General features: G+C 67.8%; 51 protein-coding genes, 3 tRNA genes and 1 pseudogene (1 of these 55 cut by a window edge). 35 read left to right on the top strand and 20 right to left on the bottom strand.

Annotated features, from left to right (window positions below):
- The 3 genes in view from ABZ420_RS27265 to ABZ420_RS27255 are tightly spaced (at most 42 nt apart) and all read left to right on the top strand, a layout consistent with a single transcriptional unit that may run on beyond the window.
- Positions 1–681 carry the 3' portion of an FAD-binding oxidoreductase gene (locus ABZ420_RS27265; RefSeq protein ID WP_357128292.1) on the top strand. Its footprint begins 438 nt before the window's first position, so only the last 681 of its 1,119 coding nucleotides appear in the window; its start codon lies off the left edge, out of view; the stop codon is at positions 679–681.
- A 20-nt stretch (positions 682–701) separates the two neighbouring features.
- Positions 702–1,850 (top strand): acyl-CoA desaturase, encoded by a 1,149-nt coding sequence (locus tag ABZ420_RS27260; protein ID WP_357128289.1) that lies wholly within the window; start codon positions 702–704, stop codon positions 1,848–1,850.
- A gap of 42 nt (positions 1,851–1,892) precedes the next feature.
- A complete protein-coding gene (locus tag ABZ420_RS27255) occupies positions 1,893–2,168 on the top strand; it encodes a hypothetical protein (RefSeq protein ID WP_357128286.1) in 276 nt (91 codons plus the stop codon).
- Here the strand turns inward: ABZ420_RS27255 and ABZ420_RS27250 are convergent, their stop codons facing one another.
- Positions 2,169–2,699, bottom strand: a complete 531-nt coding sequence (locus ABZ420_RS27250; protein ID WP_357128283.1) for a DUF4254 domain-containing protein — start codon at positions 2,697–2,699, stop codon at positions 2,169–2,171.
- Positions 2,700–3,130: 431 nt separating this feature from the next.
- Here ABZ420_RS27250 and ABZ420_RS27245 point away from each other — a divergent pair, with 431 nt between their 5' ends.
- On the top strand, positions 3,131–3,409 hold the full coding sequence (locus ABZ420_RS27245; protein ID WP_210750904.1) for a hypothetical protein: 279 nt from the start codon (positions 3,131–3,133) through the stop codon (positions 3,407–3,409).
- A gap of 43 nt (positions 3,410–3,452) precedes the next feature.
- On the opposite strand, the gene ABZ420_RS27240 is transcribed toward ABZ420_RS27245, so the two are convergent.
- The 3 genes from ABZ420_RS27240 to ABZ420_RS27230 form a co-directional block, all read right to left on the bottom strand.
- Positions 3,453–4,691 carry an MFS transporter gene (locus ABZ420_RS27240; protein WP_357128280.1) on the bottom strand — a complete coding sequence of 413 codons (1,239 nt, stop codon included), beginning with the start codon at positions 4,689–4,691 and terminating at the stop codon, positions 3,453–3,455.
- Positions 4,688–5,872: a PLP-dependent cysteine synthase family protein gene (locus ABZ420_RS27235; RefSeq protein WP_357128277.1), complete on the bottom strand. Its 1,185-nt coding sequence runs from the start codon at positions 5,870–5,872 to the stop codon at positions 4,688–4,690. The genes ABZ420_RS27240 and ABZ420_RS27235 overlap by 4 nt, the downstream gene beginning before the upstream one ends.
- 107 nt (positions 5,873–5,979) lie before the next feature.
- Positions 5,980–6,387 (bottom strand): hypothetical protein, encoded by a 408-nt coding sequence (locus ABZ420_RS27230; protein ID WP_357128274.1) that lies wholly within the window; start codon positions 6,385–6,387, stop codon positions 5,980–5,982.
- A 247-nt stretch (positions 6,388–6,634) separates the two neighbouring features.
- On the opposite strand from ABZ420_RS27230, the gene ABZ420_RS27225 reads away from it, so the two are divergent.
- The gene (locus ABZ420_RS27225; RefSeq protein WP_357128271.1) at positions 6,635–7,306 is read left to right on the top strand and encodes a DUF4389 domain-containing protein; all 672 of its coding nucleotides are present in this window, start codon (positions 6,635–6,637) and stop codon (positions 7,304–7,306) included.
- A gap of 37 nt (positions 7,307–7,343) precedes the next feature.
- On the opposite strand, the gene ABZ420_RS27220 is transcribed toward ABZ420_RS27225, so the two are convergent.
- The 3 genes from ABZ420_RS27220 to ABZ420_RS27210 are packed head-to-tail and all read right to left on the bottom strand — an operon-like array spanning position 7,344 to position 9,929.
- Positions 7,344–8,339, bottom strand: a complete 996-nt coding sequence (locus tag ABZ420_RS27220) for an ATP-binding cassette domain-containing protein (RefSeq protein ID WP_357128268.1) — start codon at positions 8,337–8,339, stop codon at positions 7,344–7,346.
- Positions 8,336–9,163: an ABC-2 family transporter protein gene (locus tag ABZ420_RS27215; RefSeq protein ID WP_062975709.1), complete on the bottom strand. Its 828-nt coding sequence runs from the start codon at positions 9,161–9,163 to the stop codon at positions 8,336–8,338. Before ABZ420_RS27215 ends, ABZ420_RS27220 begins: the two co-directional genes overlap by 4 nt.
- Positions 9,156–9,929: an ABC-2 family transporter protein gene (locus tag ABZ420_RS27210; RefSeq protein WP_357128265.1), complete on the bottom strand. Its 774-nt coding sequence runs from the start codon at positions 9,927–9,929 to the stop codon at positions 9,156–9,158. The genes ABZ420_RS27215 and ABZ420_RS27210 overlap by 8 nt, the downstream gene beginning before the upstream one ends.
- A 228-nt stretch (positions 9,930–10,157) precedes the next feature.
- Here ABZ420_RS27210 and ectB point away from each other — a divergent pair, with 228 nt between their 5' ends.
- Positions 10,158–11,414 carry a diaminobutyrate--2-oxoglutarate transaminase gene (ectB, locus tag ABZ420_RS27205; RefSeq protein WP_357128262.1) on the top strand — a complete coding sequence of 419 codons (1,257 nt, stop codon included), beginning with the start codon at positions 10,158–10,160 and terminating at the stop codon, positions 11,412–11,414.
- Between the two features lie 129 nt (positions 11,415–11,543).
- Positions 11,544–11,945, top strand: coding sequence for a group 1 truncated hemoglobin (locus tag ABZ420_RS27200; protein WP_062975714.1), 402 nt, complete (start codon positions 11,544–11,546; stop codon positions 11,943–11,945).
- A 219-nt stretch (positions 11,946–12,164) separates the two neighbouring features.
- Here the strand turns inward: ABZ420_RS27200 and ABZ420_RS27195 are convergent.
- Positions 12,165–12,238: transfer RNA gene (locus ABZ420_RS27195), tRNA-Arg, on the bottom strand.
- A gap of 201 nt (positions 12,239–12,439) precedes the next feature.
- Here ABZ420_RS27195 and ABZ420_RS27190 point away from each other — a divergent pair.
- The 8 genes from ABZ420_RS27190 (at position 12,440) to ABZ420_RS27155 (ending at position 24,691) form a co-directional block, all read left to right on the top strand.
- Positions 12,440–14,473 (top strand): cytochrome c oxidase assembly protein, encoded by a 2,034-nt coding sequence (locus ABZ420_RS27190; protein WP_357128259.1) that lies wholly within the window; start codon positions 12,440–12,442, stop codon positions 14,471–14,473.
- Positions 14,470–15,438 carry a serine/threonine dehydratase gene (locus ABZ420_RS27185; RefSeq protein ID WP_357128256.1) on the top strand — a complete coding sequence of 323 codons (969 nt, stop codon included), beginning with the start codon at positions 14,470–14,472 and terminating at the stop codon, positions 15,436–15,438. The genes ABZ420_RS27190 and ABZ420_RS27185 overlap by 4 nt, the downstream gene beginning before the upstream one ends.
- Positions 15,439–15,600: 162 nt before the next feature.
- Positions 15,601–16,098: a single-stranded DNA-binding protein gene (locus tag ABZ420_RS27180; RefSeq protein WP_357128253.1), complete on the top strand. Its 498-nt coding sequence runs from the start codon at positions 15,601–15,603 to the stop codon at positions 16,096–16,098.
- Between the two features lie 79 nt (positions 16,099–16,177).
- Positions 16,178–17,854: an energy-dependent translational throttle protein EttA gene (ettA, locus tag ABZ420_RS27175; RefSeq protein ID WP_062977196.1), complete on the top strand. Its 1,677-nt coding sequence runs from the start codon at positions 16,178–16,180 to the stop codon at positions 17,852–17,854.
- A gap of 410 nt (positions 17,855–18,264) precedes the next feature.
- Positions 18,265–18,387, top strand: coding sequence for a hypothetical protein (locus ABZ420_RS27170; RefSeq protein ID WP_281218377.1), 123 nt, complete (start codon positions 18,265–18,267; stop codon positions 18,385–18,387).
- Between the two features lie 191 nt (positions 18,388–18,578).
- A complete protein-coding gene (locus ABZ420_RS27165; RefSeq protein ID WP_357128249.1) occupies positions 18,579–23,516 on the top strand; it encodes an NAD-glutamate dehydrogenase in 4,938 nt (1,645 codons plus the stop codon).
- 8 nt (positions 23,517–23,524) lie between these two features.
- Positions 23,525–23,977, top strand: a complete 453-nt coding sequence (locus ABZ420_RS27160; RefSeq protein WP_063053764.1) for a thioesterase family protein — start codon at positions 23,525–23,527, stop codon at positions 23,975–23,977.
- A gap of 63 nt (positions 23,978–24,040) precedes the next feature.
- Entirely contained in the window at positions 24,041–24,691 is a 651-nt protein-coding gene (locus tag ABZ420_RS27155; RefSeq protein ID WP_357128246.1) for a hypothetical protein, read from the top strand.
- A gap of 680 nt (positions 24,692–25,371) precedes the next feature.
- Here ABZ420_RS27155 and ABZ420_RS27150 read toward each other — a convergent pair.
- Together ABZ420_RS27150 and ABZ420_RS27145 are read right to left on the bottom strand one after the other, a co-directional pair.
- Positions 25,372–25,680, bottom strand: a complete 309-nt coding sequence (locus ABZ420_RS27150; protein ID WP_357128243.1) for an AzlD domain-containing protein — start codon at positions 25,678–25,680, stop codon at positions 25,372–25,374.
- Positions 25,680–26,375 carry an AzlC family ABC transporter permease gene (locus tag ABZ420_RS27145; RefSeq protein ID WP_357128240.1) on the bottom strand — a complete coding sequence of 232 codons (696 nt, stop codon included), beginning with the start codon at positions 26,373–26,375 and terminating at the stop codon, positions 25,680–25,682. The genes ABZ420_RS27150 and ABZ420_RS27145 overlap by 1 nt, the downstream gene beginning before the upstream one ends.
- A 132-nt stretch (positions 26,376–26,507) precedes the next feature.
- On the opposite strand from ABZ420_RS27145, the gene ABZ420_RS27140 reads away from it, so the two are divergent.
- Complete coding sequence (locus tag ABZ420_RS27140) at positions 26,508–27,074, top strand: XRE family transcriptional regulator (RefSeq protein ID WP_062977186.1); 567 nt, start codon at positions 26,508–26,510, stop codon at positions 27,072–27,074.
- Between the two features lie 3 nt (positions 27,075–27,077).
- Here the strand turns inward: ABZ420_RS27140 and ABZ420_RS27135 are convergent, their stop codons facing one another.
- Positions 27,078–27,782, bottom strand: coding sequence for an HNH endonuclease (locus ABZ420_RS27135; RefSeq protein WP_174315501.1), 705 nt, complete (start codon positions 27,780–27,782; stop codon positions 27,078–27,080).
- 243 nt (positions 27,783–28,025) lie between these two features.
- Between ABZ420_RS27135 and ABZ420_RS27130 the strand changes: the two genes are divergently transcribed.
- The 4 genes from ABZ420_RS27130 to ABZ420_RS27115 all read left to right on the top strand — a co-directional run bounded on the left by ABZ420_RS27130 (position 28,026) and on the right by ABZ420_RS27115 (position 31,084).
- Positions 28,026–28,430 carry a globin gene (locus tag ABZ420_RS27130; RefSeq protein WP_357128236.1) on the top strand — a complete coding sequence of 135 codons (405 nt, stop codon included), beginning with the start codon at positions 28,026–28,028 and terminating at the stop codon, positions 28,428–28,430.
- A 246-nt stretch (positions 28,431–28,676) separates the two neighbouring features.
- The gene (locus ABZ420_RS27125; protein WP_357128366.1) at positions 28,677–30,251 is read left to right on the top strand and encodes an alpha-amylase family glycosyl hydrolase; all 1,575 of its coding nucleotides are present in this window, start codon (positions 28,677–28,679) and stop codon (positions 30,249–30,251) included.
- A gap of 103 nt (positions 30,252–30,354) precedes the next feature.
- A complete protein-coding gene (locus ABZ420_RS27120) occupies positions 30,355–30,633 on the top strand; it encodes a hypothetical protein (RefSeq protein ID WP_357128233.1) in 279 nt (92 codons plus the stop codon).
- Positions 30,620–31,084: a DUF5130 domain-containing protein gene (locus ABZ420_RS27115; RefSeq protein WP_040865404.1), complete on the top strand. Its 465-nt coding sequence runs from the start codon at positions 30,620–30,622 to the stop codon at positions 31,082–31,084. The genes ABZ420_RS27120 and ABZ420_RS27115 overlap by 14 nt, the downstream gene beginning before the upstream one ends.
- A gap of 53 nt (positions 31,085–31,137) precedes the next feature.
- Here the strand turns inward: ABZ420_RS27115 and pepN are convergent, their stop codons facing one another.
- Entirely contained in the window at positions 31,138–33,720 is a 2,583-nt protein-coding gene (gene pepN, locus ABZ420_RS27110) for an aminopeptidase N (protein ID WP_357128230.1), read from the bottom strand.
- A 219-nt stretch (positions 33,721–33,939) separates the two neighbouring features.
- Here pepN and ABZ420_RS27105 point away from each other — a divergent pair, with 219 nt between their 5' ends.
- Entirely contained in the window at positions 33,940–34,776 is an 837-nt protein-coding gene (locus tag ABZ420_RS27105; RefSeq protein ID WP_357128227.1) for a phosphoribosylaminoimidazolesuccinocarboxamide synthase, read from the top strand.
- Positions 34,777–34,779: 3 nt separating this feature from the next.
- Here ABZ420_RS27105 and ABZ420_RS27100 read toward each other — a convergent pair whose 3' ends face one another.
- The 4 genes from ABZ420_RS27100 to ABZ420_RS27085 all read right to left on the bottom strand — a co-directional run bounded on the left by ABZ420_RS27100 (position 34,780) and on the right by ABZ420_RS27085 (position 38,491).
- Entirely contained in the window at positions 34,780–35,256 is a 477-nt protein-coding gene (locus ABZ420_RS27100) for an NUDIX domain-containing protein (protein WP_357128224.1), read from the bottom strand.
- 229 nt (positions 35,257–35,485) lie between these two features.
- Complete coding sequence (locus tag ABZ420_RS27095; RefSeq protein WP_357128221.1) at positions 35,486–36,751, bottom strand: DUF6596 domain-containing protein; 1,266 nt, start codon at positions 36,749–36,751, stop codon at positions 35,486–35,488.
- Complete coding sequence (locus ABZ420_RS27090; RefSeq protein WP_174371789.1) at positions 36,748–37,149, bottom strand: YciI family protein; 402 nt, start codon at positions 37,147–37,149, stop codon at positions 36,748–36,750. The genes ABZ420_RS27095 and ABZ420_RS27090 overlap by 4 nt, the downstream gene beginning before the upstream one ends.
- A gap of 109 nt (positions 37,150–37,258) precedes the next feature.
- On the bottom strand, positions 37,259–38,491 hold the full coding sequence (locus ABZ420_RS27085; protein ID WP_357128217.1) for an FAD-dependent oxidoreductase: 1,233 nt from the start codon (positions 38,489–38,491) through the stop codon (positions 37,259–37,261).
- A 179-nt stretch (positions 38,492–38,670) separates the two neighbouring features.
- Here ABZ420_RS27085 and ABZ420_RS27080 point away from each other — a divergent pair, with 179 nt between their 5' ends.
- Positions 38,671–39,312: a disulfide bond formation protein DsbA gene (locus tag ABZ420_RS27080; RefSeq protein WP_357128214.1), complete on the top strand. Its 642-nt coding sequence runs from the start codon at positions 38,671–38,673 to the stop codon at positions 39,310–39,312.
- Positions 39,313–39,352: 40 nt separating this feature from the next.
- On the opposite strand, the gene ABZ420_RS27075 is transcribed toward ABZ420_RS27080, so the two are convergent.
- Positions 39,353–40,270 (bottom strand): M48 family metallopeptidase, encoded by a 918-nt coding sequence (locus ABZ420_RS27075; protein ID WP_357128362.1) that lies wholly within the window; start codon positions 40,268–40,270, stop codon positions 39,353–39,355.
- Positions 40,271–40,635: 365 nt separating this feature from the next.
- On the opposite strand from ABZ420_RS27075, the gene ABZ420_RS27070 reads away from it, so the two are divergent.
- Positions 40,636–41,109, top strand: a complete 474-nt coding sequence (locus tag ABZ420_RS27070; RefSeq protein ID WP_062977163.1) for a ribose-5-phosphate isomerase — start codon at positions 40,636–40,638, stop codon at positions 41,107–41,109.
- Positions 41,110–41,132: 23 nt separating this feature from the next.
- The gene (locus ABZ420_RS27065; RefSeq protein WP_357128211.1) at positions 41,133–41,945 is read left to right on the top strand and encodes a DNA-formamidopyrimidine glycosylase family protein; all 813 of its coding nucleotides are present in this window, start codon (positions 41,133–41,135) and stop codon (positions 41,943–41,945) included.
- Positions 41,946–41,964: 19 nt separating this feature from the next.
- Here the strand turns inward: ABZ420_RS27065 and ABZ420_RS27060 are convergent, their stop codons facing one another.
- Positions 41,965–42,915, bottom strand: a complete 951-nt coding sequence (locus tag ABZ420_RS27060; RefSeq protein WP_040865435.1) for a GGDEF domain-containing protein — start codon at positions 42,913–42,915, stop codon at positions 41,965–41,967.
- Between the two features lie 1,052 nt (positions 42,916–43,967).
- Here ABZ420_RS27060 and ABZ420_RS27055 point away from each other — a divergent pair.
- Together ABZ420_RS27055 and ABZ420_RS27050 are read left to right on the top strand one after the other, a co-directional pair.
- Positions 43,968–44,041 (top strand) — tRNA-Gly (locus ABZ420_RS27055).
- A 47-nt stretch (positions 44,042–44,088) separates the two neighbouring features.
- Positions 44,089–44,165: transfer RNA gene (locus ABZ420_RS27050), tRNA-Pro, on the top strand.
- 372 nt (positions 44,166–44,537) lie between these two features.
- Here ABZ420_RS27050 and ABZ420_RS27045 read toward each other — a convergent pair.
- On the bottom strand, positions 44,538–45,260 hold the full coding sequence (locus ABZ420_RS27045; protein ID WP_357128208.1) for a MerR family transcriptional regulator: 723 nt from the start codon (positions 45,258–45,260) through the stop codon (positions 44,538–44,540).
- Positions 45,261–45,527: 267 nt separating this feature from the next.
- On the opposite strand from ABZ420_RS27045, the gene ABZ420_RS27040 reads away from it, so the two are divergent.
- The 9 genes from ABZ420_RS27040 to ABZ420_RS27000 all read left to right on the top strand — a co-directional run bounded on the left by ABZ420_RS27040 (position 45,528) and on the right by ABZ420_RS27000 (position 56,294).
- Complete coding sequence (locus ABZ420_RS27040; protein ID WP_157107009.1) at positions 45,528–45,980, top strand: hypothetical protein; 453 nt, start codon at positions 45,528–45,530, stop codon at positions 45,978–45,980.
- 50 nt (positions 45,981–46,030) lie between these two features.
- Positions 46,031–46,924 (top strand): ROK family protein, encoded by an 894-nt coding sequence (locus ABZ420_RS27035; RefSeq protein WP_357128205.1) that lies wholly within the window; start codon positions 46,031–46,033, stop codon positions 46,922–46,924.
- 378 nt (positions 46,925–47,302) lie between these two features.
- Entirely contained in the window at positions 47,303–48,427 is a 1,125-nt protein-coding gene (locus ABZ420_RS27030; protein WP_357128202.1) for a GAF domain-containing protein, read from the top strand.
- Between the two features lie 67 nt (positions 48,428–48,494).
- A complete protein-coding gene (locus ABZ420_RS27025; RefSeq protein WP_357128199.1) occupies positions 48,495–49,499 on the top strand; it encodes a conjugal transfer protein in 1,005 nt (334 codons plus the stop codon).
- 16 nt (positions 49,500–49,515) lie between these two features.
- Entirely contained in the window at positions 49,516–49,776 is a 261-nt protein-coding gene (locus ABZ420_RS27020) for a hypothetical protein (protein ID WP_039796594.1), read from the top strand.
- Positions 49,773–50,312 carry a hypothetical protein gene (locus ABZ420_RS27015; RefSeq protein WP_357128197.1) on the top strand — a complete coding sequence of 180 codons (540 nt, stop codon included), beginning with the start codon at positions 49,773–49,775 and terminating at the stop codon, positions 50,310–50,312. Before ABZ420_RS27020 ends, ABZ420_RS27015 begins: the two co-directional genes overlap by 4 nt.
- On the top strand, positions 50,312–52,837 hold the full coding sequence (locus ABZ420_RS27010) for an ATP-binding protein (protein WP_357128194.1): 2,526 nt from the start codon (positions 50,312–50,314) through the stop codon (positions 52,835–52,837). Before ABZ420_RS27015 ends, ABZ420_RS27010 begins: the two co-directional genes overlap by 1 nt.
- A 50-nt stretch (positions 52,838–52,887) precedes the next feature.
- Positions 52,888–55,347, top strand: coding sequence for a hypothetical protein (locus tag ABZ420_RS27005; protein WP_357128191.1), 2,460 nt, complete (start codon positions 52,888–52,890; stop codon positions 55,345–55,347).
- A gap of 56 nt (positions 55,348–55,403) precedes the next feature.
- Positions 55,404–56,294 (top strand): hypothetical protein, encoded by an 891-nt coding sequence (locus ABZ420_RS27000; protein WP_357128188.1) that lies wholly within the window; start codon positions 55,404–55,406, stop codon positions 56,292–56,294.
- 339 nt (positions 56,295–56,633) lie between these two features.
- Here ABZ420_RS27000 and ABZ420_RS26995 read toward each other — a convergent pair.
- Positions 56,634–56,827 (bottom strand): annotated as a pseudogene (locus ABZ420_RS26995) (hypothetical protein); the annotation flags it as partial.

Raw genomic sequence — 56,827 nt, 5'->3', positions numbered from 1 at the left:
AGCGGCATCACGCCGGTGCTGTCCATGTTGCGCACGCTCGCCGCGGAGGACCACCCGGGCGAGGTGGTGTTCCTGCACTACGCGAAGTCACCCGCGGTGCTGCCGCACCGAGCCGAACTGGACGCGATCGCGCAGCGGCACCCGAACTTCCGCATCGAGCTGCGGTATCCGCATCGCGCACCGGACCTGGCGCGGGTCGACCCCGCCGCACCGTGGGTGGACCTGAACCAACCGAAGAACAGCGGATACTTCGACTACGACGAACTGGAGCGCGTGGCGCCGTGGTTCGCCGACGCGCAGACCTATGTCTGCGGCCCGAAGTCGCTGATGGACGCGGTGCGCACGATCTATCAGGCCGAGCAGTTGGAAGACCGGCTGCACACCGAGGAGTTCACCCTCTCGTTCGCCCCGGCCGACGCCGCGGACGCGCAGGGCACCGTGAGCTTCTCGGCCAGCGGCGTGACCGCGCAGAACAACGGCGCCCCGCTGCTCGAACAGGCCGAATCGGCCGGGCTCAGCCCCGAGTACGGCTGCCGCATGGGGATCTGTTTCTCCTGTACGGCGGTGCGCCGCTCCGGCTGCACGCGCAATCTGCGCACCGGCGAGACCGACAGCGACCCCGACCAGCCGATCCAGCTGTGCATCAGCGCGCCGGTCGGCGACGTCGAGGTCGACATCTAATCGAAGAAGGGGAACCGATCATGACCATCCTGACCGAAACCGACAACGGACCGTTGGTCCTGAGCCCGGACCAGATCGAGGAACTCGGCCGCGAACTCGACGAGTTGCGCGCCGCGATCGTCGCCGACCTCGGCGAGCGCGACCGGGAATACCTGTACTCGATCATCAAGGCGCAGCGCGGCTTCGAGATCGCCGGGCGCGGCCTGATGTATCTCGGCTTCCTTCCGCCGGTCTGGCTCGCCGCCGTGGCCGCGCTGAGTGTGTCGAAGATCCTGGACAACATGGAGATCGGCCACAACGTGATGCACGGCCAGTACGACTGGATGCGCGAGCCCGGCCTGAATTCCCGTGTGTTCGAGTGGGACACGGTCTGCCCGGCCGACCAGTGGAAGCACTCGCACAACTACCTGCACCACACCTACACCAACATCCACAACAAGGACCGCGACATCGGTTACTCCATCCTGCGCATGGACGAGGCCCAGGAGTGGAACGTGCTGCGGCTCGGGCAGCCGCTGTACGCCTTCGTGCTCATGATGCTGTTCGAGTGGGGTGTGATGGGCCACGACCTCGAGGTCGAGAACATCCTGGCGGGCAAGAAGAAGTGGCCGGAGGTCAAGAAGCTGCTCCTCGGCCAGTGGCGCAAGGCGGGCAAGCAGGTGCTCAAGGACTACCTGGTGTTCCCCGCCCTGACCGGGCCGCTGTTCTTCCACACCCTGGCCGGTAACGTCACCGCCAACCTGGTGCGCAACGTGTGGGCCTTCGCCATCATCTTCTGCGGTCACTTCCCGACCGGCGTACAGACGTTCACCGAGGAGGAGACCGCGGACGAGACCCGCGGCGAGTGGTACATCCGGCAGATGCTCGGCTCGGCCAACATCAGCGGCAGCAAACTGTTCCACCTCATGTCCGGCAATTTGTCGCACCAGATCGAACACCACCTGTTCCCGGACCTGCCCGCGAGCCGTTATCCGGAGATGGCGCCGATCGTGCGCGCATTGTGTGAGAAGTACGGTTTGCCGTACAACACCGGCCCGCTCGGTAAGCAGATCGGCTCGGTGTGGAAGAAGATTTTCAAGCTCGCACTGCCGCCGCGCTGGGTCGAGAGCGAGCCGTCTCCCGGTGTTATCGTGATGCGACAGCGGCAGGCGAGCGAAGCGGGCGTGTGAATGATCGGGAAATTCGAAAGCAACAAAGATCTCATTCAGGAAATGACCTCCTCCGGCGCCAAGCATGTCGGCAATATCGCGGGCATCATCACGGGCACCGTCGCCGAGGTCACCCGGGAGATCGGTGAGTGGATCACCGACACGATCGAGATGCGGGAGGCGGCGGCCGCGGCTCGCCGGGACGCCGTGGCGCAGCGGGACCTCGATACCGATCTCGGCGACGAGGCCGAGGTCCCGGTCGAGAAGCCGCCGGTCAGCCGGACGGAAGAGTTCCTCGACGCCGAAGTGGTCGAACCAGGAGTCGACGAGCCGCGCTGATCACCACACCGGCAGCCGTCGCCGGTGCTCGGTGACGTCGGTGATCAGATCCTGGTAGCCGTCGATCAGTTCGGCCAGCCTCGTCCACCGCAGGTGGGCTTCCCCGTCCACCTGCGCCGGATGCGGCCCACCTGTGATCTCGTCGCCCAAAGTGTGACGAACCGCAACCCATTTCGCCGCGATTCGATCGATCACCGCCCCGAGTGTCTCGGTATGCAGCGAGGCGCCCTCCCGGTGCTGCACGTTGGCGGCGACCCAGGCGTCGATTCGTCCGATCCATTCGGCGCGGCAGCCGTCGATGTCCTCCAGCTGCCGGCTGCATGCCGCGACGTGCGCGCTGGACGCCGCCGGCGCGTGTGCTCGCTCGAGCGCCAGCTGCCGTCGCTCGTGGCAGTCGACGAGCATGCGCGCGGCGCGCAGCACGCTGTGCCGGTGCTGGTTCTCGCCGGCTTCGCGGAGCGCGCGAAGCAGTGCGGCGGGCGGTGGCAGCTCCTCGGCTCCGAGGCCGCGCTGAGCGTATTCGGTGGGCATGGCATACCTCCGGCGACGCGGCGAATCCTGGATACGCCAGGGCCGAGGGGGATTTCGGGGAGGGGCGCCCCTCGGCTCCGGCGCAGTCCCGCATCCGGATGTCGTCCCACGGTCCACCAGCACGGCAGAGAAACCGGGAAATCCGCGACGATGCGAGAGAAGACGTCCGAGCAATCGGGACACTTTCAGGAAAGCGCGATAGCCGAATCCACGCAATACTCTGGTGTACGAATCCGAGAGCTGCCGGGAAATCGTTATGTTCCGTTACGGATCGGTCAACCGGCTCTGCACAGGGGTTGCGCGCTCTCGAATTGTTCGAGCGCATGCGCGGCAACCCGATTCGACCCGAGCGCTGCGCATCCGCGTCCGATCGGCTAACCTCGGTCTTCGTGCCCGCCTACGTGTCATCGCCCGAGTTGACATTCGGCTTCATGTTCGCACTGGAAGACCCTGAGCGAATCGCCGAGGTCGTGCGCAATCTGATCGTCCGCAAGACCGTCTCGGTCTTCCGTCTGGCCCGGCTGTCCGATGACGACGGCCCGCCGGAGCGCTACGTGGTCAACTGGGCGGTCATCCCGCAGATCTCGATCACCACCAGCGCGCCGGATCACGAGGAACTGCGCGCCAACCGCACCATGCTGGTCAACGCCTTTCTCAGTGAGGACGGCGAGGTCAGCCTGTATTCGGCGCAGTCGAACGGACCTGCCTGACCAGGCCGTCCCGGCCCGCACGCACCCGGGACGGCCCGCTCGATCAGCCGACCGGGACCGGTGCGTCGAGCCGTCCGGAACGGGCGAGCGCGAACAATGCCGCCGCCGCGACCGTGCCGACGGCGACCAGCGCCGCCCACGCCAGTGCGCTCAGACCGGCCTCGCGCGTGGTATCCAGCAGCGTTCCGATGCCCAGATTCCCGAGCAAGATGCCGACGCCGACGATCGTGTTGTAGAGGCCGTAATGCGTCGCCACCAGGTGGTTGCCCGACAGTGCGACCACGGTGTCCATCTCGAACGGAAAGACCGCTGCCGCACCGATTCCCAGTACGACGGCCGTCAGCAGCAGCGCGCCGATCGCAGGCCACACGCCCGAGCCGGTGCCCGGGATCACCACCAGTGGTATGAACGCGGACGCGAGAATCACCATACCCAGCGCCAGGCTGTGCGCGCGGCCCCAGCGCTGCCCGAACCAGCGGGTGATGCGCAGCTGCCCGGCGATGGCGATCAACCCGGACAGCACGAACACCGCGGTCATCAGCGCGGTCGCCGAGTCGCCCGCGATCCGTGCCGCGTGCACGGGCAGCGCCAGGTAGACCTGGAAGGCCAGCACCGAGGAACTGATCATCGCCGAGGCGAACAGCAGGAACGGGCGGTTGGCCAGTACGACGCGCCAATCGTCCAGCACGGACGTGGTTTTCGGCGCCGCCGTGTGCTGCGGGAGCGCGCGTAACTGGGCCAGCGTCAGCGCGCCGAACACCACCGCGGCGCCCGTGGCGGTCGCGCGGAAGTCGACGGCCATCAGCGCGAGTCCGACGATCGGGCCGAGCAATATGCCCGCCTGATAGAAGACGTTGAACACGGCGAACGCCTCCACCCTGCGGGACCCCGAGTCCACCGCCAGATACGCGCGGACCGCCGGATTGAACAGCGCGCCCGCGAAACCGGTCGCGGCCGACGCGACCAGCAGCGCCGGGAGCGTATCCGCGACCGCCAGCAGCGCGAAACCACCTGTGCGCAGCAGGCATCCGGTCACGATCAGCGGTTTGTAGCCGAGTCGATCGGCCAGCGTGCCGCCGAGCAGGAACATGCCCTGCTGGGCGAAGTTCCGGATGCCGAGGACCAGCCCGACCGCCCACGCGGCCAGCCCGAGCGGGCCTGCCAGGTAACCGGCCAGGTAGGGCATCAGCATGTAGAACCCGGTGTTGATGGCGAACTGATTGACCATCAGCATGCGGCTGGGGCGGTTGAAGCCGCGGAAGGTGGCGATCAGCTCGATCATCGCGTCCGCTCCGCAGCGGCGCCACCGCGTGGATCGACGACCGTCGTGCAGCGGGTCCACGAGTCGGCGACGGCGTCGGCCGGATGCGCGATGCGCAGGGGTGCGGCGGGCGGCGTGACGCCGAGCAAGCCGTGCGCACGGCAGTACTCGTCGTTGTAGACGGTGTCGAAGTAGCGCAGCGGGCCGTCGGGGAAGATCGCGGCGATCCGTGTGGCCGGATCGCTGGTGCGGGCCAGCCAACCGGCGACCAAGGTAACGGCGCCGACGCTCCAGCCGCCGCTGGCATGGTGTGTCGCGGCGAGCCTGCGGCAGGCCCACACCGCTTCCGCGGGCGCGACCCAGTGAACCTCGTCGAACGCCGGATAGTCGACGTTGTCCGGATGAATACTCGACCCGAGCCCGCGCATCAGCCGCCGTCCCGCGGGCTGCCCGAAGATCGTGGACGCCACGGCGTCGACGCCGACCAGACGCAGGTGCGGGAAGTATCGGCGCAGCGTGCGCGCGATTCCGGCGGAATGGCCGCCCGTGCCGACCGAGCAGACCAGGACATCGATCCGGCCCAGCTGGGCCACCAGCTCGAGCGCCAGGGTTTCGTAGGCGTCGCGGTTGTCGGGGTTGCGGTACTGGTCGGGGCACCACGCCCCGGGATCTCGGGCCAGCAGTTCGGCGACGCGGTCGCGGCGCGCCTGTTGCCAGCCGCCGGTCGGGTGCGGCTCGGCGACCAGTTCTATCCGCGCACCGTAGGCCGCGAGCATGCGGTGCATGAGTGGTTCCAGGCCGGGGTCGGTGACCAGTGTGACGGGGTGGTGATACACCATGCCCGCCAGCGCGAGGCCCAGACCGAGCGTGCCGCTGGTCGATTCGATGATCGGCGCGCCCGGTGCGAGGTCGCCGCGCGCGATGGCGCGCTCCACCATGTGTAGCGCGGGCCGGTCCTTCATCCCGCCGGGATTGGCGCCTTCGAGCTTGGCCCAGAAGCCGTGGCCCTCCGGTGGCGTGGTGTCGCCCAGCGGTTCGGTGATCCAGAGGACCGGCGTGTTGCCCACCATGGTGTCCGGACGCGGACAGCGCTGGGCGGTGGTCAGGAGACTCGCCGGGCTCGCGAGTGGTGTCGAGGGACGCGTCCGCGGCTCGCGCGGAGCGGGATCGGGCACAGCCGGGTTCTGCAGCGCAGAAGTCATGGGGAATCGTCGATTCTGTGCGGTCGCTACTGGTAGCGAAGGTGTGAGTGCGGACTTCGCACGAACACCGGCCGGGCCCCGGCAGGCTGCGGCCTGACGCTGACCGATCAGTTCCGATCGATGCCGAATCGAGTGAGTTTGTCTCTGCCCGGCCACACCGGGATGGCCGCGATCGGGGGCGCGCGCACGCCGCCACCGAACACGGACGCGGGCGCCGCAACCAACACCGACACGCAGGCGACCAGCAACAACAGCAGCAGCGAGACAGCGCGCGGCAGGGCGACGAGCACCCCGTCGGCGGGCATGTGCCGGTCCGGCCCCGCGGCGTGCTGGTGCAGGTCGGCCAGAATCGCGGGCGAGGCCACCAGCGGGCCGGATGCTTCGATGTGGGCGTGTGGCGCGACCGCGTGGGTGAAGACGTGGCACTGCGGCACCGCCATGGCAACCACCCAGACGGTGTACGCGAGAGCCACGATCATCCGGGTCACCGGTAGTCGCAGCGCGCCGAACGTCACGATTTCCGATGGTACAAGTCGCGGCCCGCGAGGATCAGTAGTGGGAAACGGTGATGCCGTACCGCGCGTGGTTGGAGTCGATTTCGACTGCGGCGCAGCCTCACCGCTCGCCGCGGGCCGTCGTGCACCCCTATTCGTTGGCGTGTCGGTATCGGATGGTGCCGTTCGCGGACAGCTGGATACGCGACAATCAGTACATCTGTACTGGTTGTGGCTTGGATCACAGCTACCGTGAGGAGTGTCGATCATGGACCTCGAGAAGGCCGTCGTGCCGCCCGATCCGATTCGTGTGCGCGGCGACTTGGACCCCGCGCTGTCGCGGTGGCTGTGGCTGGTCAAGTGGCTATTGGCGATACCGCACTACGTCGTGCTGTTCTTCCTGCATATCGCGTACGCGGTGCTCACGGTCGTCGCCTTCTTCGCGATCCTGATCACCGGCCGGTATCCACGGGGGCTGTTCGACTTCAACGTCGGCGTGATGCGCTGGGGGTGGCGGGTGATGTTCTACGCGCTTTCGGTACTCGGCACGGACAAGTACCCGCCGTTCGGCCTGAAGCCGGACGACAATTATCCGGCCGATCTGGAGATCGACTATCCGGACACATTGCACCGCGGCCTGGTGCTGGTGAAGTGGTGGCTGCTGGCCATTCCGCACTACCTGATCGTCGGCGCGATGGTGAGCGGCGGCGTCCTGATCGGGGGCGGTGACGACTGGGGCGGCGCTTCGATCTCGTTGCTGAGCATCCTGCTGATCGTCGCGTTGGTCGCGTTGCTGTTCACGGCGCGTTACCCGCAGGGTGTCTACGACTTCGTGATGGGTCTCAATCGCTGGATCATCCGCGTGCAGGCCTACGCCGGTTTGATGCGCGACGAGTACCCGCCGTTCCGGCTCGACCAGGGCGCCCGCGAGACCGACTGACGTCATACCGACGCCCCCGCCGGATCCGCCCGCGAAGTCAGCGGGCGGATTCGTACAGCCGCCGGACCACGTCCTCGATCTCGGGCTCCTCGATCGAGAGGTCCCGCACTTCGGCACGGTCCGATACCGCGGCCAGCAGCTGCGCGGCCGTGATCCGTTCCGGATCGAAGGCCAGCCGCTGCCGCATGCCGTCACCTTCGGTGCCCAGCAGCTGGGCCGAGGGAAGATCGTCGAGGTCGGGCGCCGGTCCGGCCAAGTCGACCACCAGGACCCGGCGCGCCCCGACGGTGACCGCCAAGCCGGTGAGCGACCCGTCGTAGACCAGGCGGCCATGGTCGGCGACGAGCACACGCTCGCAGAGCCTTTCGATGTCGCCCATGTCGTGGGTGGTGAGCAGCAGGGTGGTGCCGCGCTCGGCGCGCTCGGCCCTGAGGAACTCGCGCAGCCGTTGTTTCGACAGCACGTCGAGACCGATCGTGGGCTCGTCGAGGATCACCAGCTCGGGCGAATGCAATAAGGCCGCGGCGACTTCCGCGCGCATGCGCTGGCCGAGCGAGAGCTGGCGCACCGGTGTGTCGAGGGTGTCGGCCATTTCCAGTTGCTCGATCAGTTCGTCTGCGCGCTCGCGTGCGGCATCCGGCGCCAATCGGTGGATCGCGGCGAGGATCGAGAACGATTCGCGCAGCGGCAGATCCCACCACAGCTGGGATCGCTGGCCGAACACCACCCCGATACGGCCGGCCAGTTCGCGTCGCTGCCGCACCGGGTCCAGCCCGCAGGTACGCACGGTGCCGGAGGTGGGCACCAGGATGCCGGTGAGCATCTTGATCGTGGTGGACTTGCCCGCACCGTTGGCGCCGATGTAGCCGACGGCGGCGCCCCGCTCGATCCGGGCGGTCATCCCGTCGACCGCGGTGAGCGTTTCACGGCGCCTGCGCCAGCGGCGGCCGTTCTTGCGATACAGGGTGAACTGCCTGGTGAGGTCCTCCATATCGATGATCGCCTCCGGGCCGGGGCGCCGGCTCGTTCTCATCCTCCGCCTCCCTGATAGTGCCGAGTGCCCGAGCGCCACAGACCGAGCGCAAGCAGCCAGACCCACAGCGCCGCCACCGGAGTCAGCCAGGCCAGCCAGGCGGGCAGCAGCGGCGGGCCGGGCAGGCGCAGCAGCGCGAGGGTGGGCAGGTAGGCCGTGAACGCGACCGGAATCGCGAACCCGAACAGCAATCGCATGGGTGTGGGGAACACCGACGCGGGTTGTGTCGCCGCGAACGAGCCGCCATAGGTGAAGCTGTTGGTGAGCTCGGAGCCGTCGATCAGATAGAACTGCAACCCCGCGGCGCAGACGAACACGCCGCCGAACAGCGCGATGCCGCCGACGAGGGTGAGGGCGAGCAGCGCGGCCGTGGTCGCGTCGCAGGCGATGTCGTTGCGCACCAAGCCCGCCGCCAGCGCGACGATCGAGACGGACGCGCGCGCGAACCTGCGCAGCGAGACATCGCTGGTGATCAGTTGCAGCAGCAGCGGTTGCGGTCGTAGATGATAGGCGTCGAGCTGGCCCATCCTGATCAGGACCGGCAGCGTGTCGAGGTGGCCGAACAGCACTTGGGACAGTGCGAAACTCGTGTTGCTCAATCCGAACAGCAACAGTGCGCCGTCCAGATCCAGTCCGCCGAGGACGCGCGCGGCGCGGAAGATCAGCCAGACTTCGGCCAACTCGACCAGGCCGACCAGGAGGGCGCTCAACAGCTCACTGACGAAGGACAATCGGTAACTGCGCTGTGCGCGGATCCTGGAGCGCAACACCGCGACGTAGGGTGTCGACCACGAGCCGGCGCGCGCGGCAGCGACCTCAACCACCTTGCACCTCCAGCCTGCGCCGGCCGGTGATCAGCAGCACGCGCCCGGCGATCCCGGCCACCAGCACCCAGAACACTTGAACGCCGACGACGGAAAGGGCTTCCGCACCGGTGATCCGGCCGGAGAGCACGTCGATCGGAGACTGCAGGATCGAGGGGAAAGGTGTGGCGGCCGCGAGCGCGCCCAGCCACGCGGGGAACATGTGCACCGGGACGAAGAGCCCGGCCAGGAAGGTCCCGCCGGTGTAGTACAGCACCCGGAGGCCGCGGGTCTCCACGACCCAGAAGCCGATCAGCACCACGATGAACCGGCACAGGAACGAAATCACCACGGCCAATAGGACACTCACCGCACCGAGCAGGTAGGGGCCGGCCGAGACCGGCATCACCAGCCCGAAGGTGAGCGTGCCCACCAGCACGCTCGGTATGCCGCGCGGCAGGAAGGTGCACGCCGCTCGCCCGAGATCGTCCGCGAGATAACCGCATTGGATATCGACCGGACGCAGGAAATCGATGGCGATGTCACCGTTCTTCACCCGATCATCCAGTGGTCCGAGGGATCCCATGAATTGCAACGCACCGAGCAGCCCCTGTGACAGCCAAACGTAGGCGCCGATGCTGCCCCGGTCGTACCCGCCGAATTCACCACCGGCGTCTACTGCCGCGGCGAGGACGGCCGCGCGGACGAACCCGAATACACAGTTGGTGAACAGTCCCGCGAACATCGCCGCTTTGTATTGCCACTGTCTGCGGAATCCGGCGCCCATGAGCGATGTGTAGAGGGCGACGGCGCTGCGAAATCGTTCCCCCGACGGCACGCTGTCCGCCCCCCTCCGGTCTCCCGCGCACAAGGAGTCAACCCTACCGGCCCAGGTGGGCACGGGAAAGGCCTCTGCGCTGTTTGGGGGAAAAGGCCACATCCAGGCGTCGCGGATGTTAGAAACACTGTCACTTCAGATTGTGGAGCGCTCGCGCACGACGAGTAAGGATCGCCGATGACCGTCACCGAGATGACTGTTTTCGAGGCACTCGAATCCAACGTGCGCGGGTACTGTCGCTGCTGGCCCGCGGTCTTCGACACCGCCAGCGGAGCGTGGCTGCGCGATGAGACCGGCAAGGAATACCTGGATTTCTTCGCCGGGGCCGGATCGCTCAATTACGGCCACAACAACCCCGTGCTCAAGCGGGCGCTGCTGGACTACATCGCGGGCGACGGCATCACCCACGGCCTGGACATGTCAACCGTCGCCAAGCGGCGGCTGCTGGAAGCGCTGCGCGACAACGTCTTCGGCCCCCGCGGCCTGGACTGGAAAGTCCAGTTCCCCGGGCCGACCGGAGCGAACGCGGTCGAGGCCGCGTTGAAGCTCGCCCGCAAGGTCACCGGGCGGCAGACCGTGCTGAGCTTCACCAACGCCTTCCATGGCATGTCGCTCGGCGCGCTCGCGGTCACCGGAAACGCCGCCAAGCGGTCCGGCGCGGGTGTGCCGCTCGCGCATGCCATGCCCATGCCCTACGACGGATACCTCGGCATCGCCGACGACCTGCTCTGGATGCGCAGGGCGCTGGACGATCCGTCCTCCGGTCTGGACAAACCGGCCGCGGTGATCGTGGAGACGGTGCAGGGCGAAGGGGGCATCAATGTGGCCCGCGTGGAATGGCTGCGCGGGCTGGCCGAGTTGTGTTCGGCCCGCGGCATCCTGCTGATCGTCGACGACGTCCAGATGGGCTGCGGCCGTACCGGGCCGTTCTTCTCCTTCGAGGTCGCCGGGATCACGCCCGACATCGTGACGTTGTCGAAGTCGATCGGCGGCTACGGCCTGCCGATGGCGTTGGTGCTGTTCAAACCGGAACTCGACCAGTGGGCGCCCGGCGAGCACAACGGCACCTTCCGTGGCAACAACGCGGCATTCGTCACCGGTCGTGTGGCGCTCGAGCACTATTGGTCGGACTCGGCGCTGGAACTCGCGACCCTCGCCAAGGGGGAGCGGATCGCGCGGGCGCTCGATGGGCTGGCCGAGGCGTTCGAGGGGGTCTCGGCGCGCGGACGCGGCCTGGTGCACGGCGTCGTCTTCGGGGACGCGTCGCTGGCGGAGAAGGTCGGCCAGGCCGCGTTCGACCGCGGACTGCTCGTGGAGACCTCCGGCTCGGCGGACGAGGTGATCAAGCTCATGCCGCCCCTGACGGTCACCGACGACGAGATCGATCACGGCATTCGCCTGTTGACCGCAGCGATGGAGGCGGTCTGCGGTTGACGTGTTGCGGAGGTCTCACAGCGTTGCCGATGGGGCGGTGAGGGGCGAGTAATCGCGCTGCGATGAAGGCAAACGAGCCGCGACGTCGCACTAATCCGGACGCAACAGTCCGGTGGTGTCCTGGTAGTCATGCGAATGCCCTCCTGGCTCGGGAAGAGCAAGACAACCAGCATCTACGACAAGGTCGGCGGTCACGAGGCGCTCGAGGTCGTCGTGGAAGACTTCTACACCCGCGTACTCGCCGACGGTGAATTGGCCGGGTTCTTCACCGGCACGAACATGTCGCGGTTGAAGGGGAAGCAGGTCGAGTTCTTCGCGGCGGCCCTCGGCGGTCCCCTCCCGTACACCGGCGCTCCGATGAAACAGGTGCACCAGGGCCGGGGCATCACCATGCACCACTTCGGTCTGGTGGCGGGACACCTGGAGGCCTCGCTCACCGCGGCCGGGGTGCCCGCCGACCTGGTCGCCGAGATCCTGGGTGCCGTGGCCCCGCTGGCCGACGACATCGCTTCCTCGCCCGCGAAGATCTGAGGCTCGACGGGCGCTCGCGCTGGTCGGCGGCGGGCCGCGGGGGAGTGGTGCGGTGTCCGGCCCTGCAACCGGCTCGCAAGTCTCGCGGCAACTTCGGCTCGATCGCGGACACTGCCCGCCGCCGAGATGCGCGGGAGGAGAATCTCCGAGTGTTTGAGCTTCGCGCTCCCCGGGTAATAGCACTGGAGACCCGCATAGCTGCGGGTCTCCAGTGTGCTGTGCCCCCGGCAGGAATCGAACCTGCGACCTAGGGATTAGAAGGCCCTTGCTCTATCCAACTGAGCTACGGAGGCAGCGGGTTCCACGATGGCCGACATTGGCCGTGCTGTCCAGCGGGTCGATTATAGCGACCGTCCAGGTGGTCAAACTCTCAGCGTTAGCAACGTTTCAGCCATCCCGAGACAGTAGGTGACGCGCCGGTGGTGATCCGCGGTCAGGATATCGGTACAAACCCGACCGGGCCACGGATTACTCGCCGAACTACGCTCAGTCGTATGTCGTCCGCCCCCGCCTCGCCCGCCGCTCCCGAAGCCGAGGCTGTCCGGTCCGGGGCGACGTTCACGACGGTCACCGCGCTGGCCGGGGCCATCGCGACCGTGGTCGCGGCACTGGTGGTGGGGCTGTCGGCGGCGCAGGCGCTGACTCTGCTCGGTATCCCCGACCCGGGCGTGGCGACCACCTACGGCCTGCCCGCGGTGCGGGCGCTCGCCGATCTGGCGGCGGCCCTGACGGTCGGTTCGCTGCTCTTCGCGGCCTTCCTCGTGCCGCCGCAGCGCAACGGACTGCTGGACGTCGGCGGATATCGGGCGGTGCACCGGGCATCGAACTTCGCGGTGGTCTGGGCATGCTGCGCGGCGCTGCTCGTGCCGCTCACGGTCTCGGACACCACGGGCCGTCCGGTCGGGGAGGTGCTGCGGCCCGACGGTCTGTGGCGGGCGATCGGTCAGATCGAGCTGGCCGGGGCCTGGCGCACGACCGTCGTCTTCGCGCTGATCGTCGCGGTCGGCTGCCGGCTCGCGCTGCGCTGGGGCTGGACTCCGGTTCTGCTCGGCGGCGCGATCGCGACCATGATGCCGCTGGCGTTGACCGGGCATTCGTCCTCGGGCGGGTCGCACGACGTGGCGACCAACAGCCTGATCCTGCACCTGGTGGGGTCCGCCGTCTGGGTCGGCGGCCTGTTCGCGGTGCTGGCGCATGCCTTGCGCGGCGGCGCGTACACCGACCTGGCGGCGCGGCGCTTCTCGCTGACCGCCACGGTGGCGTTCGCCGTCATCGCGGTCAGCGGCGTGATCAACTCCTGGGTCCGGGTGCCGCTGGACGAGCTGTTCAGCAGCACCTACGGCAGGCTGGTGCTCGCCAAGGCCGCGGCGCTGGCGGTGCTCGGCGCGTTCGGTTATCTCCAGCGCCGCGCCGCCTTGCCCGCCCTCGCCGCCGATCCCCGCGACCGCTCGGCGCTGGTCCGCTACGCGGGCGTCGAGGTGCTGATCTTCGCCGCGACCATCGGCCTCGCGGTCGGGCTCGGTCGCACGCCGCCGCCACCCCCGGATTCCGTTCCGACCCCCGTCGAAGTGGAGCTGGGCTACGACCTGGCCGGGCCACCCAGCATCGCCCACATGATGTTCGACTGGCGGTTCGATCTGGTCTTCGGAACGCTGTCGCTCGTGCTCGCGGTGCTGTATCTGCTGGGCGTGCGGCGGTTGCGAGCGCGGGGTGACGCGTGGCCTGCCGGGCGGACGCTGGCCTGGCTGTCCGGGTGCGTGGTGCTGCTCGTCGCCACCTCCTCCGGCGTCGGCCGGTACTCGGCCGCGATGTTCAGCGTGCATATGGGAGCGCACATGGCGCTGTCGATGCTCGCTCCGATCCTGTTCGCGCTGGGTGGCGCGGTGACGCTGGCGTTGCGCGCGCTGCCTCCTGCGGGCCGCGGCGGCGTGCCCGGCCCCCGGGAATGGCTGCTGGCCGCGGTGCACAACCCGGTGTCGCGTTTCCTGACCCACCCGATCGTGGCCTCGGCGATCTTCGTCGCGGGGTTCTACGCGCTGTATCTGGGCGGCATCTTCGACGCCTACGCCGACTCGCACGCCGCGCATCTGCTGATGAACACGCACTTCCTGCTCAGCGGTTACCTGTTCTACTGGGTGGTGATCGGCATCGACCCCAAGCCGAGGCGGGTCGAACCGCTGACCAAGCTCGCCATGGTGTTCGGCTCGCTTCCGTTCCACGCGTTCTTCGGCGTCGCGCTGATGAGCACGACCACGGTGCTCGGCGGCTGGTTCTACCGCGGCCTCGGGCTCGGCTGGAACGGCGATCTGCTCGGCGACCAGCGCACCGGCGGCAGCCTCGCCTGGGCGAGTGGTGAGGTCCCTCTGGTGGTGGTGATGCTGGCTTTGCTGATCCAATGGTCGCGCAGCGACAAGCGGCTCGCGCAACGTACCGATCGAGCCGCCGAACGCGACAACGACGCCGCACTCGCCGCATACAACGCGATGTACGCCGAACTGGCCAAGCGAGATGGAGAAGTGCGTAAGTGAGTGAACGCGCCACCGTGGTCTCCCCACACAGACCGGTCGGGCGGGTGGAACGGTCGCATGTGCGATCCGCGCGCAAGCGGTTGGCGGGGCAGATCCGCAAGACGCCGGTCTTCCACACGTCCGTGGCGAGCCCGTCCGGTCCGGTGCCGGTGACGATGAAGCTCGAGCATCTCCAGCACGGCGGGACGTTCAAGGTCCGCGGCAGCCTCAACGCGCTGCTGGAGTCGGGCGAGGGGGCCGATCAGGTCGTGATCGCCTCCGGTGGCAACGCCGGTATCGCGGCCGCGCTCGCCGCCGCGCGACTGGGCAAGTCGTGCACGGTCGTCGTTCCGGAGACCGCCCCGCACACCAAGGTCGCCGCGATGTGGTCGCACGGCGCCGATGTGCTCTGGCACGGCACCACCTACGCGGAGGCCTCGGTGCACGCGGCCGAGCTGGCCGCCGAACGCGACGCGCTGCTTCTGCACGCCTACGACCTGCCCGCGGTGGTCGCGGGCATCGGTGTGGTCGGGCTGGAACTCGAGGAGCAGGTGCGCGGTCGGCCGCCGGTGCTGGCCGCGGTGGGCGGCGGCGGACTCGTCGCCGGGATCGCGGCGGCCGTCGGGCGCCGTCAGCAGGTCATCGGGGTGGAGCCCGAGGGCGCCGCGATCCTGCGCGCCGCGTTGACGGCGGACCACCCCGTGGACATCATCGGGTCCGGGATCACCGTCGACGCGCTGGGCCCGACGCGGATCGGCGATATCGCCCTCGACGTCTCGCGTCGGCACGGTGTGCGGTCGCTGCTGGTCAGCGACGACGCGATCAGCGCGGCGCGCGAGTATCTGTGGCGCGAATTCCGCATCCTGGTGGAACTGACCGGCGCGGCGGCGCTGGCCGCGGTGCACAGCGGAGCCTATGTTCCGGAGCCGGACGAGCGCCCGGTCATCGTGCTCTGCGGCGCCAATACCGACGTGGCGGTGTTCTGATCTCCCCTGCGTGAAACGCCCAATCTTCACAACTTCGGAAGTTGTGCACATTCCCGGATCGGCTCGCTCGGCGCCCGCGGATCGGCGCACCCTGGAAGAGCCCTCCTGGAGGGGGAGGAGATTCCCGGGCAGGCCCGGATCCGAATGTGAAGGGGCGTAATCATGTACGAGGCTCATGCGACCGTGATCGGAACGATCGCCACTCATCCGGTCAAGCGCGACCTCGCCAACGGCGAGCAGGTGGTCACCTTCCGGCTGGCGAGCAATTCGCGCCGGCTGGATCACGCGTCGGGGCAATGGGTGGACAACGGCACCTTGTACCTCACGGTCAGCTGCTGGCGCAGGCTGGTGGCGGGGGTCGACGCGTCCCTGCGGCGCGGCGATCCGGTCATCGCCTACGGCCACCTGCGCTCCCATGAGTACCGCAGCAAGGACGGTGTGGAACGACGGGACCTGGAGATGCGCGCTACCGTGGTCGGACCGGACCTGTCGCGCTGTGTGGCGCGGCTGACACGGTTGTCCGACCTGCCGTCGCGGAATACTTCCGAGGTGCCGAGCGCTGAAGCTCGGGTACCGGACGGCGATGCGCCGGGGGAGAATGTCGCAGCCGCCGGTTCGGCACCGCCACGCAGCAGCGCACCCGAGCCTGTCGACGCTTGATCGCACGACCGGTTTCGTCCCGGCGGCAGGGTAGCTCTGCTTCGTCCCCTCATCTCACGCACCGATAGGCTTCACACTTATGGCTGAGTTCATTTACCAGATGAAGAAGGTTCGCAAGGCGCACGGCGACAAAGTCGTGCTCGACGATGTCACCTTGAACTTCCTTCCCGGCGCCAAGATCGGCGTCGTCGGCCCGAACGGCGCAGGTAAATCCAGCGTGCTGAAGATCATGGCCGGACTGGACCAGCCGAACAACGGTGACGCCTTCCTCGCCCCGGGCGCTACCGTCGGCATCCTGCAGCAGGAACCTCCGCTCAACGAGGAGAAGACCGTCCGCGGCAATGTCGAGGAGGGCATGGGCGAGATCAAGGTGAAGCTGGATCGCTTCAACGAGATCGCCGAGCTGATGGCCACCGACTACTCCGACGAGCTCATGGAGGAGATGGGCAAGCTCCAGGAGGATCTGGATCACGCCGACGCGTGGGATCTGGACTCCCAGCTCGAGCAGGCGATGGACGCGCTGCGCTGCCCGCCGCCGGACGAGCCGGTCACCAACCTCTCCGGTGGTGAGCGCCGCCGGGTGGCGCTGTGCAAGCTGCTGCTGAGCAAGCCCGACCTGCTGCTGCTGGACGAGCCGACCAACCACTTGGACGCCGAGAGCGTGAACTGGCTCGAGCAGCACCTGGCGCAGTACCAAGGCGCCGTGCTCGCGGTCACCCACGACCGGTACTTCCTGGACAACGTCGCCCAGTGGATCCTCGAGCTGGACCGCGGCCGCGCCTACCCCTACGAGGGCAACTACTCCACCTACCTGGAGAAGAAGGCCGAGCGGCTCGAGGTGCAGGGCAAGAAGGACCAGAAGCTGCAGAAGCGGCTCAAGGAAGAACTCGCCTGGGTGCGTTCCGGCGCGAAGGCCAGGCAGGCCAAGAACAAGGCCCGTCTCGGCCGGTACGAGGAGATGGCGGCCGAGGCCGAGAAGATGCGGAAGCTGGATTTCGAGGAGATCCAGATCCCCGCGGGCCCCCGTCTGGGCAACGTCGTGGTGGAGGTCGAGCACCTGGACAAGGGCTTCGGCGATCGCCAGCTGATCAAGGACCTGTCGTTCACCCTCCCGCGCAACGGCATCGTCGGCGTGATCGGACCGAACGGCGTCGGCAAGACCACGCTGTTCAAGACCATCGTGGGGCTCGAGCAGCCCGATAGCGGCGAGGTGAAGGTCGGCGATACGGTCAAGCTGAGCTACGTCGACCAGAACCGCGCGGGCATCGATCCGAAGAAGACGGTCTGGCAGGTGGTCTCCGACGGGCTGGACTACATCGAGGTCGGCCAGCAGGAGATGCCGTCGCGCGCCTATGTGAGCGCGTTCGGCTTCAAAGGTCCCGACCAGCAGAAGCCGGCGGGCGTCCTGTCCGGTGGTGAGCGCAACCGGCTGAATCTGGCGATGACCCTCAAGCAGGGCGGCAATCTGATCCTGCTCGACGAGCCGACCAACGACCTCGACGTGGAGACCCTGGGTTCGCTGGAGCACGCGCTCGAGATGTTCCCCGGCTGTGCCGTGGTCATCTCGCACGACCGCTGGTTCCTCGACCGCACCTGCACCCACATCCTCGCGTGGGAGGGCGACTCCGACAACGAGGCCAAGTGGTTCTGGTTCGAGGGCAACTTCGAAGCCTACGAGGCCAATAAGGTCGAGCGGCTCGGTCCGGACGCGGCCCGCCCGCATCGGGTGACGCACCGCAAGCTGACCCGCGGCTGAGTTCGTCGCGGCGGGTGGGTGCACGACGTAGTACGCACCCACCCTGCCCGGAGCGGCGAAAGATTCGTGCGCAACCTCGGTCGGGTTCGCTTTCCCTCTTGCCGGTTGATCCGGTGGCCCGACCACGGCTGTCCGCCACGGTTCGATGCGGGCGGCGCTCGGACCGGATGTCGGCGAGTCGATTTCGCCGTGCGTGTTCCGCTGCCACCGCGGGAGGACGCACGGAGGCCGGGCGGTGATTTCTGCTGCTGCCCAGCGTTTGCTGGTGCGCCGTGGGAGGCGGCGAGGCCGGATAACAGAGCCGGGAGCGGGCGACGAACGCTCTCGGCGGGACGGCGCGAAAAGTCTTTGTCGCCGAACGCGGAAACAGGAGTGACACCTACCCGCGCGTAGCTCGCTAGGGTGGAGATGTGAATGCGCAGGCGCAGTTCGAGCAATCGGTGGCTTCGGTCGCCGGCGCGGTGGCCGAGCTGACCCGAGGTACCGGTGCGGCGCCGCTGCCGCCGCGGATACGACCTGTAGCGCTCACCTGACGTTCGCGGGTCCGATTCTGTGCTGTGCCCGAGGTCATCGCGTGCGATCTCGGCACACGAGCGGCGAACTGCGCGGTCGCGGTGAACTCCTGCATGTCGAAAGGAATTCACCCACGCGTCCTCGGCGCACAGTTACTCTCGGACCGGCGTCACTTTGTTACGGAACCGATATCCGAGGGAGTTGGCGAAAAATGACCGTCTCGTCCGAATTGTCCAGCGCGGCGTGGGCCGCGGGTTTGCCGCAGTCACTGCGCGGCGAACTCGCGACGCTCGAGGAAGCGTACTTCCGCCACGTCGACGCGGGCGATGTGGACTGTGCGATCACCGGCATCACCCAGATCTTCCGCAGGCATTTGGAGTTGGCCGTGACTCGCCGCCCGGGTCGCGCGCTGGTCCGGGTTTACCACCCGGATGACGCTTCCGGAATCGGTGCGGCGGTACAGATCGTCACCGACGACATGCCGCTGCTGGTCGAGTCGATCAGCTCGTCGCTGAGCCGGATCGGCGTGAGCGTCAGCGAGATCATCCACCCGATCTTCGAGGTCGAGCGGGACGAGCAGGGCAGGTTGACGCACGCCGCCGCGCACGAGGTAGACGGCACCGGCGCAGCCGGGCTGCGCGAATCCTGGATGCACGTGCAATTGCACCCGTCGACCAGCGCGGCGCTGCTGGCCAAGGTCGAATCCGCGATGCCGGACGTGGTGGACGACGTGCGTCAGGTGATCGGTGACACCGAGGCCATCAAGGACGCGCAGAGCAAGCTGGCCGACGACCTGGAGCGGGCCGCGCGATCCGGGACGGCGCCGTTCGAACCGGCCGAACTGACCGACACCGCCAACTTGCTGCGCTGGCTGGCCGGGGGGAATTTCACCCTCCTCGGATACGCGCGCTACCGGCTGAGCAGCGACCAGGGCAGGGAGATGACCACCGTCCTGCCCGCCACCTGCCTCGGCGTACTGCGGCCGGACGTGGGCACCGACTTCCACGTGCCGGTCAACGGCGGCGACCGTCCGCTGCTGACCCTCACGCAGGGACTCGTTCCGGCTACCGTGCATCGTGCGGTGTACCCGTACTTCGTCAGCGTCGCCGATTTCGACGCGAACGGAGCGGTGATCGGCGAGCACTTGTTCATCGGCGTCTTCACGGTCACCGCCGTACACGAGAACGTCCTGGACATCCCGGTGATCGAGCGCCGAGTGCGCACGGCGATCGAGGAGAGCGGATTCGACCTGGAATCGTTCTCCGGTCAGGCGATGCTCGAGGTCATCCAGTCGTTCCCCCGCACCGAGTTGTTCTCCGCCGACGGCGAGACGCTGCGCCGCACCGCCACCGCCGTACTGAGCGTGGGCTTGCGCCGCCAGGTGCGCCTTTTCCTGCGCGCGGACACCTACGGCCGCTATGTCGCCTGCCTGGTCTACCTGCCCCGTGACCGCTACACCACCAGGGCGCGGCTGGAGATGCAGGAGATCCTGGTCCGCGAACTGGGTGGGGTATCCATCGACTACTCCGCGCGAGTGGGCGAAAGCGATTTGGCGCGTGTGTATTTCACGGTGCGCATGCCGGAAGCCGAGCACGGCGCCCCGCGGCGGACGGCGCCCGTCGCCGACACTTCCGAGCCCAACCGGCTGCGTCTGCAGAACCTGCTCGCCGAGGCGACTCGTACCTGGGACGACCGCCTGAACGACGAGGTGAGCACGTCGACGGTGCTCGACCCCGCCGTGGTGCAGCAGTACGCGGAAGCTTTTCCCGAGGGCTACAAGCAGGATTTCGCCGCGCCCCGCGCGCTGCGGGACATCGTGCGCCTGGAGCGGCTGCGCGACGGCGGTATCGACCAATACCTGTACCGCAAGCCCGGTTCGGCGCCGGGTTCATGGCGCTTCACGTTCTACATCGGTGGCAGCGGGATCTCGTTGAGCCAGGTGCTTCCGCTGTTGCAGAGCCTCGGCGTCGAGGTGGTCGACGAGCGGCCCTACCAGATCGAGCTGGAGGCCGCCGACGGCGCCGAAGGCGGTGAGCGGTGGATCTACGACTTCGGCCTGCTCGCCCGCGCGGACCTGCTGCGCAGTTCGCTCGATCGAGATCTGGACGCGGAACTGCTGGAGTCCTCCAAGCGCGCCGACGTGCTGGAGGCGGAAGTGCGCGGGCTGCGGGAGCGGTTCGTGGAAGCCTTCGAGGCGATGTGGTACGGCCGCGCGGAGGCGGACGGCCTGAACGAACTCGTGCTGCGCGCCCGGTTGCCGTGGCGGGCCGTCTCGATCCTGCGCACCTACGCGAAGTATTTACAGCAGGCGGGTTTTCCGTACAGCCAGGCCAATATCTGCCGTGTGCTGCTCACCTATCCGGATATCGCGCGCCTGTTCGTCGACCTGTTCGCGGCGCGCTTCGATCCCGACACCGTCTCCGCCGAGCACGCCGCGGAACTCGAGACGCAGGTGCGCGGCCGGATCGACGAGGTGGTCAGCCTGGACGCGGACCGCATCCTGCGCGCGATCCTCGGCCTGATCAAGGCGACGCTGCGCACCAATTACTACGTGACCGACGCGGAGGGCAAGCCGCGCGACTACGTCTCGGTGAAGGTCGAACCGCGGGAGATCGCCGAATTGCCGAAACCGAAGCCGCAGTTCGAGATCTTCGTGTACTCGCCTCGGGTGGAGGGCGTGCACCTGCGATTCGGTCCGGTGGCGCGTGGCGGATTGCGGTGGTCGGACCGCTTGGAGGATTTCCGTACCGAGATCCTGGGTCTGGTCAAGGCGCAGGCGGTGAAGAACGCGGTGATCGTGCCGGTCGGCGCGAAGGGCGGCTTTGTGGTGAAGCAACCGCCGGCGGCCACGGGCGATCCGGTCGCGGACCGGCAGGCGCTGGGTTCCGAGGGCGTGTCCTGCTACCGCACCTTCATCTCCGGCCTGCTGGATGTCACCGACAATGTGGACCGCGCGAGCGGGGAGGTGCTGCCCCCCGCCCGAGTCGTGCGGCGCGATGGTGACGACACCTACCTGGTGGTGGCGGCCGACAAGGGCACCGCGACGTTCTCCGACATCGCCAACGATGTGGCCCAGAGTTATGGCTTCTGGTTGGGCGACGCGTTCGCTTCCGGTGGATCCGCGGGTTACGACCACAAGGCGATGGGCATCACGGCCAAGGGCGCGTGGGAGAGCGTGAAGCGGCACTTCCGCGAGATGGACATCGATACGCAGACTCAGGACTTCACCGTGGTAGGCATCGGTGACATGAGCGGCGATGTCTTCGGTAACGGCATGCTGCTGTCCGAGCACATTCGTCTGGTGGCCGCCTTCGACCACCGGCACATCTTCCTCGATCCCGATCCGGACGCGGCGCGTTCCTACCGGGAGCGGCAGCGGATGTTCGCGCTGCCGAGATCGTCGTGGGCGGATTACGACACGTCGCTGATCAGTTCCGGTGGAGGTGTGTGGGACCGCACCGTGAAGGCCGTGCCGATCAGCCCGCAGGCCAGGGCGGCGCTTGGCCTCGGCGATGACGTCGTCTCACTGTCGCCGCCGGATCTGGTCCGTGCCATTCTGCAGGCCCCGGTCGATCTGCTGTGGAACGGCGGGATCGGCACCTACATCAAGGCGAGCACCGAGACCAATGCCGAAGTGGGCGACAAGTCCAACGACCCGGTTCGCGTCAACGGGAGCAAGTTGCGGGTCAAGGTGATCGGCGAGGGCGGCAACCTCGGTGCGACGGCGCTGGGCCGCATCGAGTTCTGCCGCAACGGCGGCAAGATGAACACCGACGCCTTGGACAACTCGGCGGGCGTGGACTGCTCCGACCACGAGGTCAACATCAAGATCCTGCTCGATGCCGTCGTCTCCGGCGGTCAGCTGCCGCCGGACGACCGCAATCCGCTGCTGGCATCGATGACCGACGAGGTCGCGCAGATGGTCCTGCGGGACAACGTGGCGCAGAACTTCCTCATGGGTATCTCGCGCACCGAGGCGTCGCAGATGCTGAGCGTGCAGATGCGGCTCGTCGAGGATCTCGAAGAGCGGCGCGGCCTGGATCGCGAACTCGAGGCGCTGCCCTCGGATCAGGAGATGAAGCGCAGGCTGGAAGAAGGCTCCGGGCTGGCATCGCCGGAGCTGGCCAATCTGATGGCGCACGTGAAGCTCTCGCTCAAGGCCGATCTGCTCGATTCCGACCTGCCCGACAGCCAGTACTTCGCCATGCGGCTGCCGGATTACTTCCCGACACCGCTGCGCGACCGTTTCGGGGCGGCGATCAAGCGGCACCGGCTGCGCCGGGAGATCGTCACCACCATGATCGCCAACGAGATGGTGGACTACGGCGGCATCACCTACGCGCACCGATTGAACGAGGAGGTCGGCGCCACCACCACCGACGCGGTGCGCGCTTTCGCCGCCGCCAGCGGGATCTTCGACCTGCACAAGACGTGGACACGAATTCGCGCGTGCGACGCGCCCACGTCGGTGCGCGACCTGCTCGAACTGGAGACGAAGCGCACGCTGGACCGGGCGTCCCGCTGGCTGCTGAGCAACCGGCCGCAGCCGATCGCGGTGGGCTCGGAAATCAGCCGGTACCGCGCCGACGTGCGCGAACTGGCCCCGAAGGTGCCGGGATGGCTGCGCGGACATCACGTGTCGACCCTCACCGAGCGGTCCGCCGAGCTGATCGCCCGCGGCGCGCCGACCGATCTGGCCACCGAGGTCTTCGGCCTGCTCCACCTGTTCCCGCTGCTGGACATCGTGGACATCGCCGACATCACCGACCGGGACGGCGACGAGGTGGGGTCGCTGTACTACGCGCTCAACGATCACCTCAAGATCGACTGGCTGTTGCAGGCGGTCAGCCACCTCGAACGCGGCGACCGCTGGCACGCGCTGGCGCGGCTCGCGCTGCGCGACGACATGTACGGGTCGCTGCGCTCGCTCACCCTCGACGTGCTCTCCGGCGGCGACCCCGAGGAGACGGCGGATGAGAAGATTGCATACTGGGAGTCGAAGAATCAGTCCCGCCTCGGCCGAGCCAGGGCGGCGCTGTCGGAATTGTTCGAGTCCGGAACCCACGATCTCGCCACGTTGTCGGTTGCAGCGCGGCAAGTGCGGAGCATGGTGAGCGGGGTGGGCGCTCAATCGGAGGTACCACGTTGACGAGTTCGGTGAGCGGAAGTGGGAAAGCGGCGGGCAGCCTCGTGCTGCCCAGGCGTTTCCACGCCAAGGTGGACGTCAGGTGGTCGGACATGGACGTGTTCCAGCACGTCAACCATGCCCGGATGGTGACGTTGCTGGAGGAGGCGCGGATTCCGTGGCTGTTCGAGGACGGCCGGCCGACCGCCCCGCTGCGCGAGGGATGCGTACTCGCCGACCTGCGGGTCCGCTACCGCGGCCAGCTGCGGCACGAGGACACGCCGCTGGATATCGCCATGTGGATCGAGCAGTTGCGCGCGGTCGACTTCACCATCGGCTACGAGGTGCGGGCGGCGGGCGCGCAGCCCGATTCGCCCGCGGCCGTGGTCGCGTCCACGCAGATCGCGGCGTTCGACATGCGGGCGCAGCGATTGCGCAGGCTCACCGACGCCGAGCGTGATTACCTGTCCGAATGGATGGAGTGAGTGGCCGCGCGTCGATGATCGTCGAGTGCTGACGGCGGTGCTGCCGTGATAGCGGAACAACGAGTGCTACATGTGCCGGATCCGGCGGAGCGAGAAAACCTCGCGACGTTTCTGACCAGGGCCGTGCGGTTGGACCCGGCGGCGGTGGTGCGCTTGCGCCGCCGCGGGGAGAAGTACGTCGCGGCCTGGGTGGCGACGGGTTTCGAGGCGCTGGCCATGCGCACGGTGGTCGCCGAGCTCGGTGTCGACGACGTGACCGTCGGCGCCGATCTCGTGCTGGCCGGTTCGGCGAGCGGCGGTCCGATCGACCTGGGATTCTCGATGGATTCCGCGTGGCGTGGCGCGCTGCCGCCCACGGACGGTTTCGCGCACGTCGACGACGTGCCCGCGCGCACCTTGGTGGAACTCGCCGAGCAGGGTGCGCAGCTGGCGAAGGAACACGGCAGCAGTCACGGCCCGCCCGCCTCGTTGCTCGATCAGGCGGTGCTGACCGTGTCCGGCGCGGGCGCCCGGGTGCAGGTGCCGATGCGGGTCGTCTTCGCCCTCACGGCCATGGACTTCATCCCGCATTCGGGGGAGAAGGCCGACGCCCGCCGTATTCCGCCCACCGAGATCGTGCGTGTCCGGGCGACCAGGACATGGCTGCGGCTCGACGCCCGCTACGGCTCCGTGGCTCGGCGGCTCGGCGGAGGGATTCCCCTGCTGCCGCATTGAGCGTGCCGCGTGCTGAAACCGCTGTGGGCCGGACATCGTTGCGCCGCTCGAATGTCTACGTCCGTGTCGTCGAGTGCACCTTCAGCTTGCTGCTTCCGCGTAGACGCCGACGTCCCGTCGATGCGCGCGGCCCGGGGCAGCGGGAGAGCGGTGCGAGAGTGGCTATCGACGCGCGAGTGTCCTCGGGGACCGAAAACGCTTCCCGGACCACCGATTGTGCTGCCTCGCAATACTTTCGCTCCACGATGTGGCGGTTTCGCGGCGCGGTCGGCCCCGCCTCGAGGGGTGGATCGCCCGCTGGTGCCGGTGGGCGGTGTGCTGCCAGCGGCCGCCGCGCGTATCGACAGTTGTCTGCGCGGGGTGTTGCGGTGTCGGCGGCTTGCTTCGAGGGTGGATCGCCCGTTGATGCCGACGGGCGGTCATGCTGCCGTCGGTCGCGCGCACGATCCGCTGACGACGGATCCGCCGTTTGCCGGACCGGCCTTTCGCGAGAATCGAATTCGTTCCGGACGGTCATCATCGAGCTCGGTTGTGCTGTACGCGGCGGTATTCCGGTAGCGAGGCGGACCCGGTAGCACGTGGACGCCCGGGAACGATCGATGGTATGGGCGGCGCCGTCGGCAGGAGGGGACGGCGCCGCCCTTCGCGAAAAAAGGTGGCAGAAAGCCTATTCGGGCCTGTCAGGGGACGCCGATCGAGCGAAGGAGTGCCGCCGTCGCGGCGGCGGCGAGCATGACCAGCAAGATGGGGCGTTGGTACCAGGCCAACACTCCGCCGACGAGAACGCCTGCGGGCACGGCGAATCCGAGGCTCGCGGTGCCGATCGGCAGGGTGGTCACGGCCACCACCGCGGCCAGCAGCACGACGGCGCCGATTTCCAGCATGCGCACCGCGCGCGCCGGAATGCGCACCCGCTCGCGCAGCGCGGGCCCGGCCCAGCGAAACGCGTAGGTGCCCGCGGCGAGGGCGATGATTCCGGCGGCCAGCATCACACGGCTCCCCGTGCGGCCGACTGCTCAGGTTTTCCCCGCGCCGCGACCAGCACCCCGCAGAGGGCGAGCAGGACCGGCAGTCCGGTGGGCAGGAACGGAGCGCAGGCCAGCGCGATCGCCGTGCCCGCACCCACCGCGGCGAGGGTGGTGCGATCCCGCAGAGCCGGCAGCACCAGCGCGAGCAGGACTGCGGGAAACACCGCGTCGAGTCCGAACGCCGATGTGTCCGGGATTACCGATCCGATCAACGCCCCGATGGCCGCGCCGCCGGGCCAGGCGAGCAGCACCCCCGCGCCCGTGAGCCAGTAGGCCGCCCGCCTGCGCCGCGCGTCGGGCTGCGCGATGGTCATGGCGACCGACTCGTCGTTCATCAGATGGACGCCCAGTGACCTGCGCCAACCCGTGCCTACCGCGTCGGGGACCGACAGCCCGTACGGCACATGCCTGGCGTTCACCAGCAAACCCGCCAGCACCGCCGCGATCGGACTGCCCCCCGCGGCCACGATGCCGATGAAGAGGAATTCCGAACTTCCGGCGAGTACCACGCACCCGAGCAGGATCGGGAGCCAGATCGGCAAGCCCGCCGCGACCGCGGTCGCCCCGTAGGAGACCCCCATCACGCCGACGGCGAGACACACCGCCCCGATGCCCGCCATCACGTCTCGATCGAGTGTTCGCCATATCGAACGCATGTTGTTTATAGTGAACATGGCGCCCGGTTCCGTCAATATGGTTTTCTGTCGCTATTCGCCCGGCCACAGGTTTCGAGCGAAGCGAGACCGTAGACGTAGCGCCACAGGCGACGCAGAACAAACGGAGCGGGTATGACCGAGCAGGACGCGACGACAACACCCCAGGCGGTGATCGCCGCCGCGCTGCGCCGCGAGCGGACTCGGGCCGGGTTGTCGCTGAGCGAGGTCGCCGGCCGGGCGGGTATCGCGAAATCCACGCTGTCACAGTTGGAGTCGGGTACCGGGAATCCGAGCCTGGAAACCCTGTGGGCGCTGTGCGTCACCCTGGATATGCCGTTCTCCCGATTGCTCGACCCGCCGCGCCCGAGCGTGCACGTGATTCGTGCCGGTGAGGGCCCGGTGGTCGCGGCCGAGCAATCCGAGTACCGGGCGACCCTGCTGGCGGCCGGGCCGGCCAATTCCCGCCGCGATCTGTTTCGCATCACCGCGGAGCCGGGGCATGCGCGCCGGTCGGATCCGCACATCGCCGGGGTGGTCGAACATGTACTGCTCGCCGAGGGACGCGCGCTCGTCGGACCGGTCGACGCGCCCGTCGAACTGCACCCGGGCGACTACATCGCATACCCGGGTGACCGGCCACACGTCTTCGAGGCGCTCGCGTCGCCGACTTGGGCGACGCTGGTGGTGGAATACACCTGACCCTCAGGCGGCGCCTTCGCCGAGATACTGCAACCACACCGGGTCGAGTTCGGCGGTGGTGGACAGCAGGCGCCAGTGCGGGCCCTTCGGCGAGACCAGCGGGGCTCGCAGCGTCCAGCCCAGCTCGCTGAGCAGCTTGTCGGCTTTGCGGTGGTTGCACGGCGCGCAGCTGGCGACGCAGTTCTCCCAGGAATGTTCCCCGCCGCGGCTGCGCGGGATGACGTGATCGATGGTCTCGGCCTTGCCGCCGCAGTAACCGCAGCGGTAGCGATCGCGGTGCATGAGGGCGGCGCGGGTCATCGGCACCCGGGCGCGGTACGGGACGTGGACATAGCTGCGCAGGCGGATCACGGAGGGGATGGCCACCGCCGTCTCGGCGGAGTGGACTACCGGCCCTTCGTCACTGTGATGAATGGCGTCGGCCTTGTCGCAGATGAGCAGGACGATCGCGCGGCGCGCGGACAGAGCGGTGAGCGGCTCATAGGTGGCGTTCAACAGCAACACCCTGGTCTTGAGCCAGTTCGTGCCTTCGGCGGGCGGGGCGGTGGGGCGGGGCCCGTGGTCGTGATGGCCACGATGTCCACCCGGATGATGGTCGGACACGATGTGCAGCGGAGTAGCCCCCGACCCACGATTGTGGACGTCGGCGGGCTGGAGTTGTCGGTGCGCTCGCGCCTCGTGTGATCGGGCGCTGTGCCGCTGCTTCATCTCGACCTCGATTTCATGATTGGCAGGATCATGTGGTATCTGCAAAGCAGAGACTGTCACCCAGTTGACCATGGAATGTCGGGCATTGCACGGTGATTTTCAACAATGTCCGGTTAACTGTGGCTGAAGTGCCATTTCAGCGCGATGTTCCGGTTGCCGAGCGGCAGCGCGAGGGCAGTGCGGCGGCAGTCCCCCCGCGCGGGCACAATGGACAGCGGCGCATCCGGTGAATCGAGAGGGTCTATGACTTCGGGCGAGCAGACGGCGACGTCGTTCTACGAGGCGGTCGGTGGGGCGGAGACGTTCCAGCGGCTCGTCGCGACGTTCTATCGCGAGGTGGCCTCCGACGAGGTGCTGCGCCCGCTGTATCCGGAGGAGGATCTCGGCCCGGCGGAGCGGCGCTTGCGAATGTTCCTCGAGCAGTACTGGGGCGGTCCGCGCACCTACTCCGACGAGCGCGGCCACCCTCGCCTGCGCATGCGGCACATGCCGTTCACCATCGGACCCATCGAGCGGGACGCATGGCTGCGGTGTATGCGCATCGCGGTCGCCGAGATCGAGCCCGAAACCCTGGATGACGAGCATCGCAAGGCGCTGTTGGACTACTTGGAGATGGCAGCCAACTCCTTGGTGAACGCCCCGTTCTGACAATGCGTTCGCCATGGGGCGGCAGTGTGTTTTCTACCGCGTTGTGGTGACGACGGATTCGCTGGTGAACCCGGGGTGACGGGGGCATGGCGCCTGAGAAACGGTGTAGAGCAGGGTTTTTCGCCTCCCTGCGGGTCGCTGCTGAACATTTGCCCGCGATTCGAAAGCTATCTCGCCTGAAGGCTTTCGCGTCGAAACTTTGGCACTATTGCGGATGTGAGTGATGCACCAGCCGTAACGGCGCCGGTGGATCCCACCACTCAGTCGTGGTGGCGGTCGGCCGTGTTCTACCAGGTTTATCCGAGATCTTTCGCGGACTCGAGCGGAGACGGGGTCGGCGATCTCGGGGGAGTCCGGGACAAACTGGGCTATCTCGAACTGCTCGGGGTCGACGCGCTGTGGATCTGCCCCGTGATGCGTTCGCCGATGGCCGACGGTGGCTACGACGTTGCCGACCCGCGTGACATCGATCAGCTCTTCGGCGGGCTCGCCGCGATGGACGCGCTGATCGCCGAGGCGCACGCCCGCCGGATCAGGGTGACCATGGACCTGGTGCCCAACCACACCAGCGACCGGCATCCGTGGTTCCGCGCGGCACTGGCCGCGGCTCCCGGCAGTCCGGAGCGCGACCGGTACATCTTCCGCGACGGCCGTGGGCCCGGCGGCGCCGAGCCGCCCAACAACTGGCCGAGCATCTTCGGTGGCCCGGCCTGGACGAGGATCACCGAACCCGACGGCACGCCCGGCCAGTGGTACCTGCACATCTTCGCCCGGGAACAGCCGGACCTGAACTGGTCGAATGCCGAGGTCGCCGCCGATTTCGAGCAGACGCTGCGGTTCTGGCTCGACCGGGGGGTGGACGGGTTCCGGATCGACGTCGCGCACGGCATGGCCAAGCCGGACGGTTTGCCCGACATGCCCCAGTTGTCCGCCTCGGCCCTGCTGGCGCACGACGACAGCGACCCGCGGTTCAACAATCCCGCCGTCCACGACATCCACCGCCGGATCCGCAAGGTGGTCGAGGAATACCCCGACGCGGTGACCATCGGTGAAGTGTGGGTGAACGACAACACCCGCTTCGGCGAGTACGTACGCCCCGACGAACTGCACCTGGCGTTCAACTTCCGCCTCGCGGAATCGTCGTTCGACGCCGAGGCGGTGCGCGACGCGATCGACAACTCGCTCGCCGCCGTCGCCCCGGTCTTCGCCGTCCCCACCTGGACGCTGTCCAACCACGACATCGAGCGCGAGGTCACCCGGTACGGCGGCGGCGCACTCGGCGTCGCGCGCGCTCGGGCGATGATCCTGCTGGAACTGGCGCTGCCCGGCGCGGTCTTCATCTACAACGGCTCCGAGCTGGGGCTGCCCAACGTCGACGACCTGCCGGACGATGTGTTGCAGGATCCGGTGTGGGAGCGCTCCGGGCACACCCAGCGCGGCCGTGACGGGTGCCGGGTGCCGCTGCCGTGGGAGGGCGCCACGCCGCCGTACGGGTTCACCACCGGAACACCGTGGCTGCCCATGCCGCCGGACTGGGCGCCGCTGACCGTGGAGGCTCAGCTCGAGGAGCTGGGGTCGACCCTGTCGCTGTATCGCCTCGGTATCGAACTGCGCTCGCTGCGTCCGGAGTTCGCGGGGGACCGGGTCGAGTGGTACGGCAGCCCGCCGGGCTGTCTCGCGTTCCGCCGACCGGGCGGACTGGTCTGCGTGCTCAACGCCTCGGACGCGCCCATCCAGCTACCGCCGGGAGACGTGCTGCTGGCCAGCGCGCCTGCCGAGGGCGGCCAGCTGCCGCCCAACGCGGCGGCCTGGCTGGTCTGAGGCACGGCGAAACTCCCAGCTTGGCGCCGGTGCCGTCGACTCGGACGGCGTTCCGGCGCGACCGGACGGAGAACTACTACAGAGGATCGTCTACCTTTGACCCGTGAGCATTCTCGAGACAGTGCTGATCTTCGCCGGCATCCCGCTGGTGATCTACGGCGTGATCGCCGGATTGTCGTTCCTCGGTAAGCCGCTGCCTGGCGAGAAGCCGGTCCACTTCGCCCTCGGCCAGAAGTGGACCCAGTCGCCGGTGCTGTGGAGTGCCACTGAAGAGGTGATCGGCTCGGGTCACCACTTTCCGGAAACGCCGCATGGACACCATGCGGCCATCGAGTCCACCGAGGTGGAACTGATCGGAGGACGGGCAAGTGGCAGGTTCTAAGTGGCCCGCGGTGGTCGAAGCCGATTTGCCGCACGGATACGCCATCACCACCAGCGGGCGCGTCTCCGGCGTGCACGAGGCGGGCGATGTGTTCAAGGAAGCGCCGTTCAACGATGAAGAGCGGCTCACCATGGACAACGTGCTGACCGAGGCGACCCGCGCGACCAAGGTGCGCTTCAACGTCTACATCGGCGATCTGGGCGAGGACCCGGCCGCGGCTGCGGACGCGATCTTCCCCGGTACGCCCGAGGCGGCGCACTCGGTGCTGATCGCCGTATCGCCCAACGAGAAGGCGATCGAGGTGCGCTCGGGCAAGGCGGTCGCCGACCGTGCGAACGATCGCGTCTGCCAGCTCGGCGTCACGGCCGCGCTCAGCTCGTTCCGGCAAGGCCAGCTGATCGACGGCGTGGTCTCCGCGGTGCGCGTGATGGCCGCCGCCATCGGTAGGTAGTTTCGCTGTCGTAGTCCGGCGCTCCACCCGATCGGGTGGAGCGCCGGTTTCGTCTACGGCTGGGCGTCGAAGGCGCGGGCGCGCAGCGAGCGTTCGATGCCCGCCTTGCCCTCGCTGACCAGGCGGCGCAGCGCCGGCGGGTGGTCGCCCGCGAGGAACTTGTCGGCGACGGCCACCGCGTCCTCGCTGATCGCCCAGTGCGGGTAGAGGCCTACCACCACGGTCTGGGCCACTTCACTGGAGCGGCGCTCCCAGACGCCGGGGACCTCGGCGAAATATCGCTCCACGTAGGACGTGAGCAGCTCACCCTGTCCTGCGGGCGCGAAGCCGCCGACGATCGAGCGGGCGGTGACATTGGGCACCGAGTCGTCGCCCATCACCGTCGCCCACGCCTGCTCCTTCACCTCGGCGATCGGACGCGCCGTCGCCGCGGCGGCCGCCTGCCGCTTGCCCGCGGCCGTCGGGTCGTTGGACAGCTCTTGGTCGATGACCGGCGTGTCCAGCCCGTCGGCGTCCACCTCGCCCGCCGCCGCGAGCGCGGCGAGAAGCCGCCAGCGCAGATCGGTGTCGACGACCAGACCGGGCAGCCCGACCTTCGCCGGATCGCCGTCGAGCAGTTCGCGCAGCACCTCGGTGTGCCAGGCCGACAGCTTCGCTCCGGTCAGCGCGTTGACGAAGGCCAGCTGGTGGTCGGAGCCCGGCTCGGCTTCGCGTGCCAGCTCCAGCAGCCGGTTCGCGTATTCCGGCCAGCCGGTGGCCGCGGCCCATTCGGGATCGGCGTAGCTGCTCAGCGCGGTGTTGGCTTGCATCAGCAGCCGCTGCACCACGCCGATCTCGGTCTCGGCGCCGACGCCACGCTCGACCAGCGCCACGAAATCGCGGGCGCGGAACTCCGCCTGGCGGGTCATCTCCCAGGCCGCGGACCAGGCCAGCGTGCGCGGCAGCGGCTCCGCGATGTCGGCGATGCGGTTGACCAGCACGTCGAGCGAATCGGCATCGAGGCGGATCGAGCAGTAGGTGAGATCGTCGTCGTTGACCAGCACGAACTTGCCGCGCGGCACGCCGACCAGCTCGGGCACCTCGGTCCGTTCGGCAGCGTCGAGGTCGAGCTCGACGCGCTTCGTGCGCACCAGCTTTCCGTCCTGGTAGTCGTACACGCCGATGGCCAGCCGGTGCACGCGCCGCTCACCGGCGCCGGGCTGCGCGCCTTCCTGCACCACCGCGAAGGAGCCGAACTTCCCCTCGGCGTCCACCTCGAAATCCGGGCGCAGGATGTTCAGCCCGGTGGTCTTGAGCCACTGCGCGCCCCACGTGGACAGATCGCGACCGGACGACTTCTCCAACGCCGACAGCAGGTCGTCGAAGGTGGCGTTGCCGTAGGCGTGATCGGCGAAGTACGCGCGCAGACCGGCCAGGAACGGCTCCAGACCGACATAGGCGACGAGCTGCTTGAGGACGCTGGCGCCCTTGGCGTAGGTGATGCCGTCGAAGTTCACCTCGACCGCGGCGAGATCGGGGATGTCCGCGGCGATCGGGTGGGTGGAGGGCAGCTGGTCCTGCCGGTAGGCCCAGGACTTCTCCACGTTCGCGAACGTGGTCCACGCGCTGGCGTATTCGGTGGCCTCGGACTGGCACAGCACCGACGCGAAGGTGGCGAACGACTCGTTCAGCCACAGATCGTCCCACCACTTCATGGTGACCAGGTCGCCGAACCACATGTGCGCCATCTCGTGCAGCACGGTCTCGGCGCGGCGCTCGTAGGACGCTCGGGTGACCTTGGACCGGAAGACGTAGTCCTCCAGGAAGGTCACCGCGCCCGCGTTCTCCATCGCGCCCGCGTTGAACTCGGGGACGAACAGCTGGTCGTACTTGCCGAACGCGTACGGCACGCCGAAGTTGCGGTGGTAGAAGCCGAAACCCTGCTTGGTCTCGGTGAACAGCCGCTCGGCGTCCATGTACTCGGCCAGCGAGGTCCGGCAGTAGATGCCCAGCGGGATGCTGCCGTGCTCGTCGGTGTAGACGTCGGTCCACTGCGCGTACGGGCCTGCGATGAGCGCGACCAGGTAGGTGCTCATCTTCGGGGTGGTGCGGAAGACGTGCTTGCCCGGCTCCGGCGCGAGCGTCTGCACGACGGCGGCATTGGAGATGACCTGCCAGTCCTCCGGCGCGGTGACGGCGAGGTCGAAGGTGGCTTTGAGATCCGGCTGGTCGAAGCAGGCGAACATGCGCTTGGCATCGGCGGTTTCGAACTGCGAGTACAGGTACACGGCCTCGTCGGCGGGATCGACGAACCGGTGCAGGCCCTCGCCGGTGTGCGAGTACTCGCAGTCGGCCTCCACCACCAGCTCGTTGCGCTCGGCCAGGCCGGTCAGCGTGATCCCGGTGGACTCGTCGTAGTCGGAGACGTCCAGCGCGGTGCCGTTGAGTACCGCCGAGCGCACGCCGCGCGCCACGATGTCGATGAACGTGCTCGCGCCCGGCGTCGCGGTGAAGGTCACGGTGCTGCGGGAGAAGAAGGTGTGCTCGCCCGGTTCGCCCGCGCCGTCGGTGAGGTCCAGCTCGACGCGGTAGTTCTCGACCGACACTGTCGCGGCGCGTTCGATCGCTTGGTCGCGAGTGAGATTGGGTGCGGACATAAGGCTCCTTCGGGGTCGAAGAACTGGCACGGGCGACACCCACAATGCCACCTCGGCGTACCGGGCCGCGCGGGACTTTCCCGACAAACCTCGATGAGCGGGCCCTCCTGCGCGCCGGGACGGCGGTGCGACCCGGGCGGCGCGACGGCCGTGCTCGGAGGCGGCGGTATTGTGCCTGCTACAGCACAGGTTCACCACCACGGATTCGGAGGCTCGACGTTGAAGCATGTGCACGCCGGGAAGGTGCGTGACCTGTACGAGGACGGCGACACGCTGTTGCTGGTCGCCTCCGACCGGGTGTCGGTGTACGACGTGGTGCTGCCGACGCCGATCCCGGACAAGGGCGCACTGCTGACGCAGCTGTCGAACTGGTGGTTCGAGTACTTCACCGACGTGCCCAACCACGTGGTCTCCGCGACCGACGTGCCCGCCGAGTTCGCCGGTCGCGGCATCCGGGTCAAGCCGTTGAAGATGGTGCAGGTGGAGTGCATCGCGCGCGGTTACCTGACCGGCTCGGGCCTGGTGGAATACCGGCGGACGGGCTCGGTGTCCGGGGTCGCGCTGCCGCCCGGCCTGCGCGAGGGCGACCAGCTGCCGGAGCCGATCTTCACCCCGACCACCAAAGCGTCCGAGGGACACGACGAGCCGATCACCTTCGCGGACGTGGTGAACCAGGAGGGGCGCGAGGTCGCCGAGCGGCTGCGCGAGCTGACCCTGCACCTCTACACCCGCGGAGCCGCACACGCCGCCGAACGGGGTGTCATCGTCGCCGACACCAAGGTCGAATTCGGCTGGGAGGGTGACGTGCTCACCCTCGGCGACGAAGTGCTCACGTCCGATTCCTCGCGTTTCTGGCCCGCCGACGAGTGGGAGCCGGGCCGCGCGCAGCGTTCGTTCGACAAGCAGTTCGTTCGCGACTGGTCCACCTCCACGGGCTGGAACAAGGAGGCGCCCGGCCCGGAGATCCCGGCCGATGTCGTTGCGGCGACGCGCGAGAAGTATGTCGAGGCCTACGAACTCATCACCGGCCGGACCTGGGCGGGCGTGCCGCGGTAACGCTCAGTCGGTGAGCAGCTCGGCCAGCCGGTCCAGGCAGGGCCGCTGGCCGGCGACCAGTTTGTCGCGCGCGGTGGCCGTGTCGAACCATTCCGCGCGATCGATCTCCGGGAACTGCGCGAACCGGCCGGAGCGCGGCGGCCATTCCAGTTCGAAGGTTCCCGGCGCCACGGCGGCGGGGTCGAGATCGCCTTCGACGGCCCAGGCGGTGAGAACCTTCCTGCCGCTGCTGTAGCGCATCTCGCCCAGCGGCCGCCACGTGCCGTCCGGGACCGGGAGTCCGAGTTCCTCGGTGAACTCGCGGCTCGCCGCGGCTCGCGCGTCCTCCGTCTCCGGTTCGTACTCGCCCTTCGGAATCGACCATGCGCCCAGGTCTTTTCGCGCCCAGAACGGACCACCCATGTGCCCGAGCAACACCTCGACGGCGCCGTCGGAGTTCCGGCGGAAGAGAAGGACTCCCGCACTGTGTCTGCCTGCCACACGCGTAGTCTGCCCGGTCGTGCTCGGCCGAGCCTTCTCGGCCGTCCTGCCGGGCGCGTCGCCGGAGCAGCCGTTGCCACGAACGCGCCGTCATCATCGGTCGCAGGCTTCGGTCGCTCCCATACAGAGCCGCGCGAGGGTCGCCCCCTATGGCGCGGTGCGGCCGGGCGAGCGCTGATAGCCTGCCGAGCCGCCCGGGTTCATGCCGCTGACCGTGCAGAACTCCGCCTCACCCGGCGAGATTCGCCCGCGCTTCCTGGCGCAGCCGTGCCGCGCGGATCGTGAGGTAGTCGCGCTCGGGGACGCTCGTCGTACGGGCGGCGGCTTTGGTGTAGCAATCGATGGCGGCGCCCACCGCACCGGCCATCTCGTGCAGGTGGCCGCGTACGGCGTCGAGCCGGTGGGTCCCCGGCAGCCGGCCGTCGAGGGCCTCGGCCAGCGCGAGACCGGCTTGCGGCCCCGCCACCATCGCCGTCGCCACCGCCCGGTTGAGCGTCACCATCGGATTGTCCGAGAGCTGTTCGAGCCGGTCGTACAGCGCCAGGATCTTGGCCCACTCGGTGTCCTCGGCACGCGCGGCCTGCGCGTGCAGGACCGCTATGGCCGCCTGGATCTGATAGGGGCCACGCAGGCCGCCGGCGAGCGTGCCGGTGACGAGAGTCGTCCCTTCGGTGATCAGCGCCCGGTTCCACAGCGCGCGATCCTGCTCGGCCAGCGGGATGAGCTCGCCGTGGGGACCGGTGCGTGCGGCGCGCCGGGCGTCGGTGAGCAGCATCAATGCGAGCAGGCCGGTGACCTCGGGGTCTTCGGGCAGCAGCCGGTGCACCGCCCTGGTGAGCCGGATCGCCTCGTCGGACAGGTCCGTCCGCTGCAAGGTGTGCCCCGAGCTGCTGGTGTGGCCTTCGTTGAAGATCAGGTACAGCACGTGCAGGACCGCGCCGAGCCGCTCCCGCCACCGCTGGTCACCCGGCTGCGCGAAGGGCCGCTCGACCGTGGCCAGTTTCTTCTTCGCCCGGGTGATCCGCTGCGCCATCGTCGCTTCCGGCAGCAGGAAGGCGCGGGCGATCTGGTCGGTGCCGAGGCCACCCACAGCGCGCAGCGTCAACGCGATGGCGGCGGCGGGCGACAGCGCCGGATGGCAGCACAGGAACAGCATGGTGAGCGTGTCGTCGTTGTCCACCGGGACGGCGTCGGTCACCTCGCGGTCGAAGGCGGTGGTCTCCCTGCGCCGCCGGGCGACCTCCGCGCGCACGGCGTCGGCCATGCGGCGCTGCGCGACCTGGATCAGCCAGGCCCGTGGATTGTCCGGCAGGCCCTCCTTCGGCCACTGGGTCGCGGCCGCCAGCAGCGCTTCCTGCAACGCGTCCTCTGCGGTGTCGAAGTCGCCGAAGCGGCGGAGGAGCGTTCCGAGGACCTGCGGCGCCATTGCGCGCAGCAGGTCCTCGGTGCTCGCCGGGAGCGGTGTGTCGTCGGGCACCGCACGCCGGTCGCTCATTGCTCGGTGGCGGGGGCGCCCATCACCGCGCGAACTTCGATGTACTCGCCGATCGGTTTGCCGCCCGGACCGGGGGCGGCGGAGGCCTGCGCGGCGATCTCGTAGGCCCGTTCGGGGCTGTCCACGTCGACGATCCAGTACCCGGCGAGGAACTCCTTGGTCTCCGGGAAAGGCCCGTCGGTGACCACCGGCGCCGACCGGCCGTCGGAATTGACGATCCGTGCCTCGTCCGGCCCGGCCAACCCCTGCGCGTCCACCAGCTCGCCCGCCTCGGCCAGCTGCGCACCCAGCGCGCGCTGGAAGTCTATGTGCGCTCGGATTTCTTCCGGGGACCATTCGTTGATCGGTGTGTCGCAGTACGCGGTAGGTCCGTAGGTCTTCAGCAGCATGTACTTCACGATTCGTGTCCTCTTTTCCGGCCTCCGGCCGCGTGGAGCGCCCCGGTGACGCTCGCAAGCAGGTCGGAGACCCGCGCGCGGATTCGACACAACTTGTCGGTGATCCACGTCACAGCTTGGCGGTGGTGTCGGCCAGCCGGTCCGGGTCGACCGGATCGCCCGCGAGAATCAGTTCCTTGATCCGGTCGGTCACGTCCCAGACGTTCACGTTCATCCCGGCGAGCACCCGGTTGCCGGAGTCCAGCCAGAACGCCACGAACTCGCGCGCCGCCGTATCGCCGCGCACGACGACCCTGGCGTATTCACCCGGTGCGGCGAACCCGGTGTACTCCATGCCCAGGTCGTACTGATCGGTGAAGAAGTAGGGCAGCCGGTCGTAGGCCGCCTGCTCGCCGAGCATGGTCGCGGCGGCGACCGCGGGTTGGTTGAGTGCGTTCGCCCAGTGCTCCACCCGGATCCGCCTGCCGAGGACCGGGTGCTGCTGCGCCGCGATGTCGCCGACCGCGACGATATCCGGATCGCTGGTGGCCAGGCGTTCGTCGACGAGCACGCCGTCGTCCACCGCGAGCCCGCCGTCGGCGGCCAGATCGACGTTCGGGCGCGCGCCGACCGCGACCAGTATCGCGTCGGCTTCGATCGTGCTGCCGTCCGCGAGCCGGACGCCGTTGGCGACGTCGGTGGCGATGGCCTCCTCGGTGGTGATCGCGTCGAGCTGAGCGCCGAACCGGAAATCGACGCCGTTGGCGCGGTGCAGGTCGGCGAAGACCTGGGCCATCTCCGGGCCGAGCACCGCCAGCAGCGGTAGGTCGGCGCGTTCGACGACGGTGACCTCGACCCCGGCCGAGCGCGCGGCCGCCGCGACCTCCAGGCCGATCCAGCCCGCTCCGATGATGACGATCCGGCGCGCGCTGCCGAACAGTTCGATCAAGGTGTCGGAATCCTCGATGGTCCGCAACGTGTACACGTTGGGCGCGTCGGCGCCGGGAACCGGCAGCGTCCGCGGCGTCGAACCGGTGGCGAGTGCGAGCTTGTCGTAGGGCAGGGTGGAATCGTCGGGCAGGGTGATCGTCTTCGCCGCGGGGTCGAGTCCGGTGACGGTGGTGCCGAGGCGGACCTCGACGTGGTGGTCGCGGTACCACTGCGCGGGAACGACGGTGAACTCGGGCAGCGACTTCTTCCCCGCGAGGTGCTCCTTCGACAGCGGCGGCCGCTCGTAGGGCAAGTGCTCCTCGGCCCCGATCAGCGTCACGGTTCCGTCGAAATCCTTGGCGCGCAACGTTTCCGCGAGCTTGGCCGCGCCCAGCCCGCCGCCGACGATGACGAAACGCCGGTCAGAACTCATCGCGGACTCCTTCTCCGAAGGGAACCAAGCTCCTGCCGACCAACCCTACTGGCAGCCGTGCGCGTCGCTCGGGAAAACGGCCCCGCGGATGGGAACGAATCGCGAGCCGCCGTGGTTGCTCGGTAGGGCGGCCGCGTGTGTCCGCCGTCCGTCCAGATGTGATCGAGAGGAAGCCGCCCGTGACCGACAAAGCCACCAAGGACGTCGTCGATTTCTGGTTCGACCCGCTGTGCCCGTGGTGTTGGATCACGTCCCGCTGGATTCTCGAGGTCGAGCAGGTACGTGACATCGAAGCCCGCTTCCACGTGATGAGCCTGTCGGTGCTGAACGAGGGCAAGGACGTGTCCCCGCAGTACCAGGAACTGCTCGCCACGGGCTGGGGTCCGGTCCGCGTCGCGATCGCCGCGGCGCAGGAGCACGGCGACAAGGTCCTGTTGCCGCTGTACACCGCCATGGGCACGCGCATCCACAACCGGCGTGCCGAGTACGAACGCGAGAGCAGCGAGGAGTCCCTCGCCGCGGTGATCGCCGACTCGCTCGCCGAGGTGGGCCTGCCCGCCGAGCTGGCCGCGGCCGCCGAGAGCACCGACTACGACGAGGCGCTGCGCAAGAGCCACCACGCGGGCATGGACAAGGTTGGGCCGGACGTCGGCACTCCGACCATCCACATCAACGGGACCGCGTTCTTCGGCCCGGTCCTGTCCCGGATCCCGCGCGGCGAGGAGGCGGGCAAGGTCTGGGACGGCGCTGTGTTGCTGGCGTCCTACCCGCACTTCTACGAGTTGAAGCGCACGCGGACGGAGGATCCGTCGTTCGACTGAGCACCGTGCGCGGGTGCCGACGTGCGGCACCCGCGCATCCTCACAGCACGGACTTCGGCGGGCTCGCCGGTAGCTGACCGTAGGAGCTCGCGTAACCATCCGCGGGCACGCTCGCGCCCACGGGTGGTGCCGGACGCAGGAACAACTTCCCGTGCCTGCTGCGGTCGCGCAGCGCCCACATCCGCCAGGTGAGCACCGGATGGCTGGACAGGGCGTTCACCATCCAGACGAAGAATCCCTTCTCGACGACCGCCCGGTCGGCCATCTCGTCGAAGCCGACCAGCCTGTTCATGTACTTGCCCGCGGCCAGGGTGCCCATGGCGGCGGACGCCCCGGTGTGCCGATTGCAGAAACCGTGGTTGTCGGCGGTGTACTCCTGCGCGCGGACCAGGCTGCTGCCGATGATCGGCAGGAACGGCACGAGGAACATGCCCAGCTGCCGCCAATACGACGTGTGTCCCGCCGCGATGTGGCCGACTTCGTGCCCGATGATGAACGCCAGCGCGTCCGGTTCGCGCGCGGCGCCACCGATCTCGAACAAGTCGCTGTAGACCACCACGTAGCGCCGGAAGCCGTGTCCGCTGGCGAACGCGTTGATCTGGCCGTTACCGAGCACCACGTACGCGTCCGGCACCTTCGCCATGCCGAAGCGGGCGGCGGCGTCCACCACCATCTGGTAGCCCTCGGGGAACTGGGTCGGCGACATCCGCACGCCGTTGACCCGCTGACCCGCGTAGTTGACGCCGCGGCCGAACCACAGCAGTAGCGGAGCGGCCGCGAACGCCAGGACGTACTGGTCGAAGTTCCCGGTGGCGAGCAGCGCCAGCGCGATCAGGTACGCGAACACGGTCAGCACCACCACGACGACGAGCATCGGGATCTCCCAGCTGTGCCGGGCGGGCATGCCGAAGGGCGACAGACCGCGAGGCTGCCGCTGCGGCGGCCCGGGGGGCGGCATCGGAGCGCCGGGGTAGGACCCGTACGGCGCGGGGTACGCGGGGGGAGCGGCAGGGTAAGAGCCCGAGGTATACGGCCGTCCATAGGGTGCGGCAGGCGTGTCCTGAGCCGAGACCCACCCGCCCTGCTGGGCATACGGGTCGGCCTGTCGGCCCGCCTGGTCGGGCGGCTGGGGTTCGAACGGCTGCATGGGATGAACTCTATTCAGTTGCCGGGAACGGGGCTGGCGCGTCGGTCGTGTCACCGGGCCCTGTGGCCACCAACACAACTGGCGTATCAGTCGATTCGCGCAGGCCCGCCCCGGTGTTAATCGCGGGGGACGCCCTCTTGCCGCCCGCACGGCGGCCGCCTGACACAATGCCTGCCATGCGCGTTTACCTGGGTGCCGATCATGCCGGTTTCGAACTGAAGAATCTTGTCAAGGCCCATCTGGAGCAGGCGGGTCACGAGGTCGTCGACTGCGGTGCGCTCGAGTACGACGCGCTCGACGACTACCCCGCCTTCTGCATCGAGGCGGCCCGCCGGACGGTGGCCGATCCGGGCAGCCTCGGCCTGGTGTTCGGCGGCAGCGGCAACGGCGAGCAGATCGCGGCGAACAAGGTGCCCGGCGCCCGCTGCGCGCTGGCCTGGAGCGTGGAGACCGCGAAGCTGGCCCGCGAGCACAACAACGCGCAACTGATCGGTATCGGCGGCCGCATGCACTCGACCGAGGAAGCGCTGGCCATCGTGGACGCGTTCGTGTCCACCCCGTGGTCGGACGAGGAGCGCCATCAGCGGCGCATCGACATCCTGGCCGAGTACGAGAAGACCGGCGTCGCCCCCGCGGTCCCCGCGTACTGAGCGCACCGAGGTCGTAACGGGCTGTGCCGGAAGGACATACCCTGCACCGCCTCGCGCGGCTGCATCAGCGGCGCCTCGCGGGCGGTGTGGTGCGGGTGTCGAGCCCGCAGGGCAAGTTCGCCGCGGGCGCGGCTCGGGTGGACGGGCAGGTGCTGACGAAATCCGAGGCGTGGGGCAAACATCTGCTGCACCACTACGACTCGGGCCTGGTCGTGCACGTGCATCTCGGCTTGTACGGCGCCTTCACCGAATCCGCGCTGCCGATGGGGGAGCCGGTCGGACAGGTCCGGATGCGCATGTTCGGGGGCCGGGACGGGCAGCCGGGCTTCGGCACCGACCTGCGCGGGCCCACCGCGTGCGAGATCCTGCTGCCGCCGGAGGTGGCGGCGCTCACCGACCGGCTCGGCCCGGACCCGCTGCGGCGCGGCGCGGACCCCGACCGGGCATGGCGGCGCATCCAGCGTTCCCGCAGGCCGCTCGGCGCGCTGCTGATGGACCAGCAGGTAGTCGCCGGGGTCGGTAACGTCTATCGCGCGGAACTGCTGTTCCGGCATCGGATCTCGCCGCACCGCCCGGGCACGGGGCTGTCCGCGGGCGAATGGGCGCAGATGTGGTCGGATCTCGTCGCGCTCATGCGGGTGGGGGTGCGCGTCGGGAAGATGGTCGTAGTGCGGCCCGAACACGATCACGGCGAGCCGTCGTACGCCAAGGATCGTCCGCGCACCTACGTCTATCGTCGCCAGGGCGCCCCGTGCCGGCTGTGCGGGACCCCGATCGCCCATCAGGTGATGGAGGCCAGGAATCTCTTCTGGTGTCCCACCTGTCAGCCCGGCTGACCCGGCCGGTCGGTGCGGGTCAGCCCGCGACGGCGGTGTCGATGTCCGGCTCGTCCGCGAGAGCGAAGCGGCGACCGCCTGCCGTCTTGGCGGAGTACATCGCGCGGTCGGCGCGGCGCAGCAGGTCGGTGAAATCGATCGGGCTGCCCGGCGGGCTGTAGGCGGTGCCGACGCTGGCGGATACGGGCACCGGCCCCGCCGACGACCAGACCGGGTCACGCAGGGCCGCCACGATCCGATGCGCGAGATCGCCGAGGTTGTTGTGGCGGGGGTTGGTCGCGAGCACGAACTCGTCGCCGCCGTACCGGCAGATCACCGTGTCCGGGGGGCAGGCTTCGCGCAGCCTGCCGGCCAGTTCGACGAGCACCTCGTCGCCGATCGCATGTCCGTAGCCGTCGTTGATCTGCTTGAACCGGTCGAGGTCGATCAGCAGCAGTCCGACGCCGCGGGTGGGGTCGGTGGCCATCAGCCGCACCTTGTCCTGCAGCAGCGTCCGGTTGGCCAGGTCGGTGAGCGCGTCGTGGGTGGCCTCGTGGCGGAGCCGGTGCTGCAAGGCGGCGATCTCCTGCACCCGCAGCGACACTTTGGCCGACAGGTTCTGCTCCTGCTGGGCGAGGGCGCGCTCCTGCAGCGCCTGGGCGTAACTGTCGATGGCCTGGCTGGCGATGAACGGCCAGCGGGTGGCCACCAGGGAACCGGGCGCGCCGGAGGGGAAACCCAGCAGCCAGCGCGTGGCCTGCGCCAGCATCCGGATCCGGTCGAACGGCGCCTCGGCGAGCCGGGCACCGAGCATCCGTGCTTCGGGCACCGGGAACGGCTCGGACCTGGCGAGCCTGAGCAAGCGCTCGACGATCTCGATCAGCACCGGTTCCAAGTGCTGGGGCGCCGCGCCCGAACCGGGCTCGGCGCAGACCGCACGGGCCCAGGCGCGGGCCATGGCGGCTACCGGGGGCTCGATGTCGGTCGACATCGGACTCACCCGGTGTGAGTGACGTCGGTACCCAGGTGCCCTGTAGTCACACAGGTGCCGGCGTCACCCTGATCGTTCCCACTGCTACGCGGTTGTGTCCACCTGGTTCGGCGCACGCTCACCGCCCCCTTTCCAGATACCCCCGTCCGGCAAAAAGGATCCTAGCAAGCCACTCGGCATCGAAAAGCGCTGATTTGCAACGTGTTCTCGATACCTCGCGAACAGCGATCGGGTATGTGATCGTTCCCGTCGCGTTGGTGTTACACCCGATTCTCGTTCGCTGCAAAATCGCGCCGCGACGCGCTGGCGACACGCTGCGGGAGGGGTGCGGGGCATGGTGCGCGAGCAACGGCGACGGTCCGGTCCGGCCCGGCGCCGCCCGCCTCACGAGAATCTGTTCCCGCACGCGACGTCCTCGTCTTCCCTGTCGTGTTCCGAATGGTTGTGCCGAGTGTTCCGAGGGTAGTCGCTTACCGGTGGTGGGCCGGTCGATACGCTGCGGGTCGCCTACGCCGTCGCTTCGGGCCGCGACACCGGAGCCCGCCTCGGCCGGGGGCGCGGTGCGCACCGGCGGGAGGGGTGGGATGGCCGCTCGATGCGCCGACGCTCCCTGCGGACGGGTTGCTCTGCGATCGGCCGAGGGTTCGCGGGATGGACCTCGTCCGCGCGTGCGCCGTGTCGAGTCGCTCCCGGCCGCGCGGCCGTGGCTCGGCGACGCACCGAGTGTGTCGGCCGTGACGGCGAGTCGTGCGGTCCTCATCGGGAATCCCTCGAGCGATGTTCTTGGGGTGACAAGTGTGTCATTCGAGTTTCGCCCACCGGATTCCGACACGCCAGAGTTTCAATGAAAAATAACCTTTAAATTTTCTCGAGCGCGTCACCGTGTGCCGGCGGCCCCGCCGTGCGACACTGGGAGCGGCAACCCTGGAGCGCTCCGCCGGGCAACCTGCGAGATCTCGCTGCGCGGGGGGCTGATTGGCGTTTCGGAAGCCGGGTTCGGTACAGTCGGATCGCACACGACATCGTGGCGATCCCATCGGTGTCGTATGCCTGCGGGTGTAGTTCAATGGTAGAACCTCAGCCTTCCAAGCTGATGGTGCGGGTTCGATTCCCGTCACCCGCTCCACGGAGCATTCATCCTCGTCGGCGGCCGCCCCGCCGCCGCGAGGGCCACGGGGTGTAGCGCAGCTTGGTAGCGCATCCGCTTTGGGAGCGGAGGGTCGCAGGTTCAAATCCTGTCACCCCGACCATCGTTCGGGGGCGGGATTCGTCCTCGGGTCTCGGCGATAGCGGCGGCTCCGCCGTGTCTTTTCGGATCGGTATACCTACGTATCCCACCGGGTTTCGCACGTGTGGGAGAACGGCCGGGGTGGATGCACCGAGTCGGGGGGAGGGGCGCCGCGTCGCCGCCGGGCATCCCGTGGCAACTCTTCGGCACTGCTCCTACGTAGGTATGTTCAGCGATTCGCCGGGCGTCGTGTTCGTCCCGCCGGAACCGGGCTGCGAGTCATTCGCCTACGGCGACCGGCGCACGGGTCGAAAAGGCCCGAATGCGAATGTCTACGTAAGTATTCGACAGTGCCGGATGGAAATAGGAGAACGGTCGGTTCGTGACCGCGCCGTCACTGCTCTGCTTGCGCCTGTGGGCTGGAGGCCACCGTGGACGGCGGCAGCTCGGAGTGCCGGGCGAACGCTTGGTCGATCAGCTCCGAAGTGGCGCGGGTGACGATCAAACGGGCGATCGCCAGGTCGGTCTCCAGCTTGGTGCGGTCTCGCGGGGTCCGCGCGGAGTCTTCGTAGGTCTGCCCCGCCAGGCGAAAGAACAACTCGGTGGCGAAGCGGTCGGCGATGCGATCGCAGTCGGCGCGCAGACGTTCGACCAACTGGAACGTGTCCTGCATCGGCAGCCCGGTGTCGGTGAGCCGGGTGGCCAGATCGCAGCACCGGGGATTCGTGACCCGGTAGGCCTCGAGCGGGTCCTCGCTGGAGGCCAGCGCCTGCTTGGCGTACTCCGGCAACTCGGCGTAGCTGTCCTGTGGCTCGGTGATTGCTTCCGCGTCCGCTTCGGCCGCGTTCGCGTTCTTCACTCCCAGTACATCGGCAAGTCCGTCGCCGCGGTCCCAGGCTTCCAGCAGCTCTCTGATCCCGTTCAGCTTCATGCCCCGACCCAGCAGACGGCTGATCGTTTGCAGGCGGTTGAGATGGTCCGACCCGTAGTACCCGATCCGCCCGCGCACCTCCGGCGAGGGCAGGAGACCTCGCTCGTGGTACACGCGGACGCTGCGCACGGTGGTGTCGGCTGCCCGTGCCAGTTCGTCGATCGTGAATTCAGAGTCTGCAGCCATGTTTAAAAGGAAACCATAGTCGGGCCCCCGTGGAAAATGGTCCGTTTCATAACGTGCCGTTAAAGACGGTAGCTGTGTGTTGCTTCAAGGTCAACGAGCCGTTACATAGCGGTACAAGAGGTTGTGTGCTGGGCAACAGTGGGCTACCGTGCGTAGACCAGCTTATCGCGGCTGGGTTCCGGGGACTGTTGAGCAGCCCTGATGACCGTCCGATCCATGGGCCACGCACCTGCCAGAGGTGTGTGCTCGGCATCCCCGGAGATGGCTATGAGCATTACGCGAACCCTTCCGATGGACACGGGATCCATTGCATCAGCAAAGGTCTCGTCGATTCCGGCAAAGTCGAACCAGCGGCCCCCGTGCGCCGACGTCCCGGACAACTGGGACATGGACACCGGGAATCCGGATGCCTGGCGAGCAGCGGTACGCACCTGTCAGAGTTGCCCATTGCTCGCACAGTGCCAGCAGTTGGCGCAGGCTCTCACCACCCGCGGAGACGGTCCCCGCGCGATGATCTGGGCGGGTGTCGCCTATGACAACTCGGGCAGCGTCATCGAGAACCTGGACCGGCACCGTGCCGCGCCGATCGACCACAAGCGTCCCATGCGGATCATCCGCACCGGACCGCGTCCGCTGCGCACCGTGTCCACGCTTCCCGCGCCTCGTCGGCACATCGTGCTCGGGCAGCCCCTCAAGCCGACCGGCACCGACGGCCTGTGACTATGCTGCGTGCAGCTTTTCGCGTCGAGTCGTTCGGTGGTGCGTAACTCATGACAGTCCTGGCATTGGAGATCGGGTCGTCGGGCTTCGCGGCGACCCGAGTCGCCGACGATGTCGACACCGACGACATCCGGAGGATCCCGATCCCGGCGACGGGCGCCTGGGACCGATGCCAGGAGCTGCTGCTCGAGGTCGCGGGCGGTGACCAGGTCACCGCCCTCGGCGTCGCTTCGGCAGGGCCGATAGATATGGCGGCCGGGGTGATTGCCCCCTCCGAGGTTCCGGAGTGGCGAGCGGGTTTCGAAATCGTCCGAGCCGCGCGGAAGCTGTTCCCGGAAGCGCAGGTTCCGCTCGCGCTGGACGGCGTATGCCTGGCGCTGGCGGAGCGAGGTTTCGGCGCGACGAGCACTGTGATGGACAGCCTGGCGCTGAGTATCTCCGATCGCATCACCGGCGGGGTCGTGGTAGGCGGCTTCGTCTTGGTGGGGCGCACCGGTAATGCGGGGCACGTAGGTCATGTCCTGGTCCCCGGCTTCGACGATCGATGCTCCTGCGGCGGCCGCGGGTGCCTGGAGGCGGTCGCCGGTGGCCTGGCCATGGTGCGCTGGGCCAGGGAGCAGGGCTGGGCGGGCACGTCGGTCCCGGAATTGCTGGAATCGGCCCGCGTCGGCGAGGACATTCCCGCCGCGGCGCTCGGCCGGGCCGGCACGGCGCTCGGACGGGCGATCGCCTCGGTGGCGGCACTGCTCGACCTCGACCTCGTGGTGCTCGGTGGCCCGCTCTCCGAGGCGGGGCCTGCACTGTGGAAACCGCTCGGCGAGGCGGTGGCCACGCACGCTCGGCTGAGTTTCCTGCCGGGATTGCGCGTCATTCCTTCGCAGCTCGGTGAGGTCGCGACGATCATGGGCGCGGGTGTGCTGGCGCTATCCGGAAGGAATGCTTGAGCTATCGCACCGTGGCGTAATGCGCTGGGCGGGAGCGAGTTCAAGCCCTCGTACGAAGTTGCCAGGGGAATGCTGTCTGCGTCGGCAGGCAGCTTCCTTTGATCTTGTATGCCGGTTTGCGGCAGATGTGCCATTGCCCTGTGCGCCGGTCGAGGAGGGCTTCTCCGGAACTTAACGTGAACAAAATGAACACCCTACGCGTGTCTCGTGAACGTGCCGCAGACTTCATGAGAACGGGCGGCCGAGGTCGCAGGTTGATTGAGCCGCTAAATAACGGTACATTGCCTGAGTCACAAGATGTCTCATCCGGGTTGAGGCGGACCCGGAGGAACGGCTGGTCGGGCAAGTGCGAAGCGAAGTGGCGCAGTGATTCCATGGGTGACTATCGAGACGTTGGCGCCGGACGGCATGTCCGTGGCGTCGGTGGGAGATGCACCGCGTGAGTTCGCGAGCTGGCAGCGGGTGGTGCAGCGAACGCTGTCGAAAATGCCCGCGCTGTACGACAAGCTCACGACCGCGGCATTGACCGAGGCCATCCATACCGCGCACGACCAAGCGCAGGACGTGGATCTGGCCATCCAGACGCGGGCGGGAAGGCATCAACTACTCATCCGTCCGATCTTCGGCCCGGCGGGGGACGTGCATGCGGTGCGGCTGTGGCTGGGGCCCGCGTCCGAGCGGGTGCCCGCGTTGCGCCCTGCGGTGGGCGCCATCTGGGATCTGACCAGTCAGACCATCCAGCAGCCGAGCGGCATCACACGGCTGTCGGGCAGCACCGCGGAACAATACGTCCCGCGGATGTCGATCGCCGAGCTGTTCCACCGGGTGTCGAGCTTCGATCGGCACGCGGAAATGCTCGATCTGCTCTACGACCCCAAGCCCGGTGAGCGGATGCAGTTCGACACCACGGTGATGCACGGATTCGGTCGCCCGGCTCAGTGGCGGATCACCGTTCGTGCCCGCGACGACGAGCGCACGCGCGGTGCATGGTGGTTGATCGAGGACGTGACGTCGGAGAACGCGCCGTCGGCGTGGCCGACCCTGGAGCGCATCGGGTTGCGCGAGGCGCACCGCCGGGCGGGTACGCATCTGGCCGTGGTGCAGCTCGAGCACACCAGCATTTCGCACTGGCTCACCGATCCCGCGCCATGGGTGCGGTGGGACTATCTCTTCCGGCCGGTGGACGTGTTCCATCCCGACGACCGTCCCCGGCTGGCGGAACTCGGCGACCGGCTGCGCTCTGGTGACAGCGCCGGCGTGACCCTGCGAGTGCTCAACTACGGCGGCGGTTACACCCCGACATCGCTACTGCTCTACCCCTATCCCGGGTACTCGAGCAGACAGCTTGCCATCGCGCAACTGGTTCGCGTCGCCGACGATGTTCCGTTGCTGGAAACCCATCGCCAGGTGCTGGAACCCCGGCAGTGCGGCGCACCGATCGGTTATGACGAACAATTGCGGCATTGGCTGGCGGGCAGGATGAAAAGCAGCCCCGCCTGCTGACGATTGATTCCCATGACTGGGAACTACCGGCCGGTTGAGAACGCCTGTGCTCTCTACCATTCCGGGAGTGAGGACAGTGGTTCGTGGACCGGCAGATTCGGGTGAGGCACTGCTTCGCCGGATGGCCGCCCGCCGCCGTCGTGACAACATCGTGGTCGGCGTGCTGGCGGTACTCGCCGTGCTCGGCGGCGGCCACGCGATTCTCAGTGTCTTCGACTCCCCTCCACCTCCGCCGTCGGACGCTTCGACGACGGCGATTATCGGGCGCTCGCAATTGGCAAGCTCTTTCGCGGAGCAGTTCGTCGTCACTTATCTGACCGCCGTTGCGGGGCAACAGGATCGGATCGGCGAATTCGTCGGGTCCAATCAGCAGATCACGTTACCTTCGTCCGCGCGTCAAGTGTCCGACCCGTCGGTCGCCTATGTGTCGCGCGTGGTCTCGACGGGGGCGGTCGACGTCTGGTCGGTGACCGTGTCGGTGCGAGTCGGCAAAGCCGGCGCCGCCACCGCGCCGGAACATCGGCAGTTCTACCGCGTCGCGGTGTCGGTGTCGGATGGACGGCTGCGCGCGTTGTCGATGCCCGCGGTGGTCGAGCCGCCCGCGAAGGGCGTCGATCTCAAGCTGGCCTACGGCTCGCCCTGCGCACCGGACACACCGCTCGGCCAGGTCGCTACGGGTTTCCTCAACGCCATGCTGGCCGGAAACGGTGACGTGGCCCGCTACACCACTCCGGATGCCGGGCTGGCCGCGTTGAAACCGCCTCCCTACACCGCCGTCGAGCTGACCTCGCTCACCACGGACGATTCGAGCTGCGGTTCCGGCGGTGCGAAGGCACAAGTGCTGGCCACCGTCAACCCGAAAGCCGACACCGGCGCCGCCGCGACATTGGCCTACCCGCTCACCATGATCCGCAACGCGGGCCAGTGGCAGGTGGTGTCCATAGATCCGATTCCCGCTCTGTCGAGTCCGCTCGCGGTGGTGGTCGGTCAGGATTCACGCGGCGGAGCGCCGCCCACTTCGACCTCGTCTTCCTCGCCGACGGTGACGATTCCGCCGGCGACGCAGAACTGATCCGAGAGGCAGCCCCATGGGTAATCTGAGCAACATCCTCTATGGCATCCTGATCTTTGTCCGGTGGGGCGGGATGATCATCATCGCCATCGTCACGATCGGCGTGGTGATTTCCGAGGCAGCCAAATCCAGGCTCTCGCCTGCGCGGATCATCGTCGTCTTCGGATCGGGGCTGATGGCCGGGGTGGTGATCTGGATTCTGCCAACGACCATCAATTACGCGCGAACGGACGCCAACCTCATCGTCCCCGATCACCCCATCGGTGGCTATCGATGAGCCAAGTTATCAAGGTGTTCACGCCGGTCAAACGTGTCCCCACGATGATCGGCAAGGCGCAGAACGGGCAGAAGCTTCCGTTCGGCCCGTACACCCTGCCCCAGGTCGCCGCCGGTGTGGCGATGATGTCGGTGACGTCTGTATGCGCTATGACTTTTCCGGTCAATCCGGCCGTCACCTTCATCACGGGTCTGGCGATGACCATCCTCGCGGTCTTCGTGCTGGGACTCGTGCCATACACGGGCGTCCGGATGATCTCGCGCGCTTTTTGGCTCACCAGGCTCATCATCTACCGCAAGCCGGTGTCCGCCTCGGGCATGCCGATCACCGGTGACTCGGTGCGCCACACCATGTTCATCGAGGAAACGGTGGTTCTCTTGCTCCCCGACCGCGCTGACGTGGCGGTCGCGGCCGAGCCGAAGTCCGGTATCCGGTTGCTCGAGGTGATGAGCGGGGGCAGCAAGGCGACCGACCTGTGGCGGCGACTGAACGGAAACGACGACGACAGCGGTCCAACCCCCGGAGGACGCGCCTGATGGCACTCGGACGAGATCTTCAGCCCACGGCCGCGATTCGCGGCAATCTCCAGTTCACCCATTCGGGTCTGGTCACCGCGACCTACTTCATCAATCCGCTCGGCTATGGATTGCGCAAGGCAGGCGACAAGTACGACGTGAAGATGGCGCATCACGCGCTGGTCACCAACTTGCCGAATGGATCGCTGCTGCTGGGTATCCAAGCGCGGCTGAACACGATCGACGTGCTCACCAAGATGGTGGAGGGCGTCGACCTGGACGAGTGCGAGGATTACGCCGACGAGGTAGTCGCCTCCTACGAGCGGGTGCACGCGATCATGCCGCAGACCCGCATCTTCCTGCTGTCGATCCCGGTCGGGGCCAGCAACTCCAGCATGTCCTCACTGTCGCGGCTGTGGCGTGGCAGCACACCCACGATCGACGCGACCGCGATTTCCCGCGCCGACCTGGACGAATACGACGACAAGGCGAACGAGATCCTATCCAGGATCGGCGGTGACTTCGATCCGGTGCCGGTGCCCGCGGCACTGTTCCAATGGCTATGGGAGCACTATCTCTCTCGCGGTGCGGCGGGTGACCCGGTGGCGCCGACCCAGGCCGGCGTGCTGGATGACGCGACGGCGGCGGTATTCCGCGCCGCCGCGCTCGACGAGGGGGCCCAGGCCGACAGCAACCGGCGTATCCGGCCGTCGTTCGTGCCCGTGATCAAAGTGGTGCAACCGGATTTCGATTACCGACCCTCGTACCAGGCGATGCTGACGCCGCACTCGTTCCCGTACGCGGGCATGACGTTTCCCGGCGGCAGCGAGTTCCTCAATGTGCTGGAGGGACTCGGCGACGTCACCGTGGACTGGGGCATGCGGATCTCCACGAAGCCTGCCGACGAGGTGCTCAAGAACAACGAACTCAGCCTGCGCAGGCTCGGCGAGCAGATGGATCAACGGGATCAGGAGATCTCGTTCGCACAGAACACGCTGGCATCGAAGGCGCACATGCTCGGCGAATACAACCAGCACTTCGAAGTCAACGGCGGTGAATCGGAGGTCTCGTTCACCACTGTCATCGCCATCGGCGGACCGACGCGGGACGCCACCATGGACGCGGTCAACACGCTCAAGCGACGCTACAAGCGGTTCCAGGTCGACATGACCGCCCCCGTCGGCGCGCAGGTCGATCTGTGGTCGATGCTGGTTCCCGGCAGCCCGCCCCGCCGGGCCTTCGACGATTTCGCGCACATCGTTCCCTCGGACATGTGGGCCGGTTTCGTGCCGTTCACCACCAGTCAGATCGGTGACGACAGCGGGCCGGTGATCGGGGTCAACCTGCTGTCGGGTCATTTCGAGCCGATCCACTTCGGCATCATGGAGGCCGCGCTGCACGACCTGTCCGCCTCGTTCGCGGTGACCGGTGAACTCGGCTCGGGCAAGTCGTATTTCCTGAAGCTGATGGCGGTGCTCGTGCACGACATGGGTGGGCAATTCCTGGCCATCGACCGCAGTCAGGTCGGCGAATGGGAGCATTTCGCGCGGTCGATCGATGACGCGGTCATCATCGACCTGGCCAATCCGACGGTTTCGCTGGATCCGCTGCGATTGTTCAGCCCGCGGGTCGCGGGTGAACGTGCGCTGGACTCGATCCTGCCGCTGCTGGATCTGTCTCCGACCTCCGGTGCGGGCGCGGCGGCGAGCAATCTGCTGTCGCCCAGAGGCATGGCCGAGCACAAGATCAAGAGTCTGCTCGATCTGTTCCACGTCGTGCGCCGGTTACGGGAGCATCCCGAGCGGGGCGAGGAATACGCCGATCTCGCGGCGCGCCTCGGCACCGTGGTGGAGCGGGTACCTGTGCTGTTCGACCCGAAGCTGCGACCGCTGCGCCTCGATGCCGCCGCGACCGTGGTCCGCAGTCACAACCTGCAACTGCCGACCGCCGAGGAACTCACCACCCCGCATTTGTACAACCGGTTGCCGCTGACCAAACGACTCGGCACCGCGCTGTACGAGCTGGTCGGAGTCGCGGCACGGGAGGCGTTCCTCTCCGACAACGGCAGATTCGGGCTGCTGGTAGGCGACGAGGCGCACCACTTCACGCAGACGCAGGTCGGTTCGGCGGTCACCTCTGATTTCAGCCGCGACGGCCGTAAACACCTGGCCGCGATCGGACTTGCCTCGCACGACCCGGCCACCGACTTCCAGGGCGCGGCGCACAACCTCATCCCGAATCGGTTCGTCTTTCGTCAGCGCGACGAGACGTTGGCGCGCAACAGCTTGGAGTGGCTGGGCGTCGATCTGGAAGAAGCGCCCTTCCTGTTACAGATCCTTCGCGAAGAAACCTCGCCTCCGGTCGGCCCCGGTCGTCAGATTCCCGAGGAGCGCCGGGGTGAGATGTTCATGCGCGACGCGCTGAACCGCATCGGGCGCGGCAAGGTGCTCGGCCCGGCGCGTCCGGACCGCGCTGCGGCGATCACCAGCACTCCGACCAGCGCCAATGGCATGCGTTCGGCACTACCGGAGCGAACGGCACGCTGATGAGATCTATTCTCCGCTCGCGCGTTCGCACCGATCAGCCTTCCTTCGGAATGCCGTGGGAACCGCAGTTCTGGGACATCGATCGTGGGCGACCGCAGGTGTTGTTCCGGCGATTCCAGGCTTGGATCGGCGCGTCCCGCCGTCGCCGTCGGACCGCGTGGGTTCTCATCGCCCTCTTCGTGCTGTTCGTCTTCCCGGGCCTCGTCGGTGCGGTATCCATCGCGCAGACCGGCACAGTTGCGCCGGGGGCGGCACCCAACAGTGCGACCAGCTGGATGAATGTCAAGGATTCTCAAGGAGTCAATGTCTCGAGCTATATGTTGGTGGTCGATCACGGCGGAGTGTTCAACTTGGGGAATTTCGCGCTGTGGATGATCCTGACACCAATGTTCGCGCTTTGGCTGGTCACCGTGACAACAGGGGTGTGGTTCCCTGGTCAGGCAATGGATTTCGGGTGGCTGAATCTGATCAGCGCGCCGTTGCGCGCGATGGCCCAGAATCTGACTGTGCAGATCGCGACACCCCTGATGGCGGCGACGGCGCTGGCGATCGGCGCATTCTTCGTAGGCTATTTCATCGTTCGCGCCCTGTACGCCAAGGCCGTTACGCAGGTCGTCACGATGATCGTATTCGCGATCGCCGGCGTGTTCTTCCTGGCCAACCCGCTGGCCGAGGCGCTGTCCGACCACGGTTTGCTGGTGCAAGGACGTGACCTGGGACTCTCGGTGGCGGCGGGTCTGAACGGGCAGAACAACCCGAACCCGCGCCAGCTGGTGGCCACGGTGCAAGCGACCAACGCGGACAATTTCGTGCGGCTTCCGTTGCAGGTGTGGAACTTCGGACACGTCGTGGACAGCAACCCGTCCTGTCGAGCGGCGTGGTCGGCCGGCATGACGGCCGGGAGCGAAGACCGCGTGAAGAACGGAATGAGGTCCTGCGGCGACGGTGCCGCGTATGCCGCGGTGGACAATCCGGGTCCCGGTCAGATCGGAGCCGGACTGCTGTTGCTCCTGTGCGCGGTCATTCTGTTGGCCTTCGCCGCGTACTTGTCCTTCAAGATCATGTGGGCCGTACTCGACGTCATCTACTATGGATTCGCGTCGATCTTCGGGTTCGCCGCAGGCGGATACATCTACGGTCCGACGCAGACGTTCACCGTCCGTTGCGTGGTCCACGGCTTCATTGCCGCCGGTAAGATGGCCTTCTTCGTCATTGCCCTCGGTATATACGAGCTGCTGCTGGGCAGCCTGTTTCGAGCAGCGAATGGCCAAATCATGGTGGTGTTCGTCATCGGAGCGTGCGTCGAGGTCGTCGCCATCGTGCAGGTACGGCGGCTGAGCAGAAATATCGACGAGGCCAATGACTGGGTGACCAACCGCATCGGAGCGGCGATACATAGCGGCGGATCATCACAGGGCGCAGGCGGTGGTGGCTCCGCATTGGGTATGGGTTTGGGCATGGGCAACTCGAACGCGGCCGGCTCGATGACCCCGCTCGCAATGGTCGGCGCGATAAGCACCCTCAATAATTCGCCGGTCGCCGCGTGGGTCGCCGGTGGCCGCCTCAATCCGTTGAATCCATTCTCTCGCGTGGACCAAATCGACAAGAGGAACAAAAAGAAGGGCTTGAAGACCAAGGATCTGCGGGAGGCCGCACACGGTGGACTGTACGATCGTGTCGCTGCGGCTAACGCGGCCCGGCGCGGTCTCCAACGCTCCGGCAACAGCAGACGTAGTGAGCGCGGCGCCGCCTTCGCCATGGAGAACTTCACGCACCTGTCGGGCAGTGGCGGCCCGCAGTCCGGTGGGTATCACGCCCTCATAATGGCCGGTGTACCCGCGCGAATAGCTCAACGGGCTATCGAGGCCCGAACCGACATCATTCGGCATGCCGACGCGGAGCCGCTCGCCTCGAAGCACCTTGCAAACGTCGTTGCCGCGCACAAGCATCTCGAGAATGCTTTCAATTCGAATGATCGGCATATGTATATGGCCAGGCTTCACGGGCTGGAGGCCAGCGTCGATCGGTATCGAGGTGATTATCCCGGCGGGGTCAGCTTCGAGAGGCCCGAATTGGATCATCTCGGCCTCGCGTATATCCGGAACCCCGAAGCGGCATTCATCGAGAGGCTGCAAGAGATTGCGAGCGGTGGGGCTGCAGGTGGCACTGTGTCACTCGGCGCGCATCGAGATGTTCCGATGACCGCGAACGAAGCCGACCGGATGAGAAGCTGGATCTCGAACGAGCATGCGCTCCGTGTCCAGGCGGCCACCAATTGGGTGGTAGAGAATCCGAACGACTTCCAACGCATCCGAACGCTTCGCTCCGAGGTCGACAAAGCCGCCCAAACGGACCAGTGGGCAGCGGGCCGGAATATCACAGGGGCGGTGTCGCTCCCGCAACCGAGTGCCGCTCGCCCCCTCCCAGCGCCTGCAGGCAACCGCGATCCGGACGAGCCCATCCCGGAGGGCTTGCTGGATGCGATCAGGTTTCAGCGCAACCACCCCTGACCGGCATCCGGGGCCCGAGTACGGGCGCCGGGGTGAACAACACAGAAAGGTAGTCGATGATCGGTCGTCTCTTGACGTTCGTGCTGATGCCGCTGTGGATATGGGTGGTGCTGGGGGGCGTGGGAATCGTATTCGTGTTCATAATGGCCATGGTGTTGGTCATCGGCGGCGCGACATCGGCGATCGCCTCCGACCTGCACTATCAGTGCGACAGTGCGGTGGGGCCAGACCCTTCCCAGACGATGACTCCCAGTCGCGCGTCGACGGCAGCCCGACCGACCGTGCGAAGCGCACCGGTGGGTGGGGTGACCGCCACTCCCACCACGAATCCGTACGCGGAACTGACCATCGCGCCGGACGACACCAGCGCCTCCGACTGGCAGCGCGCCTGCCTCACGGCGATGAGAGACGCGCCGCGCCAGGATCCTCCCTTGCTGACCGGCAATTCGGGGATCGCCGCGGAATGCGCCCGCGAGCTCGCGCTGGCACGGCTGACGGCGAGTGGAGCCCGGAACGGTTCCGGTAGCCGGGGAGATGCCGCTGAGTTCACCAGATCGGTGATCTATCAGGCCTCGACCGCACTGGCAACGGGCCGATGCGCGACTACCGAGGGTACGGCGGAGCAGCCGTCGGCTGCAGGCGGCGCAGGACAATCGAGCGGATCGGCGCGGCGAGCATGTGGACAGATCGGCGAGGCCTCGGTTGTCGTGCTGCCGAATACCATCGCGGCACAAGGGGCGTGTGGCCAGCGGGTGGATCCCTCCGCGGTAGCGGCGGGCGACCTGGTCTTCTGGAACTATCGGAACAATGCGCCGACCCAGGTCGGCATCGCGGTCAGCGACATACGGCTCGTCACCACCGAGGCGACGACCGGCGAACTCGTCGAGCTGACCATTCCGAGCGCGAACGACGTGCGGGTGAAACGAGTGCTCGGCAGCGGAATGTGATGAGTAAGCGATGCCGCCAACAGAAGTAGAACCACAGATAGAGACCGGCGAGGATTCCGAGGCGCCGCCGGGCCCGGTGACACCGTGGACACACCGGCCGGATCAGCAGCGGCCGCGGCCGGGTGGGGTGCCGGGGCAGCAGGGCAGTCCGTCGCCCGGGCCGGGGCAGTCCGGGTCGCCTGGGCCGGGGCAAACCGGGTCGCCTGGGCCGGGGCAAACCGGTTCCGGTCAGCCGAACGGTGGCAGTGAGGCCGGGGTCCCGGGTCCGTCGGGTGTTCCGTCTCAGCCCGGTTCATCCGGTGTGCCGGGTCAGCAGCCTGGTCAGGCAGGTGTTCCGGGTCAGTCGGTTCCGGGTGAGGGTGTGCCGGGTGGTGTGGTGGCTCCGCGGGTGGAGCAGGCGCCGGGTGCGGGGTCGGGTGGGGGTGGGGAGGAGGAGCCGGAGCCGGAGCCGTTGGTGGATCCGGAGGTGGTGGCGGGTGTGTTGCCGATGGCCGGGATGATGGCGATGGGGATGTTGCCGATGATCGCGTCGG

This window comes from Nocardia sp. NPDC005745, assembly GCF_040630775.1.
Classification (GTDB): domain Bacteria; phylum Actinomycetota; class Actinomycetes; order Mycobacteriales; family Mycobacteriaceae; genus Nocardia.
The sequence above is the reverse complement of the archived record's forward strand: the minus strand, read 5'-3'. Positions and strand labels throughout refer to the sequence as shown.

What these genes read in the sequence shown, in the direction of transcription:
- ABZ420_RS27045 (WP_357128208.1), bottom strand. Translation starts at nt 45,260, where the DNA reads ATGGCTGCAGACTCTGAATTCACGATCGACGAACTGGCACGGGCAGCC.
- ABZ420_RS27140 (WP_062977186.1), top strand. Translation starts at nt 26,508, where the DNA reads ATGACCGAGCAGGACGCGACGACAACACCCCAGGCGGTGATCGCCGCC.
- ABZ420_RS27020 (WP_039796594.1), top strand. Translation starts at nt 49,516, where the DNA reads ATGGGTAATCTGAGCAACATCCTCTATGGCATCCTGATCTTTGTCCGG.
- ectB (WP_357128262.1), top strand. Translation starts at nt 10,158, where the DNA reads ATGACCGTCACCGAGATGACTGTTTTCGAGGCACTCGAATCCAACGTG.
- ABZ420_RS27035 (WP_357128205.1), top strand. Translation starts at nt 46,031, where the DNA reads ATGACAGTCCTGGCATTGGAGATCGGGTCGTCGGGCTTCGCGGCGACC.
- ABZ420_RS27190 (WP_357128259.1), top strand. Translation starts at nt 12,440, where the DNA reads ATGTCGTCCGCCCCCGCCTCGCCCGCCGCTCCCGAAGCCGAGGCTGTC.
- ABZ420_RS27245 (WP_210750904.1), top strand. Translation starts at nt 3,131, where the DNA reads ATGTTCGCACTGGAAGACCCTGAGCGAATCGCCGAGGTCGTGCGCAAT.
- ABZ420_RS27095 (WP_357128221.1), bottom strand. Translation starts at nt 36,751, where the DNA reads ATGAGCGACCGGCGTGCGGTGCCCGACGACACACCGCTCCCGGCGAGC.
- ABZ420_RS27180 (WP_357128253.1), top strand. Translation starts at nt 15,601, where the DNA reads ATGTACGAGGCTCATGCGACCGTGATCGGAACGATCGCCACTCATCCG.
- ABZ420_RS27000 (WP_357128188.1), top strand. Translation starts at nt 55,404, where the DNA reads ATGATCGGTCGTCTCTTGACGTTCGTGCTGATGCCGCTGTGGATATGG.
- ABZ420_RS27255 (WP_357128286.1), top strand. Translation starts at nt 1,893, where the DNA reads ATGACCTCCTCCGGCGCCAAGCATGTCGGCAATATCGCGGGCATCATC.
- ABZ420_RS27015 (WP_357128197.1), top strand. Translation starts at nt 49,773, where the DNA reads ATGAGCCAAGTTATCAAGGTGTTCACGCCGGTCAAACGTGTCCCCACG.
- ABZ420_RS27235 (WP_357128277.1), bottom strand. Translation starts at nt 5,872, where the DNA reads ATGACTTCTGCGCTGCAGAACCCGGCTGTGCCCGATCCCGCTCCGCGC.
- ABZ420_RS27200 (WP_062975714.1), top strand. Translation starts at nt 11,544, where the DNA reads ATGCGAATGCCCTCCTGGCTCGGGAAGAGCAAGACAACCAGCATCTAC.
- ABZ420_RS27250 (WP_357128283.1), bottom strand. Translation starts at nt 2,699, where the DNA reads ATGCCCACCGAATACGCTCAGCGCGGCCTCGGAGCCGAGGAGCTGCCA.
- ABZ420_RS27150 (WP_357128243.1), bottom strand. Translation starts at nt 25,680, where the DNA reads ATGCTGGCCGCCGGAATCATCGCCCTCGCCGCGGGCACCTACGCGTTT.
- ettA (WP_062977196.1), top strand. Translation starts at nt 16,178, where the DNA reads ATGGCTGAGTTCATTTACCAGATGAAGAAGGTTCGCAAGGCGCACGGC.
- ABZ420_RS27220 (WP_357128268.1), bottom strand. Translation starts at nt 8,339, where the DNA reads ATGAGAACGAGCCGGCGCCCCGGCCCGGAGGCGATCATCGATATGGAG.
- ABZ420_RS27240 (WP_357128280.1), bottom strand. Translation starts at nt 4,691, where the DNA reads ATGATCGAGCTGATCGCCACCTTCCGCGGCTTCAACCGCCCCAGCCGC.
- ABZ420_RS27085 (WP_357128217.1), bottom strand. Translation starts at nt 38,491, where the DNA reads ATGAGTTCTGACCGGCGTTTCGTCATCGTCGGCGGCGGGCTGGGCGCG.
- ABZ420_RS27005 (WP_357128191.1), top strand. Translation starts at nt 52,888, where the DNA reads ATGCCGTGGGAACCGCAGTTCTGGGACATCGATCGTGGGCGACCGCAG.
- ABZ420_RS27225 (WP_357128271.1), top strand. Translation starts at nt 6,635, where the DNA reads ATGGACCTCGAGAAGGCCGTCGTGCCGCCCGATCCGATTCGTGTGCGC.
- ABZ420_RS27130 (WP_357128236.1), top strand. Translation starts at nt 28,026, where the DNA reads ATGACTTCGGGCGAGCAGACGGCGACGTCGTTCTACGAGGCGGTCGGT.
- ABZ420_RS27040 (WP_157107009.1), top strand. Translation starts at nt 45,528, where the DNA reads ATGAGCATTACGCGAACCCTTCCGATGGACACGGGATCCATTGCATCA.
- ABZ420_RS27010 (WP_357128194.1), top strand. Translation starts at nt 50,312, where the DNA reads ATGGCACTCGGACGAGATCTTCAGCCCACGGCCGCGATTCGCGGCAAT.
- ABZ420_RS27165 (WP_357128249.1), top strand. Translation starts at nt 18,579, where the DNA reads ATGACCGTCTCGTCCGAATTGTCCAGCGCGGCGTGGGCCGCGGGTTTG.
- ABZ420_RS27060 (WP_040865435.1), bottom strand. Translation starts at nt 42,915, where the DNA reads ATGTCGACCGACATCGAGCCCCCGGTAGCCGCCATGGCCCGCGCCTGG.
- ABZ420_RS27070 (WP_062977163.1), top strand. Translation starts at nt 40,636, where the DNA reads ATGCGCGTTTACCTGGGTGCCGATCATGCCGGTTTCGAACTGAAGAAT.
- ABZ420_RS27075 (WP_357128362.1), bottom strand. Translation starts at nt 40,270, where the DNA reads ATGCCGCCCCCCGGGCCGCCGCAGCGGCAGCCTCGCGGTCTGTCGCCC.
- pepN (WP_357128230.1), bottom strand. Translation starts at nt 33,720, where the DNA reads ATGTCCGCACCCAATCTCACTCGCGACCAAGCGATCGAACGCGCCGCG.
- ABZ420_RS27145 (WP_357128240.1), bottom strand. Translation starts at nt 26,375, where the DNA reads ATGCGTTCGATATGGCGAACACTCGATCGAGACGTGATGGCGGGCATC.
- ABZ420_RS27135 (WP_174315501.1), bottom strand. Translation starts at nt 27,782, where the DNA reads ATGAAGCAGCGGCACAGCGCCCGATCACACGAGGCGCGAGCGCACCGA.
- ABZ420_RS27210 (WP_357128265.1), bottom strand. Translation starts at nt 9,929, where the DNA reads ATGGGCGCCGGATTCCGCAGACAGTGGCAATACAAAGCGGCGATGTTC.
- ABZ420_RS27260 (WP_357128289.1), top strand. Translation starts at nt 702, where the DNA reads ATGACCATCCTGACCGAAACCGACAACGGACCGTTGGTCCTGAGCCCG.